The following is a 57671-nucleotide window of genomic DNA, read 5'->3' as shown; positions in this document are numbered from 1 at the left end:
GCTCGGGCTGAACGGGCGGCCGTCGTACCGCAGCCGGGCGCGCTCGGTGGTGACGAGGACGCCGCCGTCGGCCGTGCGGTCGACCGTGAACGACGGCACGGTCAGGCGGCGGCGCATCGCGAAGGTCGAGGCGCGGTCCTCGAACCCGCCGTCCTCGCTCCACTCGACCCGGAACGCCCCGGCGTCGAGGACGGTGACGCGCCAGTGCTCCCCCGTGACGACGGCGGCGGGGTCGGCGACCGGGTCGGACCCGGGGAACGGCCGGACGGTGCTCGTGGTGGTGGTCGGTGTCGTGGTGCTCACTCGCTGTCCCTCAGCTCTTGACCGCGCCCTGCGTCACGCCGCTGATGACCCAGCGCTGCGCGAACAGGTAGACGATGATCGTCGGGGCCATCGCCATCAGGTACGAGGCGAAGGCGACGTTGTAGTTCGTGCCGAACTTGCTCTGGAAGATGTTCTGCACCACGGGGAGCGTCTGCAGCGCCGGGTCCGCCGTGATGAGCGACGGCATCATGAAGTCGTTCCAGGACGCCAGGAAGGCGAAGATGCCGACGGTCGCGTTCATCGGGCCGAGGAGCGGCAGGATGATGCGCCAGAAGATCTGCCACGTGGACGCGCCGTCGATGCGGGCGCTCTCCTCGAGCTCGACGGGGATCGACCGCAGGTACGCCGAGTAGAGCAGCACGCTGAACGACAGTTGGAACATGGCGTGCAGGATCCCGACGCCGACCGGGTTGTCGAGCCCCATCTCGGCGGTGAGCTTGATCTGCGGCAGTGCGACGACGGGGAACGGCAGGAACATCGCCGCGAGCAGGTACACGAACGACCAGCGGAAGAACCGGCGGTGCCAGTTCCGGACGATCGCGTACGAGGCGAACGAGCTGAGCAGCAGTGTCGCGACGACGGTGAGCGCGGCGACGCCGAGCGACACGGTGAAGGACACCGGGAAGCGGGTGAGCTGCCACGCCTCGGCGAAGGAGCCCGGGTTGAACGGGAACGGCAGCGAGAGCGCGTTGCCGTCGACGGATTGTGCGCTCGTCTTGAACGCCATCGCGACCGTGACGTAGAGCGGGATGAGGACGGTCAGCGACGCGAGGCCGAGGACGACCGTGAGCGTCCAGTTCGTGCCGCCGAGGCGGTGCCGGCGCGGGCGGCCCGGACGGCCGGTGTCGGCGGTGGTGAGGGTGCGGGTGTCGGTGCGGGTGTCGGTGGCGGTCATGCGAGACGCAGGTTCCTTCCGCGGGTCGCCGCGAGCTGCAGCACGGAGATGAGGACGGTGATGACGAAGAACACGGTCGCGTTCGCCATCTGGTAGGCGTAGTCGCCCCCGGTGAAGCCGCCGAAGATGGTCATCGCGACGCTGCTCGTCGCGCTGCCGGGTCCGCCGTTGGTGAGGCCGACGATGACGTCGTACGCGCCGAGGTAGCCCTTCACGCCGAGCACCGTGTTGATGACGATGAAGCCGCCGAGCAGCGGCAGGGTGATCGCGCGGAGCTGCTTCCAGCCGGTGGCGCCGTCGAGTGCGCTGGCCTCGTACAGGTCCTCGGGGATCGAGGTGAGCCCCGCCGTGTAGATGAGCAGCGCGCCGGGGACGGTCTGCCAGGCGGACACGATGACGATCGCGAGCCAGGCGAGGTTCGGGTCGCCGAGGATGCTCTGCTCGAGCGGCCCGAAGCCGACGCCCGTGGCGAGGGCCGGCACCGTGTTCGAGAACAGGTAGTTGAAGACGTAGGCGACGACGATGCCGGAGATCACCATCGGGATGACGAAGACGGAGCGCAGCCCGGCGGCGAACCGCACGCGCTTCGCCAGGGCGATCGCCAACGAGAGGGCGATGACCTGGGTGACGATGACGGTCACCACGGCGAAGCCGAGCGTGAACCCGTAGGACCCGATGATCGCGGGGTCCGAGACGAGCGCCCGGTAGTTCTCGATGCCGAGGAACTGCCACTGCCCGAAGCCGAGGTAGTCGGTGAAGCTGTAGAAGATGCCGACGCACGCGGGTGCGACGACGAACGCCGTGAACAGCACGAGGGCCGGCACGAGGAACAGGTAGTACATGCCCTCGGTGCGCTTGAGGGAGCCGACACGGCGGTGCGTGCGGGCGGCCGCGGTCGCCGGTCCGGACGTGGCCGGGTCGGTGTCGCGGGAGAGCGGTGTCTGCATGGTCATGGTGGCTCCTGTCCGGGTCAGACCGTCGCCGACCGGCCGGCGAGACGCCGCCAGTCCGCGTCGAGCCGGCGCAGCATCGAGGTGAAGTCGCCGCTGCGGATCGCGGACTGCAGGTAGTTGCCGAGCGGGATCGAGGCGGGGATGAACGTGCCGGCCCCCTGGTAGAAGGCGGCGTCGTCGACGTACTGCTGCAGGCCGGCGAGCCGCTCGTCCTGCTGCGGCGGGGCGTCCTTCGTCGGCGAGTACGCCAGGTTGTCGTCGTTGTAGGCGTCGATGACCTCGGGCTGCATGAGGAACTCGACGAGTTCGCGGGCCTCGTCCTGGTGCTGCGAGGCCGTCGGGATCCAGAGCCCGAGGTCGATGTTGACGCGGGCCTTCCGGTCCCCCGGGTCGTTCGACACCGGCAGGGCGAACGTGCCGACCTCGAGGTCCTCGTCGATGAGCGCGATCTGGCCGAGCGCCCACGGGCCCTGCAGGTACATCGCGGCCCTGCCCTGTCCGAAGGCGAGGTTGCCGTCGGCGTAGGCGCGGGTGGCGTGGTCCGGGTTGAAGAACGACGAGATCGTCTTCGCGCGCTCCATCGGGACCGCGAAGTCCTGCTCGAACGAGACCTCGGAGTCCGGTCCGATGTCGGTGCCCTGCGCCTTCATCTTCCGGAAGAACGTGCCGGTGTCGACGAGACTGCCGACGGAGTAGTCGAACAGGCCCTGCCACAGGGTCCAGGTGTCGCGGTCGGTGGCGTAGATCGGGGTGACGCCGGCCTTCTGCAGCGTCCGGCACACCTCGACGAAGTCGTCCCAGGTGGTCGGGACGGGCAGGTCGTGGTCGGCGAAGATCCGCTTGTTGTAGATGACCCCGGCGGCCGCCAGCGAGTACGGCAGCACGCTCGTGCGGTCCTCGAACCGGGCGTACTGGTTCGTCAGGGTGTCGACGTCGGGTCGCACCCGAGCCGCCGACGGCAGGTCGGAGAGGTCGCTGAGCACCCCGCGCTCGATGTACCGCGCGAGCTCCAGGTTGTCGTTGAAGCAACCGACGTCGGCGGGCTCGCCGCGCACGAACTGCGGGGCGATCGCGGTGGTCGTGTCGTGCACGACGGACAGCCGCGGGTGGGCGCCCTCGAACCGGCGCAGCAGGTCGTCGAAGTAGGCGATCACCTCCTGCTTCTGCTCGTAGAAGCGCAGCGTCGTCGCGCCGCCCGCCGCTGCGCGCGGGGTCGCGCAGCCCGCGAGCGCCATCGTGCCGAGTGCGATCCCGCCGGCTGCGCCGGCGAGGAACCCCCGTCGACTCACGGCCGCTCGCGTTCCGGTCCTGCTTCCCACCATCGGGTCACTCCCTCTGTGCGCGTCGTCGCGCACCCCTTTTTTACAGCGCTGTAAAGATGATGTCAACGTTGTAATCACCCCGTGCGCTCGAGACCGGGCCGTGGGACGGACGGGAGGCGCGGGGCGGCGCCGCACCGCGCCTCCCGTCCGTCACCGACCGCGTCCACGACGCGACACGCCTGAGTGGGCGTACAGACACGCGGCCGGGCACGATGGAGGGCATGTCGCGCACCACCCCTCCAGCACCCGAGTCCACGACGTCGAGTCACCAGGTCAGGCGGTGGGTGTTCTGGCCCGCGGCCGTCCTCGTGCTCGGCTTCGTCGCGTTCACCCTCGTCTCGCCCTCGAGCGCCGAGGCCATGTTCGTCGGCCTGCAGGACGGCATCGTCCGCAACTTCAGCTGGTACTACGTGCTCATCGCCGCGTTCTTCGTCGGGTTCTCGCTCTTCGTCGGCTTCAGCAGGTTCGGCGACGTCAAGCTCGGCAAGGACGCCGACGAGCCGGAGTTCTCCACGGCATCGTGGTTCTCGTTGCTCTTCGCGGCGGGCATGGGCATCGGCCTGGTGTTCTACGGCGTCTCCGAGCCGCTCAGCCACTTCGCCTCGCCGCGCCCCGGCGTCACGGGCGACGAGAACGAACTCGCCCAGCAGGCGCTCGTGCAGACGTTCCTGCACTGGGGCCTGCACGCCTGGGCGATCTACGTCGTGCTCGGCCTGGCCCTCGCGTACGCGATCCACCGCCGCGGCCGCCCCGTCTCGATCCGCTGGGCGCTCGAGCCGCTGCTCGGCCAGCGGGTCCGCGGCGGGTGGGGCAACCTCATCGACGTCCTCGCCCTGGTCGGCACGCTGTTCGGCGTCGCGACCTCGCTCGGGCTCGGCGTGATCCAGATCGGTGCCGGGCTCGAGGCCGCCGGCATCGCCGAGAGCAGCATCGTCAGCCAGATCGCCATCATCGCGGTGATCACCGCCGTCACCATCGTCTCGCTCGTCACCGGGGTGTCGAAGGGCATGAAGGTCCTGTCGAACTTCAACCTGCTGCTGGCGGCGGCGCTCCTGCTCTTCGTGCTCATCGTCGGGCCGACGCAGTTCCTGCTCCGCGACTTCGTGCAGTCCATCGGCGCCTACCTGCAGAACGTCGTCGGCTTGTCCTTCAACGTCACCGCGCAGCAGGGTGCGGCCGGCGAGGAGTGGCAGGGCGCCTGGACCACGTTCTACTGGGGCTGGTGGATGTCGTGGGCGCCCTTCGTCGGCGTCTTCATCGCCCGCATCTCGAAGGGCCGCACCGTCCGGCAGTTCGTGTTCGGCGTCCTGCTCGTCCCGACCGCCCTCACCTTCCTGTGGTTCGCCGTGCTCGGCGGGTCGGCGATCCACCGCCAGACCGACGGTGCGGGCGGCCTCGTCGGCGCGGACGGCACGGTGGACGTCGAGGGGTCCCTCTTCGCACTCCTCGGCGACCTGCCCGCCGGTGCCGTGCTGACGGTCGGTGCGATCCTGCTGATCGGGGTCTTCTTCGTGACGTCGTCGGACTCCGGCGCGCTCGTCATGGCGATGATCTCCTCCGGCGGGGACATCGAACCGCGGAACTGGCTCCGCGTCTTCTTCGCGTTCGTGTCCGCCCTGCTCGCCGTGGCGCTGCTGCTGAGCGGCGGGCTCGACGCCCTGAAGACGGCGGCGATCACCACCGCCCTGCCGTTCAGCGTCGTGCTGCTGCTGACGTGCTGGTCGACGATCATCGCGTTCACCCGGGAGCGCCGTGCCTACGACAAGGCCGAGCGCGAGGTGCTGCTCGAGCACGTCGGGGCGTACTACGGCCTCGAGGTCGAGGAGCCCACCGAGCGCGGCGGGCGCGGCGGCCCCGGCGCGGGCGGCCTGGGCGGGCTGACCCGACCGTGGGCGGCGGTGAAGCGGCGCGTCCGGGGCGCACGACCCGGCGCTCCGGAGGCTCCCGTCGCCGCGGACGCGGTCGAGGACTTCCCGGTCCGGACCGAGCACGTGTCGGAGGACCCGGCGCTCGACGCCGCCCTGGACCGCACCGGGGACGACGACCGCTGAACCGCGCGGGCGGCTGCCCGGGGCGTCAGGTCAGGCTGCGCTCGGCCTTCTGCACGGCGGCGTCGACGATCGTGCGGAGCTCGGTGTCCTCCGGCACGCCGAACGAGTACGGTGACCCGACGGTCACCAGGACGAGGTGCCCGTCGCCGGCGACCATGCAGGTCTCGCCGGTGACGGAGCTCAATTCGTAGCGGATGCAGGTCGACGCCGCACCCCACTCGCCGAGGTCGAGCGGCACCGTCGTGATGCGCTGCTGCTGGCCGTCGATCGTGTAGGTCGCGCCGTCCGTCGGACAGTCGGCGACGGCGTCGGCGACGGTCCGGACGTGCCCGGCGGCGTCCGGGTCGGCGGCGACGGCGACGGAGAGGTACGACGACGTCGACTCGCGAGTCCAGTCGGCACCGCTCTCGGGGACGTCGTCGAACTCGTCGGGGAACGCCTCGGAGAAGTCCGCCGCGCAGGCGCCGGGGCTCTCGGCATCGCGCGAGGTGGTACCGCCACTGCCGTCACCGTCGCCGTCGCTCGTGCCGGGCTTCTCGGTCCACCCGCCCACGGGGAGCTCGCTCGTAGTGAGGACCGCCGAGCGCAGGGCGTCCTCGGTGAGCGCGGCGGTCGGGGTCGGCGTCGAGGTCGGTGCGGCCGGCCGTGCCGATCCGTCGCCGCTGCCCTGCGGTTCGCCGCCGCCGGAGCTGCAGCCCACCAGGATCGCCGTGCAGGTGATGGCCGTGGTCGTCGCGAGCACGCGCGCTCGTCGTGATGGTCCCCCCATGCGGCCAGTCTGGCACCTCCGGTGGGCTCGCGCACGGCACGTCGCGGGCACCCGTCGTCCGTGCCGCCCGTGGCGCTGCCCGCGGGTGGACCCTCGCCGCCGGACGGGATCCGACCGCAGGAACATGAGACCTGCTAACGTACCTCCGACCCCCGATCGGGGGTCACCAGGACGGAACTGCCCGAGTTCACCCGACGTCCGCACCCACCGCAGAACGGCACCGCCCCCGGCGAGGCCGTGCTGCGGCGACGCCTGTCGGTCACTCGGCAGGCCCTCCGTGAAGGACCCGAACCCAACGGAGAACACCATGCAACGCACCACCACGCGCATCCTCAGCGGTGCCGCCGTCTCGATCGTCGCCGGCGGGATCGCGGCCGTCGCGGTCGCCGGCATCGCCTCGGCGCACACCCCGGTCGTCTCGGCCACCTGCACCGACCTGCACGTGAGCCTGACGAGCTACCCGTCGGGCTCGACCGCCGATGTCGTGCTGGACGGCGCCGACCAGGGCACGACCACGTTCGGCCGCGAGGGCTACGACCACCACTACGCGCTCGACGTCACGGCGACCCACACGTGGTCCGTCGCGGTCACGTCGGGCGACGGCGACCGGCGCTTCGACCGGACGTACTCCGGAGCCTCGGACGCCGCCTGCGTCCCGACCGCGACCGCCACCCCGACGCCGAGCGCCCCGGCGACGCCGGAGCCGACCGGCACCCCGACCCCGAGCACGACGCCCACGCCGAGCGCCCCGGCGACGCCCACGGCCAGCACCCCGCCGACCGCGCCGGCGACACCCACGGCGACCACGCCGCCGACCCCGTCCGCGACACCCGTCGTCGCCCCGCCCACCCCGCTCCCCGCCACGGGGAGCACGCCGACGGCCACGGCCACGGCCACGGCCACGGCGACGCCGGCCGTCGTCGGCGGGACGGACGGCGGCACCGGGCCCTCCGCCACGGGCGAGCTCGCGTACACCGGCTCGCCCGTCGGCCTGGGCGTCGGAGCGGGCGCCGCGGTGGCCGTCGCGCTCGGCGGCGGTCTGCTCGGCTGGACCGCCGTGCGCCGTCGCCGCTCCGCCTGACCCGTGCACGCTGACCGGGAGGGCGACGGGCTGCCCGTCGCCCTCCCGGTCCGCACGCTGCGGGTCGATCAGGCCCGGAGCGGTCAGGCCCGGAGCGATCAGGCCCGGGGCGCGACCGGCTCCGGCTCGCCGAGCAGCCGCCGTGTCCAGTCCGCCAGGGCCGCCGTCGCCCGCTTCGACACGGTCGCCTCCGGCACCATGCTCGTGAAGCCGTGGAAGGCGCCCGGCCAGACGTGCAGCTCGGCGTCGACACCGGCCGCCCAGAGCGCGCCGGCGTAGGCGACGGTCTCGTCGCGGAAGACCTCGGCGCTGCCGCAGTCCAGGTAGGTCGCGGGCAACCCGGACAGGTCGGTCGCCCGGGCCGGCGCGGCGTACACCGAGACGTCGTCGGTGCCGCGACGCGGTCCGAGGTACGCCTGCCACCCGAAGCGGGTCATCTGCCGGTCGGCGATCCCGACGCCGTCGATCTGCGCCGCCGAGACGGTGGCGTCCCGGTCGTCGAGCATCGGCGAGACCAGGACCTGTGCCGCGAGTGACGGCCCCCGGCGGTCACGTGCCAGCAGGGCCGTCCCCGCGGCGAGGCCGGCGCCGGCGCTCTGGCCGGTGATGACGATGCGTGCCGGGTCCACCCCTAGCTCGTCGGCATGCTCGGCGACCCAGACGAGGCCGGCGTAGCAGTCCTCGACGGGGTACGGGTCGGGGTGCTCGGGTGCGAGCCGGTAGTCGACGCTGACCAGGACGACGTCGTGGTCGAGGAGCCACCCGTCGTACGAGTCGAGGTTGCCGAGGTGGTGCCCGAAGGCCATGCCCCCGCCGTGGATCGTGTAGACGGCCGTCGTCGGCCCGGTCCTGCCGGTGCGCCGGATGACCGCGAGGGTGATCGGGTCGCCGCGGTGCCCGGGCACGGTGACGCTGGACCGCTCGAGTCCCCGTTCCCGCAGTCGGGCGTCGAGGACGTCCTCGGTGACGTCGAGCTGCCGCATCCCGGGCAGCATGTCCTCGGTCAGCGTGAACGGGCCGCGGGACGCGACGGCGTCGAGGAACCCGGCGAGCTCGGGGTCGAACGGCGGGCGGACGGTGGGCTCAGACATCGGAGGGCTCCTGCATCGTGGTCGTGGTGGTCTTGGTGGTGGTGGCGGCGACGGGCTGGTCGGTGCTGGGTGTCCCTGGCACGGGCACGGCGGTCCCGGCACGCGCGCGTGCCAGTCCGACGCCGACCAGCACCGCGGCGAGGACCGTGACCGCGCCGGCGGCGACGGCGAGCGCCGTGCCGATGGACGCGCTCCGGTCGGGCGAGGTGACGGTCGCGGTGATGCTGCCGCTGACGAGCGCCGCCAGGACCGCGCCGGTCACGGTCACGCCGACGGCCGTCGCGAGCTCACCGGCGGTGTCGACGAGTGCCGCTCCGACGGAGGTCCGGTCGGCGGGCAGGCCGGCGAGGACGTTGTTGCCGGCGACCGCACCGACCACCCGCATCCCCGCGGCGACGAGGACGAGCGCGACCAGGACGGACGGGTAGCCGAAGCGGCCGGCCGCGGCGAACACGGCGAGGCCGAGGACGACCGCGGCGGCGCTCGTCCACGCCGCTCGCCCGAGGCCGGCCCGGCGGACGAACGGGCCGACGAAGCGCCCGCTGAGCAGGAGCACGAGCACCTGCGGCAGCGTCCCGACGGCGGCGAGCACGGGTGACCAGCCCCAGACGAGCTGGAGCTGCAGCGTCACCATCGTCGACAGGCCGGCCATCGCGAGGCCGGCGGCGGCCTTGTACGCCAGACCGCTCGCGACCAGGGGGCGTGCGACGAGGTGGAGGTCGAGCAGGGGGTGGCGCGCGGAACGCTCGCGCAGCACGAACGCGACCCCGGCGCCCACGGTCACGGCGAGTGCTTCCCACGCGGCCGCTCCCCCGCTGCCCGCGACCAGGACGGTCGGCGTGACGAGCACCCCGACGACCGCGACGGCGCCGAGCAGTGCCCCGGCCAGGTCGACCGGGTCGCGCCGCAGGTCCTCCGGCCGGTCGGCTGCGACCCCGGCACGGATGCCGAGGAACGCGACGGCGGCGATCGGCGCGTTGGCGACGACGAGCACCTGCCACGGGGCGACCGCGAGGACGAACCCGCCGACCGTCGGCCCGACCGCCAGGCCCACGAGCCCGGCGGTGGATATGACGGTGAGCGCCCGGACGCGCAGGCCGTCGGTGTCGAAGAGCCGGAAGGCGAGCGCCATCGACCCGGGCGTGGTCATGGCCGCCGCGACGCCCATCAGAGCCCGGACGGCGACGAGCCCGCCGACCGAGTCCACGACGAGCGTCAGCGCGCTGGCGACCGCGAGCAGCACGAGCCCGACGAGCATGACCCGGCGGCGACCGAACCGGTCGGCCACGGCGCCGAAGAGGAGCATGAGGCCGCCGAAGGCGACCGAGTAGGCGCCGGTCACCCACTGCAGCGCGGAGGTCGACGCTGCGAGGTCACGGCCGATGGTGGGCAGCGCGACGTTCAGCACCGAGTTGTCGAGCATCTCGAACAGGAACACCGCGGACAGGCCGGTCAACGCGACCCATGCGTCGCGGAGGCGGTCCGGTGGCTTCGAGGTGCCGGTCGGCAGCGGGGATCGGACGGTCACGGGCGCACTCCTTCGATGAAGAAGTGGCGGCTCCCGTGAGACGCGTGCGCGCTTCCGCACTGCCTGAGCAGTGCGGGATTTTTCCCTCTGCTGCACACCGTAGCGCACTCGGCGAGGTGCCGCAGCGGGTGTGGCCGGTCAGCGCCTCGTCGGCGCCGACCGCGGCGGGGTCAGTCCGTCGACGGCGGGTCGGTGCGCAGCTTCCGTGCGGCTGGGTCGTCCGAGTGCGACGACGCCGCGTCGACGAAGCGGCTCCCGCCGACCTCCGCCGTGCGCCGTGTCAGCTCGTTGACGAGGTCCTGGTCCTCGGGTTCGAGCTCGTCCTCGGGGGCGACCTCGATCATCACCTGGGACGCCGGACCGAGGAGCACCTGCGCGGTCGCCGCGAGGCCGTCCTGGTCCGAGGTCGGGATCTCGACGATGTCCGTCGTCCCGTTCTCGCCGAGCGCCGCCGCGTACGCGAGCACCGCCTCCGCGATCGCGTCGCCGGTCATCACCTTGTTCTCGCCGTAGACCACGTACTTCATGCGTCCATGGAACGCCGCCGTGGCCGAGAACGCGCTGAGGCGCTGTCCCCCGCCCGCCACGGCGCCGGGACCGGCCACGATGCGGACGGGAGGCGCGGTGCCGGACCGGCACGTGCCTCCCGTCCGCCCGTGGTCGCGCCTACCGCCCCGCCGGCCGGCGGGCGCGGGTCACCAGGACCGCCGCCGCACCGGTGGCCGTCCCGACCACGAGGACGACCGCGGCACCGATCGTCGCGGCGTCCGGTTCGAGGAGGGCCTGTCCGCGCTCCGCCTGCCACCACAGGAGCGCGACGAGGGCGATCGCACCGACACCCGCGACCCGGAGCAGGTCGCGTCGGACCCGCTCGTCGAGCCGGGTCCGACGGAGCAGGAACCACGCGAGCACCGGCAGCACCTGGAGCATGTGCAGCCCGACGAAGTGCGCCACCCGCAGGTCGCCGTGGTGCAGCGACCACCCGGTGAGCGGCAGGCCGGGGCCGCCGTCGAGCGCGCCGACGGTGTGTCCGCCGTTCGTGGTCGACGTCGTGCCGTTCACGATCATCGACACCGCTTCGAGCATGCCGACCACGCACAGCAGCAGTCCCCAGCGGATCCCCGCGGCGACGCCGGCGTCGAGGCCGGTGGTGCGGAGTGCGAGGACGGCCACGACGACGGTCGCGAGGAAGACGGCGACCACGCTGAAACCGCCCGTGGCGTAGGCGGCGGCGTCGAACGGGGCACCGGTGTTGAAGTGGCTCGTCGTGCCGCGCACGACCTGCACGTCGATCCAGAGCACCTCGACCGCCAGCGCGACGACGAGGACGGTCGCGAGCACGGTGAGGGTCCTGCGGTGCGCGTGGACCGCACCGAGCACCCACCGGATGGTCAGCAGTGCGAGCGCGATCGACACCGCGAACTTCGACGGCTTGACCCATGCCGGCTCACCGCCGATGTGCTGACCGTCCAGGGCGATCGCGGCGGCGCTCACGACGAGCAGCGCCAGGCTGACCACCGTCGCGATCCCGAGCAGACGCCGGGCGGGGGCCGACGCCGACGGGTCCGGCGCACGGTGCGGCCGGGCGTCGATGCGGTCCTGGAGCCGGGTGGTGAGCGAGGTCATGCACCCATCGTCGAGCGGCCGGCAGCGCGACGCATCGTCCCTGCGGACGCCTCGACCTCGTCCTGCGGGCCGTGTCCGACCGGTCGGTCGACGGTGGGCCGGGTGGAGGGTGCTTGCTAGCGTGCACCGAGGAGAGGACGACGATGCAGGGAACGGAACCGGGTGGACCCCGGCGCCTCGAGCGGCTGTGGGCCGTCCCCGTGGTCCTCGGCGCCCTCGCCGGCGCCGTCGCGTCGTGGCACTCGCCGCCGGCGCTCGTCCTGATCGCGGTCGCCCTGGTGCCGTGGGCGGTCGCGGGCACCCGGCGGACGCTGCCGGAGTGGCTGGCCGCCGTCCTCGCCGTCGGGCCGCCCGTCGTCGTCACGGTGCTCGTCGACCTGAACGCCGTGGAGTTCCTCGTGACGTCGGCGCTCTCGCAGTTCGTCGGACGCCGGGCGGGCCGCGGCCGGGTCGCCCTGGCCGCGGTCGTCGGGGCCGCCGCACCCTTCGTTCCGGCCGCCGTCGGCTGGCCGTTCAACGAGGGCGCCGTCTACTTCGCGATCGGCAACCTGCTGGCGATCGTCGTCGGGCTCCTGCTCGCGCACACCCGCACGCTCGCCGCCGAGCTGCGCGAGGTCGACGCACGACTCACCGCCGCCCGTGCGCAGGAGGACCGCACGCGCCTCGCCCGGGACGTCCACGACCTCGTGGCGCACTCGCTGACCGTCGTCGTGCTGCAGATCGGCGGTGCCCGTCGCATCCTCCGCACCGACGTGGACGCCGCCGAGACGGCCCTGTCGCAGGCGGAGCTCGTGTGCCGCGAGAGCCTCGACGGCGTCCGGGACGTCGTCGGCCTGCTCCGGACCGACGGCGACGAGCCGACCCGGTCGTGGAGCCTCGACCACCTCGTGGCGACGTACCGGGACGCCGGGGTCGAGGTGTCGCTGGTCGTCGACACCGACGTCGAGGCGCTGCCCGTCCTGGCCCGGGGCACGCTGTTCCGGGTGGTGCAGGAGGCCCTCGCCAACGCCGCACGCTACCGACTGCCCGGCACCCCGGTGCGGGTGCGGATCGCCGACGACGACGGCGTCCTCGTCGGGACGGTCGAGAACGAGCGGCCGCTCGACGGACCCGTCCCCTCGACCGGCGGCTACGGCCTGCCGGGCCTGCGGGAGCAGGTCGAGCGCGCAGGCGGCACGGTCGTCAGCGGTCCCGACGGCGACCGCTGGCTCGTCGCGTGTCGCCTGCCGGTCGTGGCCGACCACAGCGGGGCGGCGATCCGGTGACGGTCCGGATCGTCCTCGCCGACGACCAGGCGATGATCCGGTCCGGCCTGGCACTCGTGCTCCGCGCCGAGACCGACCTGGAGATCGTGGAGGAGTGCGCCGACGGGCACGCGCTGCTGCGCGCCGTCGCACGGACCGCACCCGACCTCGTCCTCACCGACGTCCGCATGCCGGGCACCGACGGCATCGAGGCGACCAGGCGGCTCCGAGCGCTGCCGGACGCCCCACCCGTCCTGGCCCTGACCACCTTCGACGACGACGACGTGCTGTGGCCGGCGCTCGACGCGGGTGCCGCGGGCTTCGTCCTCAAGGACAGTCCCGCCGAGGCCCTGGTCGAAGCGGTCCGGGTGGTCGCCGGTGGGGGCACCTGGATCGACCCGCGGGTGCTGCCCCGGGTGGTCGCGCGCGCCGTCGCGCAGCCGCAGCCCGACGCCGACCGTGCACGGGCACTGTCGTCGCTCACCCCGCGGGAGCGCGCCGTGCTCGACCTGGTCTGCGACGGGGCCAGCAACGCCGAGATCGCCGTGGCGCTCCGCACCGCCGAACGCACCGTGAAGTCGCACGTGTCGGCGGTCCTCGCCAAGCTCGGCGCGCGGGACCGGGCCGGAGCGATCGTCGCCGCCCACCGCGCCGGCTGGCGATCGCGCTGACGGCACCGACACACCGCCGACGCCCGGCGCAGACCGGTCGCCGGTGTCGGGCGGCGGCTCGGAGTCCGCAGAACGAGACGCCCCTCGTGCCCCTTCCTCGGGGGCCACCCGAGCCGTATGGTTTACAGCGTTGTAAACGGGTCGCCGTGGTGGCGGCCCGAGATCCCGGCCGTCGCACGGCCCGATGGACGACGTCGTCCACGAGGAGCACCCACTTGCGCCCCATCTCCTTCCGCTCCCGAGGGCCGCGCCGTGCGCTGTCCTCGGCGATCATCGCGGCGACCGCGCTCGGCCTGGTCGGCATCGCCGCGATCCCGGCCGCCGCGGACCCGGCAGCCGACCGCACCGTCGTCTCCGGGCAGGCCCGGTTCGAGGTGCTCTCCCCCACGCTCATCCGCACCGAGTACGCCGGCGACTCGACGTTCACCGACGGCAGCACCTTCAACGTCATCGGCCGCGACGACTTCGCGCCGACGCCGTTCACGAAGACCGAACGCGACGGCTGGCTGACGCTCGACACCGGCGCGATGACGGTCCGGTACAAGGAGGGCTCCGGCGCGTTCACGCAGGACACGCTGCAGACGACACTGACCCTGCCGTCCGGGCAGCGGGTCACCGGCACGCCGTGGGTGTCGACGCCGACCCCGTCGTGCGCGATCGGCACGCTGTGCGAGGCCGAGACGCTCGGCCTCACCGGCCTGTCCCTCGCCACCGACCACACCGGCTTCACCGGGGCCGGCTTCGCCGCGGGCTTCGAGTCGGTCGGCAACGCCATGACCTTCACGACGACGGCCCCGCGCGCCGGTTCGTACGATCTCGCCCTGCGGTACGCGAACTCGCAGGGCGGTGACGGTCAGGTCGCCACCCGCACCCTGAGCGTGACCGTCGACGGCGGCGACCCGAAGACCATCAGCCTGGCACCGGGGCAGAACTGGGACGACTGGAAGACCACCGCCGCCACGACGCTCGACCTGCCCGCGGGCGAGCACCGCGTCCGCATCGAACGAACCGCGAGCGACTCCGGCCGCGTGAACGTCGACAGCCTGGCCCTCGTGCCGGCCGGCGACGCCTACCCGGCACCGTCGACCACGGTCAGCGGCGAGGACTGCGCCTTCGGCACGGTCTGCCAGGCCGAGGACTCGGCACGCACCGCCCCGGCGACCACGGCGACGAACCACAACGGCGCCGCCGGGTCCGGCTTCGTCGCCGGGTTCGAACGCGCCGGCGCACAGCTGACGACGCACGTCACCGACGTGCCCGCCGCCGGCGACTACGCGCTGCAGGTCCGCTACGCGAACGGCTCCGCCGGCACCCCCACGCTCACCGCGGCACCGGCCGGCCAGCAGGCCACCACCGCCGAGCTCCCCCGCACCAGCGGCTGGGACTACTGGAACACCGTCACCGTGCCGGTGCACCTGGCCGCCGGGGCGAACGACGTCGTGATCGGCTGCCCGACCGTGGCGAAGAACTGCAACGTCAACTTCGACACGGTCGCCGTGGTCGACACCGGGTCGCCCGTGCTCGCCGCGCACGCCCCGCTCGGCGGCTACCGCCGCGACCTCGACACCGCGAACGGTGCAGTGAAGACGAACCCCGGCCTGCTCTACCAGGACGGCTGGTCGCTCCTCGACGACAGCGCCTCGGCCCTGTACGACCAGCGCACCGACACCGTCACGCCCGCCGGCGACCACGGCGGCGAGCCCTACCAGGACGGCTACGTGTTCGGGTACGGCACCGACCACCGCCACGCGCTGCGGGAGCTCGCCGTCCTGACCGGCCCGACCAAGCTGCTGCCCCGCTGGGCGTACGGCGTCTGGTACTCCGAGTACTACGACCGCTCGCAGGCCGACTACCTCGCGATCGCGAAGCGGTTCGCCGACGAGGACGTGCCCGTCGACGTCATGGCCATCGACACCGACTACAAGATCGGCAGCCCCACCAACGAGGGCGACAGCAAGTGGGACGGCTGGTCGGTCGACCCGGCCCGCATCCCGGACATGACGGGCCTGCTCGCCGACTGGCACGCCGAGGGCATCCACAACACCCTCAACATCCACCCGTCGATCTCGAGCAAGGACCCGAAGTTCGCCGAGGCGCAGGCCACCGCGAAGGGCAAGCTGACGAAGGGCGACGGCGACCGGTACCTGTTCGACTGGTCCGACCCCGACCAGCTCGAAGCGTACTTCGACCTGCACGGCTCGATGCAGCCGGAAGGCGTCGACATGTGGTGGCTCGACTGGTGCTGCAGCGAGAACTCGAAGTACTCGGCGAACGGCGTCACCCCCGACGCGTTCATCAACCAGCAGTACGCCAAGTACACCGACGAGCAACTCGGCGGCCGTGGTCTGGCGTTCTCGCGGGCGTACGGCTCGCTGACCGCGGGCGGCTACGGCAACCCGCAGGCGGTGCCGACCGGACCGTGGGCGGACAAGCGCACGACCGTGCACTTCACCGGCGACACCACGTCGTCGTGGGACATGCTGCTCGCCGAGGTCGGCTACACCCCCGGTGAGTCCGCGGCGACCGGTCTGGCATCGGTGAGCCACGACATCGGCGGCCACAACGGTGCGCAGTACGGCATCGAGGGCGCCGAGGAGGGCACAACCCAGCTGCCCGAGGACCTCTACGCCCGTTGGGTGCAGCTCGGTGCCTTCCAGCCGATCGACCGCCTGCACAGCAACCACAGCGACCGGCTGCCCTGGCAGTACCCGGCCGCGGCGGAGGCCTCGGCGAAGCAGTTCCTGAACCTGCGCGAGGCCCTGGTCCCGCTGACCTACACCCTCGCCGCCCAGGCGACCGAGACCGGCACCCCGATCCTGCAGCCGCTCTACCTGCAGTACCCGGACGCGCAGGAGTCCTACGCGCAGGCCGGCTCCGAGTACCTGTACGGCCCGGACGTGCTCGTCGCCCCGGTCACCACCCCGAACGACGACTCCGGCACGGCCACCCGCTCCGTGTGGTTCCCGGCCGGCAGCTCGTGGACCGACTGGTTCACCGGCACGACCTACGCAGGCGGCACCACCGCCGACGTGACGACCGGCCTCGACGCCATGCCCGTGTTCGTGAAGAGCGGCGGGATCGTCCCCACCCGCTCGGAGCAGGTGCGGAACGACGCCGCACCGCTCGACGCCGTCACGCTGACGGTGGCGACCGGCGCGGACGGCACCTTCGACCTGCACGAGGACGCGGGCGAGGACACGGCGGCTTCCGTCTCCACGAAGGCGGCCGCCACCGGCAGCGCCTCCACCGCCGTCCGCTACACGCAGCAGGCGACCGGCGGCGAGCTCGACATCGCGCCCGCCGACGGGACCTTCGCCGGCCAGGTGCAGGACCGCTCGTGGACGGCGACGTTCACGAACGCCGACCGACCCCGCACCGTCACCATCGACGGCCGCGTGGTCGCGGAGGATGCCTGGAGCTACGACGCCGACACGCGCACCATCAGCGTGCCGGTCGACGAGCGGTCCGTGACCGAGCGCACGGTCGTGCGCTTCAGCAGCGAGGCGGCGGCGACCCCGGTGCTCCGCGTCGAGTCCCCGTCGGTCCGCGCCGGGGCCACGCAGACCGTCACCGGCAGCGGCTTCCCGGCCGACGCCGACGTGGCCCTGGCCACCGCCCCGCGGATCGGGACGGCCACCGCCCACACCGACGCGGCCGGTGCGTTCTCGGCCGACCTGCGGGTCCCGACGACGGCCTCCGGTCGCGTCACCGTGACCGCCTCGGTCGGCGGGGACGCCCTCGCCAGGACGGCCTTCACCGTCACGGCCGCCACTGCCGCGCCTGCACCGACCGCGTCGCCGACGCCCGGCACACCGCCGGGCGGCACGCCGACCGATGGCACCGGCGCTGCGGCGCCGGGCACCGGCGGCACCGCGGCCGGCAGTGACCCGGGCGGCGCGCTCGCCTGGACGGGAGCGGACCTGCTCCCGATCGGGCTGCTCGCAGCCGCGCTGCTCGCCGCCGGCGGGGTGGTCCTGACGCTGCGGAACCGGCGACGCCGAGCGCGTGGCTGAGTCCGCCTGATCCCGCGCCCTGGCGCGACCGATGACGGACGGGAGGCCCGGCGCCAGCTGGCACCGGGCCTCCCGTCCGTCGGTCACGTGCGTCGGACGCACGCGCTGGGGTACTCCCAGGTCAGTACCGGTCTGGGGTTCCCATCGTGTGAGATCGATCTCACCGACGGTGCGAGTTCGAAGCGCTTTGTTGATGTCCCGGACGAACTACCGCTCATCGGCCGGCGGCGAAGTGCTCCTGGACGGCGGTCGCGGTCAAGGCGTCGTCGTAGACGGCCACGTTGTCGAGGTTGCCCCGGAAGTGGAACGTCGTGTGGTTGCCCGGCCACCCGTTGAGGTTGTCGAAGCCGATCCGCCACCACCCGGTGCTGACCTCGGCCCGGGCGTTGGTGTTCGTCGCGACCTGCCTGCCGTCGACGTAGAGCCGCATGCCCGAGGCGTCCATGGTCGCGGTGGCGAGGTGCCACGCGCCGTCGTTCAGGCCCGCTGCGGAGCTGATCGCGATGTTGGTACCGTTGTAGGCGCCGAAGTACACCGCGCCCTCGTCGGAGAGGTAGAGCTGGCGGTCGTACCTGGTGGACTGGTCCGTCTGCACGTTGCCGAAGCCGAGGAGCATCCCGCCCGTCGTGGTGGTGGTCCGGAACCACGTCTCGATTGCGAACACCTGCGGCGCATCGACCGCCACGTCCGTGACGACCTGCCCCCGGACACCGCCGGTCAGCAGGGACGGGCTGTCACCTGGTCGGCACGAGCCCGGGGCGAGCGAGACACCCGGGGTGAGGGTGCTGTGGTGTCCGTTCCCGGACCCGTCCGCCGCGATCGTCCCGGGTGCGTCATTGAACCGGTAGGTCAGGTACGTGTGTGCGAACGGGGCACGCTGGAGGCACGCGAAGGTGGCGGTGGCGAACCGGTCCCCCGTGTTCGCAGCGGTCGCCGAGAAGGCGGCATGTGCGGCACCGTTCGCGACGACGACGCCGGCGACGACCGCCAGCACGCCGATCAGGACCACGCTCCGGATCCGCTCCGCACGTGCGGACCGTCGCCGTCGCCGTCCGTGCCGGACCGCACGGATCACATCGGGGCCGGTGGGGCCGCTCAGCCGGGACGACAGCACGAGCGCGCCCACGAGTCCGAGCGCTGTCACGGCGAGCCTGCCGACGTCGTGCTCACGGACCCACAGTGCGGGGAGACCGACCAGCGGGACCCGGAGCACGCCGATACCGCGAACGGCCTCCGATTTGACCGTCCGGACGTCGGGCGTGGGGTTGGCGTCACCGCGGAGCTGCAGGGCACCCGACGGCGTCCGCGCGACGAGTCGGTGCAGCAGCAGCGTTCCCCGACGGTTGGGATCCTCGACCAGGAGCACCTGCCCGACCGCGAGGTCCCGATCGTGGACCGGCATCGCCATCACGACGTCACCGGGGCGGATCTGCGGCGCCATCGAACCGGAGACCACCGTCGTGGGGATCCACGCCCACGCCGCGGGCAACGCTGCCCACAGCAGGAGGCTCGCCGTGACCAGGAGGATCGTGCGGCTGAGCAGCGCCGCGACGAACACCGCCCAGGTTGCGGCAGAGGCGTCCTCGGGCGGCGACGCCACCGCAACCGGGCGCCGTTCGCGTCGTCCGTCCGGACGCAGGGCGACGTCGACCACGACCGGACTCAGGAACTCTGTGCTTCCCAGGTGAAACCGATGCGCGCGGTCCCGTTCTGGGCGGAGTTCGGGGTCGCCGCGTCGAGCGCGACCGTCACCTGGTAGGTGCGCGACTCGGAGGAGGCGCCGGTGGTGCGCCACGTGCCGACGCCGTTCGAGAACTTCGTGGCGGTCGTGCCGAAGTCGGCGAGGGTGCCGGACCAGACTGAGGCCCCGGACGACAGCGGGGTGAAGCCGCTGCAGTTGCCGAAGGTCCCGCCGGTGCCCTGCGTGACGGAGACGTTCAGTGAACTCGACAGCGCGTTGGTGGTCATGGGGCCCGTGCCGTACAGCCGAACCGTCGAGGGGAGGGACCCGGTCGACGTGACGACGATGCACGAGGTCTGGGTGTCGCCGGGCTTCAGCCCGGTGGCCGCGAAGAGCGCGGTGTCCGAGTCATCGTCGCTCAGTGCGACGGACCCGGCGGACCAGCTGTCCGGACCGTTGCTCGTGGTGGCGGAGAAGGCGGCGTAGGACGCCTGGGCGATGATGAGGCCGGACGCGAGGACCGCCGTTGGGACGACGGCGAGGGCGACGGCGCGGCGTGCTCGCTGGGTGAGCTGCATGGTCTTCCTTTGAGAGTGTCGACACACGGAGATCGCGGAAGCGATAATGTGTCATGTTTTGAGGAACAGTACCTGCGAGTGATCGCAGGCGAAGCCCCCAGTGCGGGGCGCACGTTGACGGCACGCAGCAGCAACGACGCACGGTGTGCGGTGGGGCCGGTGCTGCCGGCCCCACCGCACGCGCGCACTCAGACGCGGCCGAGCAGCGCCTCGTTGAGGACGGTGCCGCCGAGCATCCAGCCGCCGTCGGCGACCTCGTCGAGGATGACGAGCGTCGTCGGGCGGGCTCGCTCGCCGTAGACGTCGACGATGGCGTCGGTGACGGCGTCCTGCAGCTTCTTCTTCGACTCGGCGGTCAGGGTGTCAGCGGGGACCTTGATGTTGGCGAAGGGCATGGTGTTCCTCTCGGTGGGGTGTCCCGGACGTTCCGGGGGGGTCAGAGTGCGGCGTTCGAGGACAGAAGGTCCTCGATGCCGACGCGGTGGTAGAACTCGGTCCGGATGCGGTCCGCGACCGCCGAGACGACCTCGCTGCCGTCGCGCGAGGGGTCGACGTGGGTGCGGTACGGGCGGCCGCCGTCCGGCAGGCCGACCACGCGCACGATCTCGTCGGCGACGTCCTGCACGTCGGCATCGGCAGGCACGATCGCGGCGAGGCGGTCGGTCAGCTCGCGCCGGAGCGCCCCGTACTCCGTGTCGTGTTCGTCGATGCGGGCGGTGTCCGTCGGGACGGCGGCGTTCGTGAAGTGGTTCGTGCCCGAGGTGAAGGCGCCGGGGACCACGATCGTGGTGTCGATGCCGAAGCGGATCAGTTCCGCCGCGTAGCTCTCGGCCAGGGCGTCCATGCCGGCCTTCGCCGCGAAGTACGGGGCGAGGAACGGCGGGTGGCCGCCGCGGGTGGACGAACTGCCGACCCAGACGACGAGGCCGGACCGGCGCGCACGCAGGTGTGGCAGGACGGCACGTGCGACGCGCTGGGCGCCGACGACGTTGACGTCGTACAGGGCGGCGAACTGTTCCGGCGTGAACGCCTCGGCCGGGCCGTAGGCCATGTGGCCGGCGTTCTGCACCAGCACGTCGATGCGCCCGTGCGCGCGGATCACGGCGCTGACCGCTTCGTCGACGGACTGCTCCGACTGCACGTCGAGCTCGACCGCGCCGAGCTGCAGGCCCTCGCGCACGGCGAGGTCGTCGAGCGCGGCGCGGGCGGGCGCGTTCCGGCCGTCGACCGCTCGCATCCCGGCGACGACTATGTGCCCCGCCCGCGCGAGCGACTCCGCCGTCAGCCGGCCGAAGCCGCTCGACGCGCCCGTGACGAGGACGACCCGCGGCGTCGGCATCAGACCATCCCGCCGTTGGCGCGGATGGTCTGGCCGTTGACCCAGTGCCCGTCGGGCCCGGCGAGGAACGCGACGACACCGGCGATGTCCTCCGGCGTGCCGAGCCGTTCGAGGGGCGGGACCTTCGCCAGGGTGTCGATCTGCTCCTGCGTCTTGCCGTCCAGGAACAGCTCGGTCGCCGTCGGCCCCGGGGCCACCACGTTCGCGGTGACGTCCCGGCCGCGGAGTTCCTTCGCGAGGATCAGCGTCATGCCCTCGACCGCGCTCTTGCTCGCGACGTAGGCACCGTAGGTCGGGAACTGCGTCCCGACGACCGACGTCGACATGCCGACGAACGCCCCGCCGGCCCGGAGACGACGGGCCGCCTGCTGCGCGACGACGAAGGTGCCGCGGATGTTCGTCCGGTGCAGTGCGTCGAGGACCTCGAGGTCCTGGTCGGCGATCGTCGACAGCGCCAGGCGGCCGGCGGAGTGCACGACGACGTCGACGCCGCCGTGTTCGGCCTCGACCCGGTCGAACATCGCGGCGACAGCGTGCTCGTCGGCGACGTCGGCCTGCACTGCGACGGCACGGCCGCCCGTCCGCTCGATCTCCGCGACGGTGTCGTCGGCGGCGGCCGTCCCGCTGGCGTGGTTGACGACGACCGTGAAGCCGTCCGCGGCGAGCCGGGTCGAGACGGCGCGGCCGATGCCGCGAGAGCCGCCGGTGACCAGGGCGACGCGGCGAGGAGTGGTGCTCATCGGGTTTCCTTTCAGTGATACGCGTCGACCATTTCGGCGCTACGGCAGAACGTAGCACAGTTACGAGCAGCGGTACGAACTGCGCTACGATCGGTGCATGGCCCGATCTGACGAAGCGCTCCGCAGCGCCCTGCTCCGCGCAGCGGAGGACCAGCTGGTCACGGCCCCCGACGGGGACGTCGCCACCCGAGCGGTCTGCGAAGCGGCCGGCGTGACCCAACCCGTGCTCTACCGGATCTTCGGCGACAAGCGCGGGCTCCTCGACGCCCTCGCCGAGACGGGCCTGCAGCGGTACACCGCTCGGAAGGCCGAGCTCGAGGTGTCCGAGGACCCGGCGGCGGACCTGCGCCGTGGGTGGGACGACCACCTCGCGTTCGCTCGGGAGCACGCCGCCCTCTACCGGCTGATGTTCGCTCCGCGGCCGTGGGCGAGCAGTTCCGCGCGGGACGGCCTGACCGCTCTGCTCGAACGGACGCTGACCCGGTGCGCGGCCGCGGGCCTGCTCCGCGTCGACGTCCCCGTCGCAGCGACCATGCTGCTCGCCGCCAACGTCGGACTCGCGCTCCACCAGATGACCACGACGGGTCCGGACGGTGCCGACGACGACGCGCTCCGGGACGCGGTCCTCGACGCCGTCCTCGTCGAGGCGTCCGCCGTCGACCAGGACGACGTCGACGCGGCTGCTCGTCGCCAGCTCCGCGCCCGGCTCGACGACGACGGATCAAGCGCATTGCTCCCCGAGGAGACCGCACTCATGCGGATCTGGCTCGACCGACTCGACCACGAAGGCACCCTGTGATCTCCACGTTCCTCGTCGAACACGCACCCCTGGTCCGTCCTGCCTTCTGGGTGGCGGTCGTCATCGCGGCCGTGCTGGCCTGGGCACTCCACCGGCTGCGGCTCCGCGGCGTGCTGCTGGGCCTGTCGGGGCTGTCGCTCGTCGCGGTGCTCGCACTCACCCTGCTGCCCGACGGGGTCCGGACGGGTGGCGTCACGTGCACCGTGCAGTTCTCCGTGCCGTTCCAGGGCCTCGACACCCTCGCGAACGTCGCGCTGCTGCTGCCGCTCGCGCTCTTCCTCGGGGCGGCGACGGACCGACCGCTCACCGTCCTCGCCGGCACGGTCGCGCTCTCCGCCGTCATCGAGGTCGTGCAGGCCCTCGCGCCAGCACTCGGTCGACGCTGCGACACGAACGACTGGTTCATGAACACGATCGGCGCGCTCCTGGGTGCCGTCGTCGCCCTCGTCGTCTGCCGGATCGACCGACGCCGGAGGGCCGCCGCCGTCTCCGGATGAGCGACGGGCGCGGCGCTCGACACGTCGCTGCCACCACGCAACGCAGAAGCCCACCGAGGTCGGTGGGCTTCTGCGTTGCGACCGGTGTCGGACGATGTCCGAGCCAGCGTCCCGGTGGGCTGTCTTAAGAACGCATCGGTGCCGAGATGAGCGCGGTCTCGACGTGCCCAGTGCTGGCTTGACGCCGGCTCGAGCGCTTCGCTGCGGCCTGGACGTAGACCCGGCCGGGCTAGGCCGGGCGGCTATCCTCTCCCGATTCGCTAGTATCCTTTGGACCGCGTCGACCTCAGCACTAAACCGGGAAACGACTACGCTCTTGGCCCCGTTCAGCTTCATCGGTTTGCGAACGGTCTCCGCCCCGCCTCTGCGGCCAACACGAAGTTAGCGATGAGAGCGCGCTCCTCGGCAACGACGGTTCACTGCCAGAGTCTCGTCGCTCATTCCTGGCCTACCGCCACAACGCTGACGTCCACTTTGAGGGCGCGGAGCGCGTCGTACTGCTTCACGAGGTTTACCTTGAAGAGGCTGTCGACGGTCACCCGCTTTGAAGCGCCGATCTCGAAGACAGCCTCTGTCACCGACGCGTCGGTGATAGCTCCTGCGGATTCTTCGACGATGCGCTCCGCCCATGCCAGGCGGGCTGACGCGTCGCCGGCGAGCGCATCGGTCGAGACGAGGCCTTGCGCGAGCAAGTGGCTGAGGCCGGCGGAACTCCTTCGCCGCTTCACATGGATGAGTGTGCCCGTTCGGACGATAATGTCGAAGGGCGCAATCCCACCTCGGTGCAGCGGTGTCGTGATGAGCCTGCGGTCGAGACTGACGCCACCGATCACTGCTGCCGCACGGACGTTGTAGTCGCGCTCGTCTTCGCTCGCGGGCCACGCCGGGAGGCTGACTGGCGCTTTGCGGGTAAGAATCTCCTCGAACGGTCGTCGATCCAATCGAGGTAACGGTTGTCCATCCGGTACCACTTGCCGTCATGGAGGCAGTATCGCTGTTCAGCTTTGTGGATCTCGAACGCGGGCCACTAGAGCTCGATATCTGCCACGCTGAATGAACATTCCATCCTCAATTCGAGGGACTCCTCAATCCGTATACAGCATCATAGGCCTTGAAGGAAGACCCAAATGACACTACTGTGGTTTCCAGTTGAGACCTAGCGCCACGCGCTGGAATTGACGCCGACTCAACCAGCGAGCCCAAAAAGGATCCCGACACGACGTGTCTTTCGCGACCTACCGTGCCGCTGTGTCTCCTTTCCACGCGACCACGACCACATCGCGACGGACTCCTTCGGGGTAAGCCTTCACAATGGCGCAGATCCTTCCGAGAGGTGCCGGAGCCCCTACACCTTCAGGACGTCAGCGAATTTGCAGCAGCCCCAGCGGAGACATCGACGCCGTCATGAGGGTTTGACGGCCAACTCGAACAACCGGCGATCGCTGCCACCCGATCAGGACGCATCGGAGACGGCAGCCAGACCAGGAGTCAGTGCCAACTCGACGCACTTCTCTTGTGCACGAGTAACGGCCACATAAAGGATGCAGTGCGCGTCGACTAGAGGCCGGAGACCCTCAGCCAGCATGGCACGCTCGCTGGCGGACAGTCCCACACCCACCCGACGCCACTGCCGGCCTTTCGCTTGATGCACTGTAAGTCCTTGGATCAATGTGTCCGTTTGCTGCAGGCGCCGTCGAAGCGCCTCGAGGGCCGCCATTCGAATCCCGTCGCTTTTCCCGCGACGGATTTGGACCGTTGACCCGAGTTCGATCATGGCGTCTTTGAGCCCTTGCACAATCTCTTGCACGCTTCCACCGTTCCCAAGCGCGTCAGCTATCGGCGTAAGTGCAGCGAGTCGGTCGGCATCCGAGCTGTCCGTGAGTCGAAGCCGACTGATAGCTTGCTCGTAACCGAAGGCGTGAATTGTGAATGTTTGGCGCGCAATGACGTCAAGCAGTAGCAACATGGCTGCGTCAAGATTGCTGCCAATCGTCCGGAAAGCAATCGGGAGCACGTTATCTCCACAGTTCCAGAGCTGTGCCCAAGTATGCGCCAGCGCTACGTCGACTTCAGTACTGGTGCCAACTGGAAGTTCAACGCCGCGACCGAGGCGTAGACGCGCGGCCAATGCTGGCATTTGTCCACCGCTGAAGCGGAAGGAAGCGCTGAGTGGGTAGGTGCCGAATGATCGATGCCCTTCGACCAGACCCGGGACCATGTCGGGAGTAGCCCCACGCCAGCCGTAGAGCGCCTGCCAAGGGTCGCCAATGACTGTTATTCGAAGGTCACGGTCTCGAGCGACCTCGATGAAGGCAATGTCGAGCGCGGCGGCGTCGTATATTTCGTCGACGATGACGCTATAGAAGTTGTCAGCAATGAACTCTCCGATCATGTCACGAAGGTCCGACTGTGTGTAGGCGAAAGTCAAGACGCGTCGCACGTCCTCGTGACTGATTACCCCTCGGTCGAGTATTGATTGATGATCAATGACTTTACCGAGGCATTGCGTCGGCGTGCCGACAACTTTCCATATGGACGAGATCTTTCGTTTCTTTGTAACATAGGCGATCGGCGCGTATCCCCCAGGGTTTACGAATCGAAGCGCCGCCTCGCCCGCGTAATTGTCAACCACGTCGAACCTGTCGTGGCTTCGGTCCCACGTAATTGCCCCCTTGTCGATGAGCATGTGAAGCGTGCGAACATGCATCTCGTCGAGAGTGGAGATGTGGTGCGGGAAATCGACTGCGGCTCCACCCCAGCGGGCCATGACTCGGGCGCTGAGCTCGGCCGCGGCGGAGCGAGTAAAGCTCAGTCCGAGGACGCCTCGCAAGGGAACTGCTGAGGCGAAGCGTTCTACGCCGAAGCGCTCCGCAGCGACGGTCGTTTTCCCACTGCCAGGGGCAGACTCGATGTAGACAAATTGCGCCGGAGTTCCCGCGGCGAGGCGCTGCTCAGCCGTAAGTTTTGGATGAGGCATCAGAGGACTGGAGCAGTTGTGGTCGCGCCAGGGGTTGCTGGGTCCGGACCGATCGGATCCGCGTGCAACCAATCGAATAGCTCAGCCATGTGAGTTGGAACCGTGAACGCCGTGCTTTCGTCCGCGATCAACTCCGCAAGACCCCAGGCAAACTCGCCCTTTTTCGATTTGGCAGTCGTAAGAAAAATAGCGTCGACGTCTTGCCAGGTGATGGTTGGCGCATGTGCCACACCGATGGAATCCAACACAGTAATGATCGTCTGCTCATTCCCGTCAACGAGCGATGGTTCGAGTGTCGGCGCGGACCAGAAGAACTTCGCGGTGTCCGGGTCGAGGTTGGCATGCCAGCTTGGTACCGCAGGAGAGGCGGGCGTTGCCGACCCGGACGTTGTCCGTACGTCTGTGTCGGTGAGTGCGGCGACGCGATTCGTGACCTCGAACCCCGGCGTACCGAGCATGCGTATTGGCCACTCGCCGATCTTCCGGCCGATCGCAGTGATCGAAAGTGCGTTGATGAAGGCAGTTTTCGTTCGATCGCCGCCCGCCCACCGGCGTCCGATTGCACGGAGCAAGACGACTTCGCTTACACCTTCGACGATGAGGAGCTTATTCGCGAACAACGCTCCCGAACGATCCGCGTCCAAGTGAAGCCGAGTCTGCTGGAAGAGGCGCTCGCGCTTCGACTCGGGAAGCGGCAGCATCGCGAGAGTGCGCGGCGCTGCCGCACCGCGCGCATCTCGACTCATGACGACAATTTCGGTTGGGTCAGCAGCAGCGGCGAGATCGGCCGAGTGCGTCGTGACAATTACTTGCAGTTCCGGGCGTCGGCGAACTTCCTCGCGTAGATACCGAATGAGTCCGTACTGAAGTTGAGGATGCAAATGCGCTTCTGGCTCCTCGATCAACACGGTCGCGTGGAACGAATCCGGATAGAAGGAGTCTTCTTCGTCTTCTGAGGCGGTGGATGCGCTTTCCAGCCTATCGTCAGCGATCGCTCGCTCGGCATAGTCCCGCTCACCCAGTGACGAGGAAGTGGGCGGCCAGGGAGGTAGATCAGCTCTCATGAGCCCCGCTCTCGTCTCGTCAGGACTTGTCGGCGTCGTCGTCCATGTGGGCGGCGGGGTAGGCAAGGAGGACGAGGTAGCAAGAGAGGAAGGACGGCCGTCGGGAATGCCCGCGAGCGTAACTGCAATGTGGAGAAGGTTGACGTACCCGAGACTTGCCACTTCCAACCGGGTGGCATCGAGCCTGTCAGGAGTTATCGCGAGGAGGAGTTCAAGAACGCGCGCAAGGTAGCTGTTATCGACCCGGAGAGTGCCGACGAACGCATGATGTTCGCGGACCCCGAGCGACAGCGTCGTGATGAGATCTTCTACTCGCTGCTCGACTTTCGAGACGAGCGGGTCATTAACCAACGTCTTGAGTACGTTCTCGGCCTTCACGCGGAGTTCCGCGAGGCTTGCTTCGCTTGTCGAGCGGCGTTCAGCAGCGCGCAGAAGCTCAACGAGTATCCGAGCGTCTTTGCGGGACAACTCGTCCACGGGATTCCGCAGAGCGGGGAGATGAATGAGCCGCAGGCCGTCGTGCCCTTCACCGAAGACATTAGTGTGGCGGCCGGGTCGCACCTTTCCAAGAGAACGTTCCAGCGGGACGGTCCACTGTGGCGCACTGGCGTGGCGCAGTTGGATACTTCGGCCGAGTCCGCCTTCGTCAGGACCGTCCGGGAGAGCGTACTCAATCTTGACCATGCGGGGGCTACCTGCGAGCGCTGCCGCGTCGATCGGAGCGAGCCGTGGAAACCGTTCGCGGTGGGCCAGAGCGATCGCTTCATTCACGGTGGTCTTGCCGACTCCGTTGGCGCCGAGCAACACAGTGAATCGGCCTGGAAACTCAACTTCGAGAGACTCAGAGGCGGTGGATCGGAATCCTTCGACGCGAAGTCGATGCAGGAACATTGGCAGGCGGTCGCTTTCGGGATGCGCTGGGGTGCGGCCTCCCCGGTGGTTGCCCGTCGATCCAGCGCTTCATCCTACGAATAAGAGCGCTCATCAACTCCATGACCTGCCGATGTCGGTGACAGCGTGTCTCAACTGTGAAGAACGACGACCAGGTCAAGGCAGCCCGGCCTGCCCTTGTGAGTGCCTGCGGTGCAGACACCTCAAGTGGTAGTGAGCGGCGAGGCGCATCTCCGGATCATCTGACCGGCGTCGTCCGTATCAGCGAAGCAAGGCAGGCCTGCCCCAGCTATCTTTTGGAGGATGACGGCGCAGGTTTTGGGAAAACTCGGCAGCCGGCCACATGGAGTCGTAGTCAGGTCCGGGCATCGGAGCTGGTTTAGCCATAGTTCCAGCACCCGCGAGCACACGTTCGCGACGACATCTGGTGCTACGGGAGCCTTGAAAGCGGTGTTGGAGGTGCTTCACAACTCACAGAAGGCCACGACACCCTCGCGCAGATCCGCATCCGACAGCAGTCCCATGGTCATGCGTGTCGCCGCCAAGTCGCGGCAATCTGCAGGAGAGCACTCATCCCTCAATCGCTCAGCCGTCATGCTCGGTCTGCGCTCTCGATCGCGCGGTCGACTCCGTACCCTCCGAGCTCCACGAGCCTGTCCAGGATGTCGAGCAAGCTCGATACGCGCTTCGCGTCGCTAGCCTGCGCCAACCCCCGTACGACGAGGTCCGCGATGTAGTGCGCATCGGCAGCCGCTCCAGTACGGATGTCCGAGACTTCCTCCCGATGCACGTCGAGGAAGGCGTGCGCGGCTTTGTCGACCAAGTCATCCACCTTGTCCTTCGCGTTCTGCAGAACGATCAGCAACTGAGGTGTGGCGTGGGTATAGCTCGGCGAATCGATGAGCGCCCCGAGCAGTTGGCGCAGCGGTTGCAGGGGTTGGTCGCGAAGCTCGCGGGCGACCTCGCTGACGGCCTTCCTGACCTGCTCATCCGGGTCGTGACTGAGTCTTGTCAACGTGGAAGTCAAACGCCCTGAGTCGGCGGAGCGGGATACGCGGGCTGCGCACAGCGATGCGGCTCCAGCGCGGACTTCTGGTTCGGAGTCGAAGATGCGCTCCATCAGTTCAGGACGTTGCCACTCTGTTGCCGCGAACGCTCCGAGCTCGCCTCCCGACCGCCGAGCGTCAGGATCCGTCGAGCTGATCATTCGATCAATGACCGGGTCGATGAGTTCAGGGTCAACGTTGCCGATGTAGTTCATGAGTCGTTGAACGGGGGCCGTCGCCAGAAGGAGGTCGTCCGTCTCGATGAGAGCGTCGAACGCTGCGTACGCGGCGGGGCGGTTGTGGCGCAGACACGCCGCGATGGTGTGGGCGACGCAGGTACGAACTCCGAGATCAGGGTCGTGGGCGAGCGTCTTCAGATGCGGAGTGACGACTGCGGTGCGGGAACCGTCGCGATCGTGAACGAGGAGGTCGCCGAGGGTCTCTGCAAGGCTTCCCCGTGCGGTGTTGATGCCGTGATGTTGGAGCCCGCGGAGCGACCGTTCGTCACTGGACACCTGGCTAGGCTGCTCTGTTTCGACCGCGCGCCGACAGAGGATCTCGACGATGTCCGGCGGGGTGCTGTCGAGCAGGTTTCGGACTGACCATCCGAGCCAACGATCGGTGTCGGGAAAGTGCAGTTGCGCGATGTGCCGGATGGTCTCGAATACAGCACTGTGGGTGTTGGACGCGACGGCGGCATCCCCCAGCCCGAGCAGGACCGCGCTCGGGTACGCGGCGTTCGTCGTCGGCCCAAAGGAGATCGCGAGGTGGCAGAAGCGGGTGGGGTCCGCTGCGGTTCGCCGTCTGAGCACCTGGGCAAGTTCTGACGCGCCTCCAACGGATGGTTCGGGCCCGTCTCGTTCATCGTTGTCGTACTTCGCGATGGCTCGGAGCCACTGCTGATCGGACATGTGCTCGGCCGCGGCGTCGTCGATAGGTGACCCGACCGAGTAGCTGGTGATCCCAGTCGCCGGCTCGGGCTCGATTCTCTCGAACTTGCGCTGGTACTCGGCGAGTCTGCGTTTCCCGGTCGACGAGAGCCGCTCGGTATCGAGTGCCGTCAGGAATTTGAAGGCCGTGTAGCCGAAGGATCGGCGCTGTTCGTGTGGGTTTCGGAGATCCCGGAGTAGGCCTTCGAGCGCCGTGTGTGTGCTGTCTGGTACGAGTGGCGCGATCGCGCGGACGAGTTCTCGCGAGAGCCAGTGGCTGTCCGAGGCGTAGCCAACATTCAGTCGGTTTCCCCCTTCGAGGATCAGCTGAGCCGCCCAGTCCACGAACGGATCGGGCGCTGACGTGATCGTCCGGAAGAGCAGCGCCTGTGCCGCGTGGTGGTCGTCGTCCGCAAGCGCTTGCAAGACAGGCTGCAGCATGCCTGACTGGCTCCGAGCCAGGGTCGCGAGCGCCCTAGCGGCGGACTCGTAGAGCACGTCGTCGACATCATCTTCGTGCGTTCCCGGCCAGCGGAGTCCGTAGTGGCGATCATATCGAAGGTGATCTGGCGGGCCGTCCATCTCGGTTGTGCGCATGACGAGCAGGAGGATCGGAACAATCGCGACGACGAACGCGTCCGGTTTGGCTTCGCTCGATGTTTTGATGAGCTGCGTGAGGCTGTAGTCGTGAGTTTTGAGGAAACGGATATGGCCGTCCTTGCTGAGGTCCAGTGCCCGGGGATGTTCTTCGAGAACGGTGCGCACGATTTCAATGGCCCAAAGCGGCTCGTGGGATGCGAGGTCGTGCATTGACAGCCAGAGGTCGGCGGAGTCCGGGCGCATTGTCCCGCTTCGGACAGCGTCGAGGATGAGTTCGAAGATGGGCCTGTTCCGGTGGAGTTCAGTGCGCCGCGCGACCCCGGACAGCCACAGAGCGAACTCGGCATGCCAGCGACGGTCCGCGAGTGTCTTCGCCACCACTGCGTAGTGTTCGGGCCCAGCGGCGGCGAGCCAACTTGCACCTCGATCCCGATCCGCTCGGACGTCGCTGTCGATCCACTCATTGATGAGACCACGCTCGAGGAACACGCCGAACCAACGGGACCGAGTGGTTTGCCGCCAGAGGTGTGCAGCGAGGTGAGGCTGGTCGGCGACCAACTCCAGGAAGAGGTCGAGGTCTGATGAGGTCGGCGTTTGGACGTTCGCGAACACCGACACGACGGCTTCCTTGATGTGGAACCGAACATCCGGCGAAGTCGCAGCACCTCGGATCTCCGTACGGAACCGTTCAGCGTCGAAGTCGCGCAGGAGCTCGAGAATCTGGCGGACCTGCGCCCGTCGAAAGAGTTCTTGTTCCTGCTCAGTCAAGAAGTCGACGAGCTTCTGCCCGCGGTCGAGCCATTGCCTCGCGAAGGTGTAGTCGAAGAATGCCTCATGGAAGAACGAAACATGGCCGTCGTCGATGGTAATTAGCTGCTCGGACGCGAGCACTTCCGCATCGTGTCGGTAGCCCCGATACTCAACTGTTGCAATCGGGATTGACAGCGTTTGTCGGTTGCTAGCCGTTGTCGCGATGACGCTGAGCGTCTCCTCGAATCGAACTTCCGGATGGTGTCTGCGGAGGGCGCCCTGCTTTCGGTTCCAGAACGCGTCAAATAGCGAGCGTCGGGACGTAAATTCAACAGCCGAGGACTGCGCCGCCACGGCTTGAAACAGGACGAGATTCAGGGGTGACCTCAGAAGGGCAATTTGGGTGGGCGACAGGGAAGCGCTGTCGAGCCCCAGCGCGTCGACGGCTTGGAGTACGACTTCGTCGGTCAGGGAGCCGATCGCGATCCGGTGAGCATCGTTGTCCGCTACGAGCTGGCGTATGCGGTGGTCGTTTTCCACATCGAAGAGGCGGCAGACGAGGACTACGCGCATACTCGAAGACGACGTGGCTTCCTCGACCAATTCGGCGACTACGTCGAAACTGTCCGAGAGTCGGCCTGATGCGAGTGACACGGCATCGACCTGGTCGATGATCAATACTGACGGCCGGTCGTTTGCAGCCATCCGGAGGGCTACTACGGGTGAAGTCGATAAGCCCAAGTCTCGGCCGAGGCCAACGGTCGATGTGAGCTTGTCGATTCGATCGAGTCGAAAGGCGAGGACCTCGGATCCCTCGGCGTCGCATTGTCGCGCAACGGCTTCTACGGCGGCTGACTTGCCGCTACCCGCACTCCCCACGACGAGCGTCAACGGGGACGATTTGAGCGAATCGCGGAGCTGCGTCTCCTCCTCGCGTATGATCCGCGGCGTCAGCAGTTCGCGCTCGACACCCTTCTGCCAACGCGACGTTGCAGATTTGATTCCGTCGCGAGCGGTGCGCGACGCGACAGCGTTCAGTGGCTCGATGCCATGCCGGGCAAGGGCAACGAGGAGTTCGTGCCGCCCAAGTCGCACGTGAAGATTGTCGAGCAGCACCGATCCGATGACAATTGGAATGACCGACTGCTCCGCACCTTCGAGCATCGTGGCCGCGATGACTGCGTTCGTTGCCGATAGGCGGTCCTCATCCTGAACTTCGAAACGCATGCCGCGGAGCATCTGCCATGCGCGAACCGCCGTCCCAAAGACCTTCGGTGCAGCGAGCTGATCGAACGTCGGAGTAAGGCCCTTCGTGAGCTGCCGCGTGAGGAAATCGCCGGCGCTCGCAGACTGCCGGGCCCATTCACCAAGCACACGGAGCTGACTGGTCGGCGTCATCGAACTGAACAGGTATCGACGGCCCGCTTCGATATGCCGGCTAGCTGAGTCGAAGATGCCCAGGCGTTGCAGCGAAGAGACCGTCCACTTGTCACTAGCGCTCTTCTGCCGCTTCACCTGCGTAACGGTTGTGACCCCATGCTCATCCTCAAGCGTGAACTCGGAGCCATCGGCAAGGTCAGGATCAAGGTCCTCGAGGGTGATGTGTCGGCGTTCGTCCTGAAGGCACCACAGCGCCTCGTGGACCGCGAGAGCAAGTTCGTACCGGTTTCCTAACTTGTCCGCTGTTCCACCACTAGCACCGACCTTGCGGCTGGCCGATGCCCCATCCACCCTGTGCGTCACAGCGTCCATTCTCTCCTCCTCCGGGCCGCGCGGAGCTCTCACCTCCCGTCGTAGCTGAGCGCGACCGGGGTTATCCCGCGCGCCCCTTGTGCAGAGCACTGCTGGGCAGGAGTCAGCACATCGGGTGCCGCTCGGTGATTCGTAGCCAGTCGTCGAATTCCGGGATCGCAATCCGTTGTGCGGAGCGTGCCCTCCACTCGTGCTCCCACTCGCGGATCCGCGAGAGGCACAGCGCGAGGTAGTCGGCGGCGTAGCTGGACCATCGGGCGCTGTAGTCGATGGAATCGCTGAGGACGTCGTCTCCTGTGTCGAGGAAGACGAGGCCGTTGCCGAGCGCTTCACCAAGGCAAGCGCGTGTGGAACGCTTGAGGTGCCTCCATTGACGTGGGAGCCGGATCTTCATCGCGTCCAGGCTGCGGTAAGCGATCGGGATGTGCTCAACCCAGAATGCGGTGTCGCGGCGGTCGCGCAGGTGATGCAGCTGCTCGACCATCGGTACCATCCACGCGAAAAGTTCAGCTGCGGCCGCTCGTCGGCGTTGTCGTTCGTCGTCTTGTCGCCGCTGGGTGCTTCCGATAGCGCCGTCGATGAGGGGGCCGATGGTTCCGCCGATGATGTCGGTCATGAAAGCAATCTCAAGGACACATCCGACATTCAGCTCGAACCGTTCGCAGGACCCCGTTGCTGCTGCCAGCCGGAGGCAGCGAGCCGTGGATCGATGGGAACACGACGAAGCCCTCCCGGTCCGAGAGGGCTTCGTCGTGTTCGGTCTGGGTCGACTACAAGGCGCTGGTTCGGAGCGGGCACCGAGTGACCCGCCGGTTCGCGCCGGGGCTCAGGGGGTTCCCGTTGCGGTCCTGCTTGACCCGGTACCGGCGGAGCTCGACCTGGTCGGCCGACATGACGTGGGTGGCGTCGAAGGCAGCAGCCGCCTGGCTGGGCATTGCGGGAGCGTAGAAGCGGCCCTCTCGCTGGAGTGCGGGCGACCGTGTTGCGGCGGCGGCGACCTCCGAGTGTCGCGCGGTGTGGTCGGCTCGGTGCCACTCGGCAAGAGTGGTCAGGATTGCCTGGCTGATGCTCCGCGAGCAGGTCGTTCTACCTCCAGCCTCGCGCCATTCGCAACGCGCCCGAGCGCAAGGAGGTTGACGTCAGCTTCGACGGCACCCACATGACTTCCCCTCTGACGACGGGCATGTCGCACAACAAGGACAAGATCGCCAAGCGTGTTGAGAAGGACCGTGTACTGGCAGCGGCCGGTAAGCCCCGCTCGGGCTCGGTGTCGCCGTTCGCAGCGTGGAAGGTCACCGAGACCTCGAAGCGCATCGACGCTCCCCCAGGTCAGATGGCGCAGTACGAGACTGAGGAGGACTACCTCTGGGGGTGGAACGCCACGCTCGCGCGCCGCGTGTTCCTCAAGCCGGACGACCGGTGCAAGGCTCCACAACTCATCCTCGGCGCTACCTTGAGCATCCCGGGCAGTGGCAACGTCGAAGCCGCTGCTTTCGTCCTCGAGCAGGTCGTTCGCGCGGGCCACCTGCCTGGCATCGCGGATGCCGACATGGAGTACTTCGCCAACGCCACGCCGGATCGGCTCTACGACCCAATTCGAGCACTCGGCTGGGAAGCGAGCACTGAGTGGCGCGACGACCGTCTCGGGCCTCGAGGCGGGTACGCCGGCGCGATCTTCATCGAAAGCGGTGCCTACTGCCCCGCAATGCTCATGTCGCTCCAGATGGCCAGTAGGCACGTCAAGGACGGTGAGATCGATGAGATCACGTACCGTGCTCGCATCGATGAGCGCGAGAAGTGGGAGGTCCGACCGAAGGCACGCCGGAACCCGGACGGCAGCGTCACGATGATGTGTCCCGCATCCGGTGACAGCCCCCGCATCAAGTGCCCGCTCAAGAGGACCCGAGCGCGCGTGTCGGAAGCAAAGCTGCTGACGATGGACGAGGTGGACCCGAGCGAACCCGGTTACCCCGTCGGCGAAAACCTTCCCCTCATCTGCTGCCAGGACTCCGTCAAGTTCCCGAAGGAGAACCTCCCGCCGCTCACCCAAGCCCTGCGATACAAGTCCCGCGAGTGGAGCGACTTCCACGGCTACGCGCGCAACCTCATCGAGAACGGAAACTCGATGCTCAAGGCTCCGAAGTACGGGTCCCTGCACGACCACCTCAACAGGCAGTCTCGCGGCTTCGCATCGGGCTACGTGTTCCTGACGTTCCTGCTCGTCGCGCTCAACATCAAGCAAGTCTGCGATTTTTTGAAGGCGAAGGAGATTGAAGACCGCCGAGCAGCCGAGAACCGTCCCCCTCGCGAACCGCCGATCATGCGTCGCAGAGACCGCGAGTTCTTCAACGAGTACACCGGCACCCTCCCGGGTGGAGCGCCGGACATCGAGGTCCGCCAGACGCGAGCCAAAGCACGACGGGACAAGGCGGCGACGGTAGCTGCCGCGAGAGCGGCCGCCACGAAGACCAATCGATCTGAGCAAGCGAAGGCGGGAGCCGAGATCGCCTCAACCCGGAAGCCCAGGAGAACGAGGAGAGGCCCGCAGCCACAAAGCTGCGGGCCTCTCCTCGTTGTTGAGTTCTTAAGACGCCCCCCCGGTCGGGCTGACAGGATTTGAACCTGCGACCCCTTGACCCCCAGTCAAGTGCGCTACCAAGCTGCGCCACAGCCCGTGAGCCCCGAGGGGCTCAGGATCCCGGAGGATCCTCGCCCGCGTCCGACCGGAGCGTGAGCGACCGGTCCAGCATAGCGGACGTCAGGCCGCCTCCGTGCCACGGCGGGTCGGCTGCACCACCTCGCGCCGGGCCGCGAGCCACGGCAGCCCGAGCCCGAGGAGCAGCCCGCCGGCGCCGTCCGCCGCCAGGTCGCCGATCGTGTCGTCGTAGCCGACGAAGATCGCCGAGTCGACGAAGTTGTGGCCGAGCCACTCCCCCATCTCCCACGCCGCGCCGATGGCCAGGCCCGCGGCGAGCGCGAGGACCGCGACGACGACCCGGCGCTCGGCGTGCGGCGCCGGGACCGCCCGCAGGTCCGAGCCGATGACGTACAGCACCGCCGCGAGCAGCCCGGTCAGGACGACGTGCATGAACTTGTCCCACAGGAAGACGGTCGTGTACCACTCGAGCACGCTCGACCACCCGGCGAGGAGCACGAGCGCGCAGACGGCGATGTCGAACGCCGGCCGCAGTCCGAGCATCCGCGGCACGACGACCCCGAGCAGCGACAGGGCCATCACCGGCAGCGCGGTCCCGCCCCACCCGATGCTCGCCACGACGAGGCTGACGAGCGTCAGGGCACGCACCACGTCGGCCGCCAGGAACCGCGGCCGCAGGAACGTCGGCCCGAGCGAGCGGATCACGACGCCCACCGCACGACCGCGTGCACGGCCGCGTGGTCAGAGGGCCAGACGTCGCCCGGCCGCCGGTCGGAGACGGCGACCCGCTCCACCTCCGCCTCGTCGGTCACGAGCACGCCGTCGATGCGCCGGTCGCCGACACGGGGGCTCCGGTAGTGCGGGTACGTCCCGTACGCCTCGCCGACCTGACGGGAGGCCCGGTTCCAGCTGTCGACGACACCGGCGTCCGCCAGTGCTCGCCACGGTGCGGACCCCGCTGGGCTGTTCCAGTCGGCCATGACGACCGCGGGCAGGCCGCGCTGCCGGACGATGCGGCCGAGCAGTCCGGCGGACCGGAGCCGGGCCCACGGCGAGGCGACGTCGAGGTGCGTCGCGATCGCCAGGAACCGCACGCCGGTCGCCCGGTCGTCGACGACGGCGCCGACGGCGTGCCGCGGGAACGACGTGGCCCACGAGCGGGACCCGGGTCTCGCGGGGGTGCGGGAGAGCGCCCACGTGCGCTGTTCGACGACGTCGAGGCGGGCGCGGTCGAGGAACAGCCCGACCTGCTCGCCCCCGCCGCTGCGTCCGCGGCCGACCAGCACGGTTTCCCAACCGAACCCCAGGGCGGCGGTGAGGTCGGCGGCCTGGGTGGGCAGGGCCTCCTGGACGGCGAGGACAGTGGGCGCTTCGGAGGCGACGAGCGCGATCAGGGCGTCGCGGCGTCGCTCCCAGGCGTCCGGGTGGGACGGCGGCCGCGGCACGCGGCGACGCACGTTGAGCGTCATGCAGTGCACCTCGGGCGACCGGACCGGTCCGATGAGCGGGCGGTCGTCGGGGTGGTGGGGCATGCCTCCCTTCTACGAGACGACACCCGTCGGATTCCCAGGGACCTCTCCGCCTGCCTCGTAGGGTGGCCCGATGCGTTCCCGACCTGCTGCCCGAGTCCTCGTCGCGACCGTTGCCTGCGGGCTGCTGATCGGCGCCGCCGGGTGCACGTCGAGCGAGCCGGAGCCGACCCGCGCGACCCTGTCGAGCGCGTCCGCGGACACCGTCACCGTGGCGGCCGGGTCCGATGCGGCCGAGCGGTCGCTCCGGGCGAGTCGCGCCCTGTTCCGGAGCGCGCCGGGGGCCGTCGTCGCACCGGCCGGCGACGCCGACGCGGTGGCGGCAGCGAGCGGGGTGGCCGAGCGCTCCCACGTGCCGGTGCTCCTCGCGGGCGAGGGCGGCGGGAAGGCCGTCGCCCGGGAACTCGACCGGCTCGGCGCCGGGTGGTACCAGGCCGAGGGCGACGTGTCGGTCGACACCGACGCGACGGAGCAGGACGCGCCAAACGGGGGCGACGCACCGGAGGCGGGGCGTGCCTCCCGGCCGACCACGGTCGTGGTGGCGGACGCGAGCGCTGACGCCGCGGTCGTGGCGACCGCGAAGGCCGCCGGTGCACACGTCGTGCGCATGCCCGACGGGGTGACCGATCCCGCGGCGGCGCCCGACGTCGTGACGGCCCTGCACGACGGCGCGGGCGGGCCGACGCTGCTCGTCGGGTCGGCGTTCGCCGCGCTGCCCGACCCCGAGTGGACCGTCCGGGCGGCCGAGAGCGGGTTCCAGCTGCGGAACGGCGGCCAGCGACCGTTCGACGGGCACCGCTACGTCGCGCTCTACGGGGCGCCGGGTGCGCCGGCGCTCGGTGTGCTCGGCGAGCAGGGGCCCGAGGCGACCGTCCGGCGTGCCGAGGCCGTCGCGAAGCCGTACCGGGCGGAGTCCGACGAACTCGTGACGCCGGCGATGGAGGTCATCGCGACCGTCGCCGCGGGCGACGCCGGGGCCGACGGCGACTACTCGACGGAGCTGCCGGTGTCGACGCTCGAGCCGTACGTCGACGCGGCGCACGACGCGGACATGCCGGTGATCATCGACCTGCAGCCCGGGCGCTCGGACTTCCTGTCGCAGGCGAAGAAGTACGAGTCGCTGCTGAAGAAGCCCGGCGTCTGGCTGGCGCTCGACCCGGAGTGGCGGCTGACGAAGGACCAGGTGCCCCTGAAGCAGATCGGCAGCGTGTCGGCGTCCGAGGTGAACGAGGTGTCATCGTGGCTCGCCGACCTCGTGCGCAAGGAAGGGCTGCCGCCGAAGGCCCTGGTGCTGCACCAGTTCCGGCTGTCGATGATCCAGGACCGTTCCGCGCTGAAGACCCACCCGGAGCTCGACATGCTCGTGCACGTCGACGGGCAGGGCTCGCAGCCGGACAAGCAGGCGACGTGGAAGGCGCTGCACCAGGGCGCGCCGAAGGGCTTGCACTGGGGCTGGAAGAACTTCTACGACGAGGACACGCCCATGCTGACCCCGTCGCAGACCATGTCCGAGGTGACCCCGACACCGTCGCTGATCACCTACCAGTGAGGCGCCCCGGCGGGGTTTCGTCGGTCGCTGCTGACAGCATGGGGGCATGTCTGGTCTCGGTTCCCCCGCTCCGTCCGCCGTCGCACCGTCCGCGGACATCGCCGCCGAGGCACAGCAGGCCCTCGCTGCCCTGACCGGCCGGCCCGACGCCGTGTTCCACCCCGGCCAGCTCGAGGCGATCTCCGCCCTGGTCGAGCACCGGCAGCGCGCCCTCGTCGTGCAGCGCACCGGGTGGGGCAAGTCCGCCGTGTACTTCCTCGCGACCCTGCTGCTCCGTCGCCGTGGTGGCGGCCCGACGGTCCTGGTGTCGCCGCTGCTCGCCCTGATGCGCGACCAGGTGGCGGCAGCGGCCCGGGCCGGCGTCCGGGCGGTGTCGATCAACTCGGCGAACGCGCACGAGTGGGGCGAGACCCAGGCGGCACTCGCCCGTGACGAGGTCGACGTGCTCCTCGTCTCCCCCGAACGCCTCAACAACCCGAAGTTCCGCGACGAGCAGATGCCGACCCTCATCGCCCGGATGGGCATGCTCGTGGTCGACGAAGCGCACTGCATCTCGGACTGGGGCCACGACTTCCGACCGGACTACCGGCGGCTGGCCGAGCTCATCCGCTCGCTCCCCCCCGGCGTCCCCGTGCTGGCCACCACGGCGACCGCGAACGAGCGCGTGGTCGAGGACGTCGCCGAGCAGCTCACCGCCGGTCCCGCCGACCCGGTCTTCACGATCCGCGGGTCGCTCGCGCGAGCGTCCCTGCGCCTCGGCGTGCTGACGCTGCCCGACGCCCGGCAGCGACTCGGGTGGCTCCTCGCCCACCTCGGCGACCTGCCCGGCAGCGGCATCATCTACACGCTCACCGTCTCGGCGGCCGAGGACATCGCCCGATTGCTGCGCGACAACGGCTACGCGGTGCGCGCCTACACGGGCCGGACGGACACCGAGGAACGCGAACAGCTCGAGCAGCAGCTCAAGGGCAACGAACTGAAGGCCCTCGTCGCCACCAGTGCGCTCGGCATGGGCTTCGACAAGCCCGACCTCGGCTTCGTCGTGCACGTCGGCGCACCGTCGTCGCCCGTCGCCTACTACCAGCAGATCGGTCGTGCCGGCCGTGCCACCGACAACGCCGACGTCCTGCTGCTGCCCGGCCGCGAGGACCGCGAGATCTGGCAGTACTTCGCCAGCGCCTCGATGCCGACCGAAGCCCGCGCTGCCGCCGTCCTCGACGCCCTGTCGACCGACACCGCCATGTCGACCGTCGCCCTCGAAGGCCTGGTCGACATCAAGCGCTCCACCCTCGAACTCCTGCTCAAGGTGCTCGACGTCGACGGTGCCGTCCGACGGGTCACCGGCGGCTGGGTCGCGACCGGGCAGCCCTGGCAGTACGACGCGCCCCGGTACGAACGCGTCGCCGCGGCCCGTGCCGCCGAGGCCGCGTCGATGCTCGACTACGAGGCCACCTCGGCCTGCCGCATGCAGCTGCTGCAGCAGGACCTCGACGATCCCTCCGCAGAGCCCTGCGGCCGGTGCGACAACTGCGCGGGCGCCTGGTTCCCGACCGACGTCTCCGACTCCGACTCGACCGGTGCCGCCGCCGCCCTCGACAAGGTCGGCGTCGAGGTCGCCCCGCGTGCGCAGTGGCCCTCCGGTATGGCCTCGCTCGGCGTCGCGGTCCGCGGCAAGATCGGCCCCGACGAACTCGTGCAGCCCGGCCGAGCTGTGGCGCGTCTGACCGACCTCGGCTGGGGTGGGCCACTGCGGGCACTGTTCGGGTCGGGTGTGCCGGATGCGCCCGTGTCGCGGGAACTCGTCGAGGGCTGCGTCCGTGCGCTCAAGGACTGGCCGTGGGAGACTCGGCCGACCGGCGTCGTGGCGATGTCCTCGCGGTCACGGCCCGAACTCGTCGGGTCGCTCGCGCAGGCCCTGTCGTCGATCGGCCGGCTGCAGTTCCTCGGCACGCTCGGCCGGAACGGCGGGACACCCCGCGGGGACGGCGCGACGAACAGCGCGTACCGACTCTCCGGCGTGTGGGACACCTTCACGGTGGACCCGTCACTCGCCGCCGCTCTGCAGGCCCACGAGGGACCGGTGCTGCTCGTGGACGACCTGGTCGACAGCCGGTGGACGATGACCGTGGCGGGCCGGGAGCTCCGTCGCGCGGGTGCGTCGGCCGTGCTGCCGTTCGCGTTGGCGACGGTGGCCTGAGCCGGGTCGGCGCGCGGCGCTGGGGATCCGCCAGCGTCAGTACTCGTACGGCAGGTCGAAGTCCTGCGGCAACCCGAAGCAGGCGGAGCCGGAGATGACGTCGATCACCGTGCCGTCGTCCCAGATGGTCACCAGGAGCTGCACCCCGTCCGGGTCGATGATCTGGACCCGAACGTCGCCGCGCCGCAACGGGTCTTCGCTGACGTCGTAGCCGTCCCTCGTGGCGAACGTCTCGGCGATGCGCTGCTGCGCAGCCGTCGCGTCGACCCCCTCGCTCAGGGTCGCTCGGATGTGGCCGCTCCACCGCACGCCGGCGGAGCAGTCGAGGAACGATCCGCTCGACAGCTATCGCACCGACTCGACCTGCGAAGACGGCAGCGCCTTGATCGTCCGTAGCTCAGCTCGCTGCACGGTCGCCTTCACGACGGCGAGGCGCTCATCCGGGTCAGCGGGCAGTGGGTCGGCGTGCGCACAACCGGCCAGCAGCAGCCCGACCGCGGCGGCTGTGGCGACCGCGATCGTTGGAGCGCGCATCATGCACCACCGGAGTTCGCGACGGTCACCATCACGACGACGACCAGCAGGAGGACCTCGAAAGCGAGCAGGACGCCAGCGAACAGGACGGCGACGATGCCGAGCACACGAACGAGACGGCTCGCATCCGTCACGTCAGCGATCCCCATCAGCGTCCCGAGCGCTGAGAACACCATCACGAGCGACCAGAAGATCGCCCACCCCGGTCTCCCGTGGGACACGCCTTCCAGGGACAGGTAGGCCGTCAGAGCGCTGACGACCGTGATCGCACCGGGGACGAGGATCCTCCAATGCGGAACACGCCGCTGCGCAGTGGTCGACTCTTCACCGGTCACCATCAGTTCCCCCTCTGTACCCATACTTCCTCGTCGACATCAGTAGCTCGACGGTGGCACCCAGTCGTCCGGCACCCTGAAGCACGCCGAGAACGAGTCGACGTCGATCTTCCGCCCGTCGTCCCAGACCGTGGCCAACAGTCGCACACCCTGCCGATTGACGAAGGCGTACCGCAGCGACCCGACGGACGTCCGATCATCGCTGACGTCCAACTGCTCGCGTCGCGCCGCCGCACCCATACTGCGCAGGACCTCCTCGGCGTCGGTGCCCCCCGCGAGCGTCGCCTGGATGTTCCCGGACCACAGGAAGCCCGTCGAGCAGCTCAGGAAGGAAGCGGTCTCGATCTGGTGCGTCTCCACCACATCGGACCGCGGGATCAGATCGATGATCGACTTCTCGGCGTCCTGCGCGGACTTCTTGGCCTGGGCCGTGCTGACCTCCGGGTCCTCCACCGGCCCACGCACCAGGGCACAACCGCTCAGCAGGACTGCCATCGCGCTGGCCACCCCGGCGACGCCGAGCAGTACCCGCGGACGCGCGGTCACCACGAGCCGCCCCCGAAGAACACCTCAGGCACCGCGAAGCACGGCGACGAGGACAAGATGTGCACGGTGTTTGGTTCGGTCCCGAGTGAGACCAGGTACCCCTCCCCGTCATCAGCCGAGAGGTCGATCGTCGCGAGTCCATCGGAATCCCGACGCTTCTCGAGATCCCACCCCGACTTGCCGCGCCACGCATCCTCGACCGCCGCGACGACAGCATCCATGTCGGGCTCCCCGCTCGTGACGACGTTCGTGACACCGACCCACTGCCGCTGGTGTTCGCCGCAGGGGAAGAGCGTGCCCTTCTCCTGCTGCCGGGCACGTGATCGGTCTGGGACGGCCTCCGCGATCTCCCGTTCCGTGCGCTGCGTGCCCGCTTTCGCCTTGCCGATGACGGCTTCGGGCGACGCGGTGGGTGCTGCGGGCTCGCCGGCTGCGGGTCGATCGTTGCCCGGTGCCGAGCAGCCCGTCAGCAAGGCAACGAGGACGATCGGCGCGATGATTCTGGGTTGCATGTCCTGTCCGAAGTTGGTCGTCGTCGGTAGCGGTCGATGGATGCTCGACGTCATCGAGCCGACTCGAATGGCGTCACAGGTCTTCCGACGAACCAAGGGCAGTTCGCCCGTGTAGACCGGACCGCTGCTCACCGTTCTGCGGACCTGCGCGGACTTCTCGAGGGGCTTCGCATCGTGAGCCAGCGGGACGTCCATGAGGCCGCCGCTGGCCACTGACCGAACTGCCTCCCCATCTCGGCGGCACCAACGAAGACCGTTCCGGTGACCGATTGGTCCCATCCCACGAGCTCCCACCCAGCACGATCGAGGGATCGCCCGAGCGGTGGACCGTCGTAGTCCTCGACTACGACTCGGACCCCTGCGGTGGGCTTCCATTCGTTCACCGAGTAAGCCGACTTGAGGAGATCACTGCTGGAAGCGGCGACGTCGTCTTCACGCTGGTCAGCATCAGTGGCGGTCACTATGACGATTGTGGTCCCAGAGCCATCGTCGAGGCGGCCAGCGCGATCGTCGTCCCTCGCCTCATGTCGACCCGCTCGACACGTCGCTCCTCCATGGCCATCACGCCCTGTCGGGCTGCCCGGAGTCGACTCGCGATCACCAAGTGCCACCGCCCGAAAAGATCTCCGGCACGGCGAAACACGACGACGACGACCGGATGTGCACAGTCTTCGCTTCGGTCCCTCGTGAGATCAGGTACCCCTCCCCGTCACTGGTCGAGATGTCGATCGTCGCGAGTCCCACCGTGTCTTCACGCTTGTCGATCGTCCAGCCAGACCGGTCGCCCCACGCCTTCTCGACAGCCGCCACGACCGCGTCCATGTCGGGCTCGTCGGTCGTCACGACGTTCGTGCCTCCCGACCACTGACGCTGGCGCTCACCACACGGGAAGAGCGCCCCCTTCTCCTGCTGACGAACACTCGATCGGTCGGGTACGACCTCGGCGATCTCGAGCTCGACGCGTTGCGTCCGCGCCTTCGCCGCACGGATCTCGACCTCGGGCGAGGCGCTCGGGGTCGCCGGTTCGGAAGGAGCTTCGGGTCGGTTGTTGTCCATGGTCGAACATCCCGTCAGGAGAGTCAGGAACACGATCGGTGCGATGAGCTTGCGTGAGCGGTTCATCGCACCCCGTAGATGACTTTGTCGATGTGGTCCAGCACGGCTCGATTCTCTCGCGCGTTGGACGCGATCAGGTTGTGGTTGTCCAACAGCACACCCTGATCGGGGTAGGCGTAGTCCACTCCCATCACCGAACCCGTCTTGATGAAGGACTCGGGTCCGGCGTAGAAGTGCTGTTCGAAGGCGTCCGAGGTGCCGGGGTTCCGGCCGTCCCACACCTTCCCCGTCAACTGGGCTTCCCACAGCAGGTCGGGGTAGCTCTCGTGGACGTAGTTCGTCGACGGGTCCGGGGACCACTGCTCGGGCATGCCGGCACCCGCGAGCGACACGACGTTGTCCCAGTGCGCACCGGCGACCTCGGCGGACGTGACGTTCGCCAGCCCCCAACTGTGTGCGATCGCAGTCGACTCTGCCGCGCGGACGATCGGGCTGCTCGCGTTCAACCCCTGTTCGAACGACGCGAGCTGCTTCCCGGACTGCAGGGCGAACTCTTCGTCGTTGGCCTCGAAGATCTTGGTGAGGTCCATGTCGCTCTTCTGTCCGTACTCCCCCGGGTACCGACCGTCCTTGTACACGAACACGACGGTGTCGGGGTGGCCCGCGACGATGGAGGATGCGATCGCCTGCGTCGAGCCGTCGTAGAACTTGGCCAGGTCGGCGAACGTACCCGGCGTGTACGTGACGACGTGCTTCGTTTGGTCGGTGATCGTCCCCTCCATCTCGATGATGCGGGACCGATCGGGGTCGTACAGGTACAGCTGCCTCGTCGGGCTGTCCCCGACGGCATCCTTCAGGTAAGCGATCTCGGCTTCGAGTTCGGCTCGACGCTTCTCGAGGGCACGGGTGCTGACGTGGCCCTCGAGCGCAGCGATGGTCACCATCACCGAGTAGAGCTCGGTCTGGTCGGCATCGAGCCGGTCCTGCGCGTTCGTCTTGTTCGCCGCCACACGTGCCTGCGGTGCCAGTCCGTCGAGCGCTCCCATCGTCACCGGCATGGTGGCGAGGAACCACTGCTGCTGTTCGCTGAACCCAGTCGGGTCGGCCGGGTCACCGATCGCGGTCCACCACGCGGCCACGGCCTCGGGCGACGCAGCCGCGATCTTCTTCGCCAGGTCGGGGTTGTCGGCGAGGAGCATCTCGCGGTCGGTCGCGGACAGCCCGACCAGCAGCGCCAACAGGTCGTCGGGCGACTTGCTGGCGACGTCGACTCCCGAGAAGTTGCTCAGTCCGCCGAGGACGTCCTGGTTCTGCAGCGCGGCCGCGCAGGTCGCATCGATACGGCGGCGATCTGAAACGAGGGTGTCCCACTCGGCGTCGATCGCACGGATGTCGCTCTGCGCGTCGTCGATCAGCCCCTGCGCCTTGGCCTTCTGCCTGGCGAGGTCAGCCTTCGCGGCTTCGTCGTCCGGAGCGGGCTTGCCGGTCAGCAGCGGCGAGGTCGTCTGGGGGAACAACTCAGGGAACGGCATCTTCGCGCGCGCCGACGACAAGTCCTGCTCCGCCGTCGCGCGACGCGTCTCGAGCACGACCTGCCGGTCCTTGATCTGCGTCAGCGCACCGGCGTACGTCGTGAGCGCCGTCGCCTGCTTCTCGAGGCCGGTCGCCACGAGCTCGATGTCGGCCGCCTTCTTCGACAGCTCCGCCGCGAAGGACCGCTGGCTCGCAGCTTCCCAGTCGACGCCGGACTGCGACGCCACGGACTGGATGGTGCGCTGGGCATCACGGACCTTGGCGGCACGCGCGGTGCGCAGCGCTGCGACGCCCTGGATGCCGGCCGGACTGCCCTGACCGGGGTCCGCCTCCGACCAGCTCACTTGCCGGCCGCCTGTGCTTGGGCGGCATCGGCGTCCGCGTACGACCGCTTCACCGACGTCGGGAACTTGCCGGCGTCACGGATGCTGTCGGCCGCGATCTTCGACCGCTGGACCTGCTGCGCCGTGGCGTCGCGCAGGGCACCCGACACGACGTCGGATCCCAGCTCGGCGTTCCCCTGACCGCCCTCGATCTTCGATCCGATCTCGATGTCGTCCCCCGCTGCCGTCACCTTCGTCGACAGCGCGTCCAGCGCGTCGTACGAGATCTTGAGCTTGCCGCTCACACGTCACCCCCATGACAGGGAGGGCCGACACCGCACTGCTGCGGCATCGGCCTCCCGATGTCAGATCTCTCCGCTCAGCGACCGAGCTTCGACGCGAGCTGCTGGTCGACGTCGCCCAGCGTGTGGGCGGTGGTGCGCAGGAACTGCGCCAGGTCGTTCAGCCCGCCGATGGTGTTCTGCGCGCCGGTGGTGAAGCGCTGGTAGGCCTCGTTGTACGCACCCGAGGAGCGGTCCGTCTGGAACCCCGCCTGGGTCAGCGAGGCGATCTGCGCCTGCAGCTTGGACAGGGTCGCGTTGATCTCGTCACGGCCGGCGACGAGCCGGTCGGCGTTGCTGTTGAGCTCCTGGTACGAGACGTTGATGTTCGCCACGGTTGCACCCCTTCACGGTGGTCGGTGTCGCCAGCCCCTCCGGCGACTACGCCCACCGTACCACCACGTGATAAAACCTCGCGCGTGAGATGTCTACCCCCTGTTAGCGGGTCACCTTCGCTTCGACGGTGTGCGCGACTTGTACCCGGGTGATGCGCCCCGAGTCGACCATGATGCCTCGGCCGACCGGGAAGTCCGAGCGGGTCACCCGCGGGAACGCGGTGCGGAACAGCGTCAGCCCGTCCGTCTCCTCGGGTTGCAGGGCGATGCCGGCGCGCGCGGTCTTCAGCTCGCCGAAGAGCTGCCATGCGCTCGGTGCCGTCACGGTGTCCGCCTCGGCGAGCACGAAGACGCCGGCGCGACGCGCGGCCTTGATGAGCCGCGCCACCTGGCCTTCGGCGGGCAGCCCCTCGAAGTCGCCGACGTTCTCGATGACGATGATCGGTTCGGCGTCGTCGAAGGGCGTGGCGCTCTCGAGCCGCGTCGCGAGCTCCGACGCCAGTGTCTCGGCCGAGGACCCGTCGGTGGATGCCGACGCCCATGCCGTGGCGTCCCGCAGGACCGACCGGCGTCCGACGATGAGGTGCGCGGGTCGCTCGGGCCAGGTCTGGCGGACCGACCGGATGAGGGTCTGCATGGTCGTCGAGCGTCCGGACCCGAAGGGGCCGGTCACGACGAACAGGCCGTCGCCCGGGATCCCGATGGGCGCGAGGGTGTCGTCTGCCAGGCCGATGGTCGGGCGACCGCCGACCGACGCCGGTAGCGACGCCTGGTCCACGACGGCGGGCAGGCGACGGATCGGCGGCGCGACGGCGACGCCGCGGGCGACGAGTGCGGTGGCGAGCGACGACACGGCGGCGTCCTGCACGACCAGGTCCGCGCTGCCGGCGGGCACGGCGAGCTGGACCTCGTGGTCGTCGACGAGCCCCCGGCCGGCGACGGCGTCCTCGAGCACGTCGGCGGGGACGTCCGCCGCGATGTACTCGAGTTCGCTCGCCAGGCGGAGGACGATCCGCTCGCCGATCGCGGCCTGCAGGTTCGACGGGAACGCCCCCATCCGGTCGGCGGACATCACCAGGTGCACGCCGAGTGCACGCCCGGTGGCGGCGACGGCGACGACCTGGTCGAAGACCTGCTGCGATCCGGGGCGGAACTCGTACTCGTTGCGGAACGCGCCCATGCCGTCGACGAGCACCAGGATGCGCGGCTCCGCGACGCCGGTGACCGCCCGGTACTCGCTGATGTTCGCGGCGCGCGCGGCCGCGAAGCGCGCGGAACGGTCCGAGACGGTCGCCTCGAGGTCGGCCAGGAGGCGCGTGATGCGTTCGTCGTCCGGCCCGCTGATGACGGTCCCCACCGTGGGCAGCGCCTCGAGCATGCTGAGGCCGCCGCCGCCGAAGTCGAGCCCGGTGATCTGCACGGGGAAGCGGTCGGCCACGGCCGAGGCCGCCACGGCGACCGCCCGGAGCGCAGCCGACTTGCCCGCGCCACCGGCCCCCAGGACCGCCAGGTTGCCGATGAGGTCGAGGTCGAGGCCGAAGGGCGTCTGCTGCTGCGACTCCGGGACGTCGACGGTGCCGACGACGAGCGTCGAACCGGTCGACGCGGGCAGCGCCCCGAGGTCGATCGTGTCCGGCAGCTGGTCGAGCCACGGCTTGCGGGGCACGGCGAGCGCCCGGTCGTCGGCAGCCCGGGTGATCGTGGCGGCGAGCCGTTCGATGTCCTTCGCGCGCTTCGAGTCGCGCGGGGCGCGCGGCGCGCTCGGCCACACCGTGCCGGGGCCGAACGGGAACTCCTGCACCTCGACGTCGGGTTCGTGCACGACGTCGTCGGACCTGCCGCCCAGGTAGGCGGTCTGGAAGTCGAGCACCCGCCCGGGGCCGATCTTCGCCGCGGCGCGGCCCGGGGTGCCCGGGTCGAAGAAGGCGGCGTCGGACACCCCGAGGACGTCCTCGCTGTCGACGGGGTCGGCCACGCGGAGCGCGATGCGCAGGTTGGTGTTCGCCCGCAGGGAGTCCTTGATGACGCCGCTCGGCCGCTGCGTCGCCATGACCAGGTGCAGCCCGAGGGAGCGTCCGCGCTGGGCGACGTCGATGACCCCGTCGATGAACTCCGGGATCTCGGACGCGAGCGCCGCGAACTCGTCGATGACGATGACGAGCGCGGGCGGAGCCGCCTGGTCGCCGCGCTGCTCGAGCGTCACGAGGTCCTTTGCACCGCGCTCGTTGAGCAGGTGCTCGCGGTACCGGAGCTCGGCGCGGAGCGAGGTCAGCGCCCGGCGGACCAGGTGCTGGTTGAGGTCGGTGACGAGCCCGACGGTGTGCGGCAGGCCGACGCACTCCGCGAAGGCGGCGCCGCCCTTGTAGTCGACGAGCAGGAACGTGACGCGGTCCGGCGAGTACTCCGCCGCCATGCCCATGATCCAGGTCTGCAGGAACTCGCTCTTGCCCGAACCGGTGGTACCGCCGACGAGCGCGTGCGGGCCGTGGGCGCGCAGGTCGAGGGCGAGCGGTTCGCTCGGTCCCTGCCCGACGACGGCGCGGATGCCGCCCGACTCGCGACCGGCGCCGGGCACCCAGTCCGCCGTCAGGCTGTCGTTCTTCGCCCACCGGCTGACGACGGCCCCGGCGTCGCCGGCGACGTCGCCCTCGTACAGGTCGACGAAGGCGACGCTGTGCGGCAGGTCGGTCTCGTCGAGCACCCGGGCACCCGAGTCCTGCACCGGCGCGATCGACCGTGCGACGGTGGCGGCCTCGATGCTGTCGACCCGGTCGAGCTCGTCGAGCACGACGGACTGCCCGGAGCGGACGAAGCCGACGGTCGCCGTGCCCGAGGCGCGGTCGAGGGAGACGTACGTGCGGCAGACCACGGGCAGCGCGCTGAGGGTCGAGGCCAACCACAGCAGGTGGACGCCGTAGTCGGGGCCCTCCTCCGCCAGGGCGACGAGGCGCGCGCGGTCCGCCGGGGCCTCGGCCGTGACGAGGACGACGACGGCCGGGGTGGCCGGCAGGCGGTCGACGGACTCGCCGTGCTCCTCGTCGAGCGCGCGGCTCTCGTCGATGCGCGACCGGACGTGCTCGCCACGGCCGACCCCGGCGGCGCGGCGGGTGGCGACGAGGCCCTCGAGTTCGGCGAGCAGGGTCGACGCGCCCGCGAAGTCGCGGACCAGCCCGGCGGAGCGCAGCGGGCTGTAGGGCGAGTCCACGTGGGGTAGCCACTTCAGCCACGCCCACTGGTCGGTCGTCGTGCCGCCGGCGAAGGCGGTGACGACGAGGTCGGCCGGGCTGTGCAGGCCGACGAGCTGGACCACGAGCGACCGGGCGACGTCGTCGGCGACCAGACCGGTGCCGGCGACGCCGATGGCCCCGGCACGCTCGAAGGTCTCGACGACGGGGACGGGTCCGACGGTCGCGTACTCGTCGGCGAGCGCCTCGGCCCGGTTCCAGTCGTCGACGCTGCCGGAGTTCTTCGACGGCATCACCACGGTGGAGCGGGACGGCTGCTCCCCCGCGCCGAAGCGCACCTCGAGGAAGGTCGTGTGCTCGGGCTTGCGGGTCCAGAGCAGCTCGGAGCGGTCGCGCATGGCGGCGGTGACGACCGAGGGTGCCGGTGACTCGGCAACGCGCGCCTCGACCTCCTGCGCGCGGGCGGCGGCGAGTCGGGCACCGGTGTCCTCGAGGGACTCCTCGAACCGCTGCCGTTCGTCGCGCTTGCGCCGTCGGTTCTGCACGCGCTGGTCGATCCAGGTGCCGATCATGATGATCGGGGACAGCGCGATGAAGATGAGCGTGTACGGCTGCTTCGTGACGAGGAAGAGCACGCCGCCGAGGATGATCGGCGCGAGGATCGCGATGACGGGCAGCCGCGGCTTCTCGCCGGGCACCGGGATCTCCGGCAGGGTGAAGTCCTTGCCGCGGTGCGCCGGGTCGACGCGCGGCGAACGGGAGAACTCGGTGTGGTCCGCCCCGGCCGTACCCGGCGCGACCGGCAGGGGCGACGTGGACAGCGGGAGGATCCGCAGGGTGGAGCCGCCGACCTGGACGACGGCGTCCGGCCCGACGAAGGACCGCGCGATCAGCCGGCCGTCGACGGCGACGCCGTTCGCGGAGTTCAGGTCGACGACCTCGATCGTCTCGCCCACCGTCACCGAGGCGTGCCGGCGCGACACCTGGTCGTCGTCGGCCAGGTAGACCTGGGCCATCGCGTCACGACCGATCAGGTTGACGCCCTGGGACAGCGTGTACTCGTTGCCCGCCTCGGGCCCGGAGAGCACCTGCACGACGGCGGCGGGGGCGTCCTCGACGTCGTCGCCGCGGCGGCGGTCGGTGGCGGGGACGACCTGCACCCGGCACCCGGACCGGAGCGAGGACTCGTGCACGCTCGCCGACGGGTTGAGCAGTCGTGCCTGCGGGCGGTCGGGCAGCCAGACCCGCAGGGTCAGCGGCACGCCCGTCTGCACGCCCTGGCCACCGACCAGCCGTTCCGCCACGCTGCCGATCGTCGCCGTGACGTCCGCGGTGACGACGACGTCCCGCTCGGTCCCCGCGTCCGCGATGGTCACCTTGAGTTTCACAGTCCACCCCCGTGGCCTCGATCGTAGCGCTGCCCGACGACGCGGGTGCCCGCGGTGCGGCGCCTGGGGACGAGCGCGCTACTGCCGCGCGGGCTTGGGGAACGCGGTGCGCATGTGGTCCGACGTGAGCACGTCGCCGATGCCGACCATGAGCAGGGAGAACACGATCTGCTCGATGACCATCCAGAACGGGTACAGCCCGGGGATCGCGGCGACGACGAGCGTCACGATCGGGAAGATCCGACTGAACAACCGCATGCGCTGGTACGCCCAGTAGTAGCCGAGCTGGGCGCGCCAGGCGAAGACGTAGAGCGTCAGGGTGATGAGCAGGACGACGGTGGCGCGGAACCAGACCGCCCACGGCACCGACTGCCCGGCGTGCGTGAGCAGCACGGCGATCACCACGGCGGCGACCCCGACGATGGTCTCGGCGACGAGCAGCCACCGGATCCACCGGAAGGACCGCACGGTGTCCGGGTGGTCGAGCATGTCCTCGCGGACGACGTAGCCGCCCTGTCGACCACCGGCCAGGCGGTCGAGCCGCAGACGGCACCAGAGACGGTCGGCGCGGGCACCGAGGCCGTCGTTCTGCTGGGTCACGAGTCCATGGTGCCGTACCCGGCGGTGTCCCCGGTGCGCTCAGCCGACCGGCACGAGGGTCGCGCTGCCGACGACCTCGCCGGTGGCGGTGTCGGTGAGGACGAGCGAGCGGACCTCCTCGGGCAGGCTCCACGGGTCGCCCACCGTGATCGACAGTTCACGCTCCGAGGCCGGGAACTGCGCCAGTTCGACGGACGTGCCCGGGATCTCCGTCCGGGGGTCGCCGTCGGCGGGCACCGTCCCCGCTGCCAGGACGACCGAGACGCCGCTCCGGGCCCGGGTGCGCAGGCCGTCGACGTGGACCTCGATCGCGTCCTCGCCGCCGAGCCGGGCGATGCGGACGTGTCCGCTGGCCGCTCCGCCCACGCCGACGACCTCGCCGGCGACCGGGGGCACCCGGAGCCACCACGGCTCGACCGGCGACGTGTCGACCGGACGCGCCTGTTCCCCGGAGTCCGGCACGGTGTCCCCCAGGCCGTTCGACGGCACGAGGCCCTCGGCCGGGACCCGTGCCGTCCCGTGGTCGACCGTGTCGACGCGGGCGACGGGTTCCTGGTCGTCGGACCGAGCGCCCGACCAGAGCGTCACCGCGCCGACGACCGCGACCGCGACCGCTGCCACGACGCCACCCGTCGCGAACCGACGTCGCCCTGTCCCCCACCGCTCGATGCGCACGTTCCCATGGTGCCGCACCGACGGGGCGGAGCCGCACCGGGCCTCCCGGTCGACTCCGACGGACGGGAGCACGACGGACGGCAGCACCGACGGACCGGAGCACCGCGACGCAGAACGCGCCCCGGGGATCCGGGGCGCGTTCTGGGCGGACTGTGCGGGTCAGCGCTTCCGGCGCTCGCGCACTCGCATGTTGACGTTGATCGGCGTGCCGGAGAAGCCCCAGACCTCGCGGAGCCGGCGGGTGATGAACCGGCGGTACTGCGGGTCGAGGAAGGCCGACGTGAACAGCACGAACGTCGGCGGCTGGCTCGACGCCTGCGTCCCGAACAGGATGCGCGGCTGCTTGCCACCGCGGACGGGGTGCGGGTGCTCCTGCACGAGCTCGGCGATGAAGGCGTTGACCTTGCCGGTCGGGATGCGGGTGTCCCACGAGTCCAGGGCGGTCTCGAGCGCGGGCACGAGCTTCTCGAGGTGGCGGCCGGTACGGGCCGAGATGTTCACCCGCGGCGCCCAGGCGACGTGCGCCAGGTCCTGCTCGATCTCGCGCTCCAGGTAGCGGCGGCGCTCGTCGTCGAGCAGGTCCCACTTGTTGTAGGCCAGGACGAGCGCGCGGCCCGACTCGAGGACGAGGTCGATGATCCGCAGGTCCTGCACGGAGACGGGCTCGGTGACGTCGAGGACGACGACGGCGACCTCGGCCTTCTCGAGTGCGGCCGTGGTGCGGAGCGACGCGTAGAAGTCGGCGCCCTGCTGCAGGTGCACGCGCTTGCGGATACCGGCGGTGTCGACGAAGCGCCAGACCTTGCCGCCGAGCTCGATCTGCTCGTCGACCGGGTCGCGGGTGGTGCCCGCGAGGTCGTTCACGACGACGCGCTCCTCGCCGGCGGCCTTGTTGAGCAGCGAGCTCTTGCCGACGTTCGGACGGCCGAGGATGGCCACGCGACGGGGGCCGCCGACCTCCTGCTTCGCGACGGCCGAGGTGTCCGGCAGCGTTTTGATGATGAGGTCGAGCAGGTCCGCGACGCCGCGGCCGTGCAGTGCCGACACCGGGTGCGGCTCGCCGAGACCGAGGTTCCACAGCTCGTAGGCGTCGAGGTCGCGGCGGTCGTCGTCGGACTTGTTCGCGACGACGATGACCGGACGGTCGGTGCCGCGGAGCATCTTCACGACGTGCTCGTCGGTGGCGGTGATGCCGACCGTGACGTCGACGACGAAGAGCACGGCGTCGGCGAGGTCGATGGCGACCTCGGCCTGCGCGGCGACCGAGGCGTTGATGCCCTGGGCGTCGGGCTCCCAGCCGCCCGTGTCGACGAGCGTGAAGCGCTTGTCGTTCCACTCGGCCTTGTAGCTGACCCGGTCGCGCGTGACGCCGGGGACGTCCTGCACGACGGCCTCGCGGCGGCCGAGGATACGGTTCACGAGCGCGGACTTGCCGACGTTCGGGCGGCCGACGATGGCGAGCACCGGGTAGGCCGGCAGGTAGTGGACGCCGTCCTCGCCGATCTGACCGGCTTCGAGCAGGGCGAGGTCCTCGTCCTCGAGGTCGTACTCCTCGAGTCCGGCGCGGAGTGCCGTGGCGCGCTGCTCGGCCTCTGCCTCGTCGAGTCCGGCGAGGCGCGCGCCGAGGGCGTCGTCGTACTCGGGGAAGTCGTCGTTGTCCGGGTTGTCCAGCTGGGCCATGGTGGTTTTCCTCGCGAGCGGCCGGGGCCGCGGTGTCGGTGGCCGTTGCCGGCCGGGGCCGGGGGTCCGGCCGTGGGTGACCGGCTGGCCGAGGCCGTCCGGTCGTGCGTCAGTGCGGTGCGGTGACCGGCTGGCCGAGGCCGTCCGGTCCTGCGTCGGTGCGTGACCGGCCGGCCGAGGCCGTCCGGTCCGCGTCAGTGCGTGGCCGCGCGGGCCAGGTCGACGACCGCCTGCACGGTCTGGTCGAAGTCGAGGTCGGTGGAGTCGAGCGTCGTGACGCCGTCCGCGGCGTTCATGAAGTCGACGACCTTCGCGTCCGCCGCGTCACGACGAGCGAGCGCTGCGGAGGTCTCGGCGGCCGACTGGGTCGTGACCTCTGCCGATCGTCGGGCCATCCTAACGGACTCGTCTGCGGTCAGCAGGATCCGGACCTCGGCGTCGGGGGCGACGACCGTGGTGATGTCCCGGCCCTCGGTGATGATCCCCGGGGCGTCGGTCTTCCGCATCACGGTGCGGAACAGCTGCACCAGGCGGTGCCGGACGTCGGGCAGCTTCGCGATGTGGGCGACCGCGCCGGTGACGTCGGGGGTGCGGATGGCCTCGGTGACGTCGGTCTCCCCCACCTTCACGAAGTAGTCGTCGGGGTCGGTGCCGATCGCGTAGTCGAAGGTGTCCCAGCTCGCCAGGACCGCCGCCGGGTCGTCGAGGTCGACCCGCTGCTGCAGGGCGTGCCACGCGAGCGCCCGGTACGCGGCTCCGGTGTCCTGGTAGCCGAAGCCCAGCACGCGCGCCGCCGCACGGGACACACTCGACTTGCCGCTGCCGGCCGGACCGTCGACCGCGATGACGGTCTTCGCCACGTAGGCCCCGTCGGCGAGGCCGGACGGCACCGGAGCACTCGTCGAACCGGGCTCGCCGCCGGGCTCGCCCAGGCCGGCCGGGCCGCCGAGCGGACCGCCCTCGGCGCCGCCGCGCGCACCGTCGCCGGGCGTCGGGGTGGGCAGGCCGGTGTCGGGCCCGTCGGGTCCGCCGGTCGCGCCGGGTTCGTTCGTCGCTGCGTCCACGTCGTCGATCATGCCCATGCTGCTGCGATCCTCCATCCGCGACCCTCGAGCTGCTCGACGAGTCGTTGTTCCTGCTCGGGGACGACCGACACCTCGACGATGCCGATCGGTGCGCCCGGTGAGTGCTCGAGGCGCATGTCCTCGAGGTTGATGCCGATCTCCCCGATGAACGTCAGGAGCGCGGCGATCTGCCCCGGGGTGTCGTCCACCAGGACGACGACCTGGGCGAAGCGCTTGGTGGTGCCGTGCTTGCCCGGCAGCCGTTCGACACCGCGGTTGCCCGCGGCGATCGCCTCGGCGAGGGTGCGCGGAGCACCGGCCGCAGCGGGGTCGTCGAGTGCGCCGAGCAGCCCGGTCAGTTCGTCGCGCAGGTCCGCCAGCACGTGCCGGACGTTCGCCGCGTTGGCACCGATGATCTGCACCCACAGCCCGGGGTCGCTCGCGGCCACGCGGGTCACGTCGCGCACGCCGCCGCCGGCCAGGCCGAGGGCGCCGTCCGGGGCGTCGCGCAGCCGCGAGGCCATCAGCGTCGACACGAGCTGCGGCACGTGCGAGACGTAGGCGACGGCGAGGTCGTGCGCCGCCGGCTCCATCGGCACGACGGTCGCGCCGACGTCGAGCGCCAGGTCCTCGACCACCGCGGCGCGCTGGTAGGTGATGCCGTCGTGCCCCGCGATCACCCACGGGCGACCGACGAACAGGTCGGCTCGCGCCGCCGTCGGGCCGCTGCGCTCACGCCCCGCCATCGGGTGGGACCCGATGTAGCGGCTGACGTCGGCACCTGCGGCGACGAGCTCCGCCAGCGGACCGGCCTTCACGCTCGCGACGTCCGTCACGATCGCGTCCGGGTGGTCCGCGATTTCGCGGGCGACGACCGTCGCCACGACGTCCGGCGGCACGGCCACGACGACGAGCTCCGGGGCGTCCCCGACCGCCGGCCGACGACCGGCTCCGTAGTCCACGGCGAGCGCCAGCGCGGCGGGCGACACGTCGTCCAGGACGACGTCCACCCCCTTCTCGCGCAGCGCGAGGCCGATCGAGGCGCCGAGCAGCCCGGCGCCGACGACGCGCACCGGACCCCGCAGGCGGCGGTCCGTGTCGTGCGGCGTCAGGTCGGTCACCGGGCAAGCCTACCGATCGCGGTGTCCGTCCCCGTCAGTCCGCCGACTCGTCGTCGTCCTCGTCGTCGTCCAGCGCGACGTCGCGGTCGTCCCGGCCCGTCGGCTTCGCGTCGCGGACCGTGGCGAGCAGCTTGCCCACCTCGACCGTGCCGAGCTCGCGCATCTTGCCCGGCGGCAGGCTGCCGAGGTGCAGCGGCCCGAACGACCGCCGGACGAGTTCGAGCACCGGGTGGTCGACGGCCTCGAGCATGCGGCGGACGATCCGGTTGCGGCCCGAGTGCAGGGTGATCTCGACGAGCGACTCTCCCCGCGAGGACTCGAGCAACTTCACCCGGTCGGCCTTGATCGGGCCGTCCTCGAGTTCCACGCCCTCGAGCAGTCGCTGCACGACGGCCGGGTTCACGTTGCCGTGCACCTTCGCGATGTAGGTCTTCTGCACCCCGAAGGACGGGTGCGCGAGCACGTGGGCCAGGTCGCCGTCGTTCGTCAGGACGAGCAGCCCCGAGGTCTCGGCGTCGAGGCGACCGACGTTGAACAGCCGTTCCTCGTAGCGGTCGACGAACTCGGTCAGGTCGCGGCGGCCGCGCTCGTCCTGCAAGCTCGAGACGACGCCGGTCGGCTTGTTGAGCACGATGTACCGCCGCGAGGAGTCGATCTGCACCGGCACGCCGTCGACGGCGATCGCGTCGGTCGCGGGGTCGACGCGACGCCCGAGGGCGTCCACCACCTGCCCGTTGACCGTCACGCGGCCCTCGACGATCAGGTTCTCCGCGACGCGTCGGGATGCCACGCCCGCAGCGGCGATCACCTTCTGCAGGCGCTCCCCTTCGGCCTGGAGGCCCGGCTCGGCCCCGCCGGACGCCGTCCCGTCCGCCGCGTCCCAGTCCGGGATGATCGGCCGCTCGGGTGTGCCCTCGAGCGGTGCGCCGTGGCCGTCGCGCTCCCCGCTCGGCTTCGGCGTGGTGCGGGCGGCGCCGGGGCGGTCGCTGTTGCGCACGCTCGTGGTGCCGCCGACGTAGCGACGGCCGTTGTGCCAGACGCGGCTCTGCTGCCCGTCGGGCCCGCGGCGGTCGTCACGGCCGCGGTCGTCACGGCGGTCGTCACGGCCGCGGTCGTCGCGGCGACGGTCGTCACGGCGGTCGTCGTCGCGGCGGACGTACCCGCCGCGGTCGTCACGGCGCCGGTCGTCGTCGCGCCCGACGAAGCGGCCGGAGTTGCCGCCGCGGTCGTCACGCGGCGCCGAGCTGCGGTCGTCACGACCCCGGTAGCCGCCACGGTCCTCGCGCGGAGCGCCGCCCCGG

At 70.1% G+C, this 57671-nt stretch carries 47 protein-coding genes, 1 tRNA gene and 1 pseudogene (1 of these 49 running past the window's edge); 10 read left to right on the top strand and 39 right to left on the bottom strand.

Annotated features, from left to right (window positions below; translation table 11 throughout):
* The 4 genes in view from BIU94_RS01625 to BIU94_RS01610 are tightly spaced (at most 17 nt apart) and all read right to left on the bottom strand, a layout consistent with a single transcriptional unit that may run on beyond the window.
* A protein-coding gene (locus tag BIU94_RS01625) for a TIM-barrel domain-containing protein (RefSeq protein WP_071253557.1) crosses the window boundary here: on the bottom strand, nucleotides 1–303 show its beginning. 2070 nt of this gene lie to the left of the window's left edge; only the first 303 of its 2373 coding nucleotides appear in the window; its start codon is at nucleotides 301–303; its stop codon lies off the left edge, out of view.
* A 10-nt stretch (nucleotides 304–313) separates the two neighbouring features.
* Nucleotides 314–1219 carry a carbohydrate ABC transporter permease gene (locus BIU94_RS01620; RefSeq protein WP_071253555.1) on the bottom strand — a complete coding sequence of 302 codons (906 nt, stop codon included), beginning with the start codon at nucleotides 1217–1219 and terminating at the stop codon, nucleotides 314–316.
* On the bottom strand, nucleotides 1216–2172 hold the full coding sequence (locus BIU94_RS01615; protein WP_071253553.1) for a carbohydrate ABC transporter permease: 957 nt from the start codon (nucleotides 2170–2172) through the stop codon (nucleotides 1216–1218). Before BIU94_RS01615 ends, BIU94_RS01620 begins: the two co-directional genes overlap by 4 nt.
* 17 nt (nucleotides 2173–2189) lie before the next feature.
* The gene (locus BIU94_RS01610) at nucleotides 2190–3461 is read right to left on the bottom strand and encodes an ABC transporter substrate-binding protein (protein WP_083404520.1); all 1272 of its coding nucleotides are present in this window, start codon (nucleotides 3459–3461) and stop codon (nucleotides 2190–2192) included.
* Between the two features lie 254 nt (nucleotides 3462–3715).
* On the opposite strand from BIU94_RS01610, the gene BIU94_RS01605 reads away from it, so the two are divergent.
* The gene (locus BIU94_RS01605) at nucleotides 3716–5545 is read left to right on the top strand and encodes a BCCT family transporter (protein WP_254784699.1); all 1830 of its coding nucleotides are present in this window, start codon (nucleotides 3716–3718) and stop codon (nucleotides 5543–5545) included.
* A gap of 25 nt (nucleotides 5546–5570) precedes the next feature.
* On the opposite strand, the gene BIU94_RS01600 is transcribed toward BIU94_RS01605, so the two are convergent.
* Complete coding sequence (locus BIU94_RS01600; RefSeq protein ID WP_139196235.1) at nucleotides 5571–6314, bottom strand: hypothetical protein; 744 nt, start codon at nucleotides 6312–6314, stop codon at nucleotides 5571–5573.
* A gap of 307 nt (nucleotides 6315–6621) precedes the next feature.
* Here BIU94_RS01600 and BIU94_RS01595 point away from each other — a divergent pair, with 307 nt between their 5' ends.
* Nucleotides 6622–7395 carry a hypothetical protein gene (locus tag BIU94_RS01595; RefSeq protein WP_071253544.1) on the top strand — a complete coding sequence of 258 codons (774 nt, stop codon included), beginning with the start codon at nucleotides 6622–6624 and terminating at the stop codon, nucleotides 7393–7395.
* A 98-nt stretch (nucleotides 7396–7493) separates the two neighbouring features.
* On the opposite strand, the gene BIU94_RS01590 is transcribed toward BIU94_RS01595, so the two are convergent.
* The 4 genes from BIU94_RS01590 to BIU94_RS01575 form a co-directional block, all read right to left on the bottom strand.
* Nucleotides 7494–8486, bottom strand: coding sequence for an alpha/beta hydrolase (locus BIU94_RS01590; RefSeq protein WP_071253542.1), 993 nt, complete (start codon nucleotides 8484–8486; stop codon nucleotides 7494–7496).
* Nucleotides 8479–10014, bottom strand: coding sequence for an MFS transporter (locus tag BIU94_RS01585; protein ID WP_302846891.1), 1536 nt, complete (start codon nucleotides 10012–10014; stop codon nucleotides 8479–8481). Before BIU94_RS01585 ends, BIU94_RS01590 begins: the two co-directional genes overlap by 8 nt.
* A 170-nt stretch (nucleotides 10015–10184) precedes the next feature.
* Complete coding sequence (locus tag BIU94_RS01580) at nucleotides 10185–10541, bottom strand: hypothetical protein (RefSeq protein WP_071253540.1); 357 nt, start codon at nucleotides 10539–10541, stop codon at nucleotides 10185–10187.
* 139 nt (nucleotides 10542–10680) lie between these two features.
* Nucleotides 10681–11640 carry a hypothetical protein gene (locus BIU94_RS01575; protein ID WP_083404519.1) on the bottom strand — a complete coding sequence of 320 codons (960 nt, stop codon included), beginning with the start codon at nucleotides 11638–11640 and terminating at the stop codon, nucleotides 10681–10683.
* Between the two features lie 143 nt (nucleotides 11641–11783).
* Here BIU94_RS01575 and BIU94_RS01570 point away from each other — a divergent pair, with 143 nt between their 5' ends.
* The 3 genes from BIU94_RS01570 to BIU94_RS01560 all read left to right on the top strand — a co-directional run bounded on the left by BIU94_RS01570 (nucleotide 11784) and on the right by BIU94_RS01560 (nucleotide 17568).
* Nucleotides 11784–12905 carry a sensor histidine kinase gene (locus BIU94_RS01570; protein ID WP_071290573.1) on the top strand — a complete coding sequence of 374 codons (1122 nt, stop codon included), beginning with the start codon at nucleotides 11784–11786 and terminating at the stop codon, nucleotides 12903–12905.
* Nucleotides 12902–13555: a response regulator transcription factor gene (locus tag BIU94_RS01565; protein ID WP_071253536.1), complete on the top strand. Its 654-nt coding sequence runs from the start codon at nucleotides 12902–12904 to the stop codon at nucleotides 13553–13555. The genes BIU94_RS01570 and BIU94_RS01565 overlap by 4 nt, the downstream gene beginning before the upstream one ends.
* Nucleotides 13556–13770: 215 nt before the next feature.
* Nucleotides 13771–17568 (top strand): TIM-barrel domain-containing protein, encoded by a 3798-nt coding sequence (locus BIU94_RS01560; protein ID WP_071253533.1) that lies wholly within the window; start codon nucleotides 13771–13773, stop codon nucleotides 17566–17568.
* 214 nt (nucleotides 17569–17782) lie between these two features.
* Here the strand turns inward: BIU94_RS01560 and BIU94_RS01555 are convergent, their stop codons facing one another.
* From BIU94_RS01555 to BIU94_RS01535, 5 genes are all read right to left on the bottom strand, one after another.
* Nucleotides 17783–19222: a LamG-like jellyroll fold domain-containing protein gene (locus tag BIU94_RS01555; protein ID WP_139196233.1), complete on the bottom strand. Its 1440-nt coding sequence runs from the start codon at nucleotides 19220–19222 to the stop codon at nucleotides 17783–17785.
* 8 nt (nucleotides 19223–19230) lie between these two features.
* Nucleotides 19231–19827: a hypothetical protein gene (locus BIU94_RS01550; RefSeq protein ID WP_071253528.1), complete on the bottom strand. Its 597-nt coding sequence runs from the start codon at nucleotides 19825–19827 to the stop codon at nucleotides 19231–19233.
* A gap of 188 nt (nucleotides 19828–20015) precedes the next feature.
* Nucleotides 20016–20222 carry a tautomerase family protein gene (locus tag BIU94_RS01545; RefSeq protein WP_071253526.1) on the bottom strand — a complete coding sequence of 69 codons (207 nt, stop codon included), beginning with the start codon at nucleotides 20220–20222 and terminating at the stop codon, nucleotides 20016–20018.
* A 41-nt stretch (nucleotides 20223–20263) separates the two neighbouring features.
* Nucleotides 20264–21166 (bottom strand): SDR family oxidoreductase, encoded by a 903-nt coding sequence (locus BIU94_RS01540; RefSeq protein ID WP_071253522.1) that lies wholly within the window; start codon nucleotides 21164–21166, stop codon nucleotides 20264–20266.
* Complete coding sequence (locus BIU94_RS01535; protein WP_071253520.1) at nucleotides 21166–21906, bottom strand: SDR family oxidoreductase; 741 nt, start codon at nucleotides 21904–21906, stop codon at nucleotides 21166–21168. Before BIU94_RS01535 ends, BIU94_RS01540 begins: the two co-directional genes overlap by 1 nt.
* Before the next feature lie 97 nt (nucleotides 21907–22003).
* On the opposite strand from BIU94_RS01535, the gene BIU94_RS01530 reads away from it, so the two are divergent.
* Entirely contained in the window at nucleotides 22004–22705 is a 702-nt protein-coding gene (locus BIU94_RS01530) for a TetR/AcrR family transcriptional regulator (protein WP_071253518.1), read from the top strand.
* On the top strand, nucleotides 22702–23202 hold the full coding sequence (locus tag BIU94_RS01525) for a VanZ family protein (RefSeq protein WP_071253516.1): 501 nt from the start codon (nucleotides 22702–22704) through the stop codon (nucleotides 23200–23202). The genes BIU94_RS01530 and BIU94_RS01525 overlap by 4 nt, the downstream gene beginning before the upstream one ends.
* Before the next feature lie 437 nt (nucleotides 23203–23639).
* Here BIU94_RS01525 and BIU94_RS01520 read toward each other — a convergent pair whose 3' ends face one another.
* The 7 genes and pseudogenes from BIU94_RS01520 to BIU94_RS17600 all read right to left on the bottom strand — a co-directional run bounded on the left by BIU94_RS01520 (nucleotide 23640) and on the right by BIU94_RS17600 (nucleotide 34146).
* Nucleotides 23640–24143 carry a TIGR04141 family sporadically distributed protein gene (locus BIU94_RS01520; protein WP_175472237.1) on the bottom strand — a complete coding sequence of 168 codons (504 nt, stop codon included), beginning with the start codon at nucleotides 24141–24143 and terminating at the stop codon, nucleotides 23640–23642.
* Nucleotides 24144–24655: 512 nt separating this feature from the next.
* Complete coding sequence (locus BIU94_RS16920) at nucleotides 24656–26179, bottom strand: UvrD-helicase domain-containing protein (RefSeq protein ID WP_083404517.1); 1524 nt, start codon at nucleotides 26177–26179, stop codon at nucleotides 24656–24658.
* Complete coding sequence (locus BIU94_RS18035; protein ID WP_254784697.1) at nucleotides 26179–27243, bottom strand: ATP-dependent endonuclease; 1065 nt, start codon at nucleotides 27241–27243, stop codon at nucleotides 26179–26181. Before BIU94_RS18035 ends, BIU94_RS16920 begins: the two co-directional genes overlap by 1 nt.
* 777 nt (nucleotides 27244–28020) lie before the next feature.
* Nucleotides 28021–28134, bottom strand: a pseudogene (locus BIU94_RS18240) (hypothetical protein); the annotation flags it as partial.
* 592 nt (nucleotides 28135–28726) lie between these two features.
* Nucleotides 28727–33202, bottom strand: a complete 4476-nt coding sequence (locus tag BIU94_RS01510; RefSeq protein WP_175472236.1) for an ATP-binding protein — start codon at nucleotides 33200–33202, stop codon at nucleotides 28727–28729.
* A gap of 112 nt (nucleotides 33203–33314) precedes the next feature.
* Nucleotides 33315–33827: a hypothetical protein gene (locus BIU94_RS01505; protein WP_139196231.1), complete on the bottom strand. Its 513-nt coding sequence runs from the start codon at nucleotides 33825–33827 to the stop codon at nucleotides 33315–33317.
* Nucleotides 33828–33981: 154 nt separating this feature from the next.
* The gene (locus BIU94_RS17600; RefSeq protein ID WP_175472235.1) at nucleotides 33982–34146 is read right to left on the bottom strand and encodes a hypothetical protein; all 165 of its coding nucleotides are present in this window, start codon (nucleotides 34144–34146) and stop codon (nucleotides 33982–33984) included.
* A 248-nt stretch (nucleotides 34147–34394) separates the two neighbouring features.
* Between BIU94_RS17600 and BIU94_RS16910 the strand changes: the two genes are divergently transcribed.
* A complete protein-coding gene (locus BIU94_RS16910; RefSeq protein WP_083404514.1) occupies nucleotides 34395–35831 on the top strand; it encodes a hypothetical protein in 1437 nt (478 codons plus the stop codon).
* On the opposite strand, the gene BIU94_RS01495 is transcribed toward BIU94_RS16910, so the two are convergent.
* The 3 genes from BIU94_RS01495 to BIU94_RS01485 all read right to left on the bottom strand — a co-directional run bounded on the left by BIU94_RS01495 (nucleotide 35813) and on the right by BIU94_RS01485 (nucleotide 37399).
* Nucleotides 35813–35886 (bottom strand) — tRNA-Pro (locus tag BIU94_RS01495). The two genes, BIU94_RS16910 and BIU94_RS01495, sit on opposite strands and share 19 nt — an antisense overlap.
* A gap of 83 nt (nucleotides 35887–35969) precedes the next feature.
* The gene (locus BIU94_RS01490) at nucleotides 35970–36572 is read right to left on the bottom strand and encodes a hypothetical protein (protein WP_071253569.1); all 603 of its coding nucleotides are present in this window, start codon (nucleotides 36570–36572) and stop codon (nucleotides 35970–35972) included.
* A complete protein-coding gene (locus BIU94_RS01485) occupies nucleotides 36569–37399 on the bottom strand; it encodes an endonuclease/exonuclease/phosphatase family protein (RefSeq protein WP_071253506.1) in 831 nt (276 codons plus the stop codon). Before BIU94_RS01485 ends, BIU94_RS01490 begins: the two co-directional genes overlap by 4 nt.
* Nucleotides 37400–37469: 70 nt before the next feature.
* On the opposite strand from BIU94_RS01485, the gene BIU94_RS17595 reads away from it, so the two are divergent.
* Nucleotides 37470–38945 (top strand): hypothetical protein, encoded by a 1476-nt coding sequence (locus BIU94_RS17595; protein WP_071253504.1) that lies wholly within the window; start codon nucleotides 37470–37472, stop codon nucleotides 38943–38945.
* Nucleotides 38946–38991: 46 nt separating this feature from the next.
* Complete coding sequence (locus tag BIU94_RS01475; protein ID WP_071253502.1) at nucleotides 38992–41142, top strand: ATP-dependent DNA helicase RecQ; 2151 nt, start codon at nucleotides 38992–38994, stop codon at nucleotides 41140–41142.
* Between the two features lie 36 nt (nucleotides 41143–41178).
* Here BIU94_RS01475 and BIU94_RS01470 read toward each other — a convergent pair whose 3' ends face one another.
* From BIU94_RS01470 to BIU94_RS01395, 15 genes are all read right to left on the bottom strand, one after another.
* Nucleotides 41179–41451, bottom strand: a complete 273-nt coding sequence (locus BIU94_RS01470; protein ID WP_071253500.1) for a hypothetical protein — start codon at nucleotides 41449–41451, stop codon at nucleotides 41179–41181.
* A 224-nt stretch (nucleotides 41452–41675) separates the two neighbouring features.
* A complete protein-coding gene (locus tag BIU94_RS01460) occupies nucleotides 41676–42014 on the bottom strand; it encodes a hypothetical protein (protein WP_071290571.1) in 339 nt (112 codons plus the stop codon).
* A gap of 36 nt (nucleotides 42015–42050) precedes the next feature.
* Nucleotides 42051–42557, bottom strand: coding sequence for a hypothetical protein (locus BIU94_RS01455; protein ID WP_139196227.1), 507 nt, complete (start codon nucleotides 42555–42557; stop codon nucleotides 42051–42053).
* Nucleotides 42554–43264 carry a hypothetical protein gene (locus BIU94_RS01450; protein WP_139196225.1) on the bottom strand — a complete coding sequence of 237 codons (711 nt, stop codon included), beginning with the start codon at nucleotides 43262–43264 and terminating at the stop codon, nucleotides 42554–42556. The genes BIU94_RS01455 and BIU94_RS01450 overlap by 4 nt, the downstream gene beginning before the upstream one ends.
* Nucleotides 43265–43666: 402 nt before the next feature.
* Nucleotides 43667–43912 carry a hypothetical protein gene (locus tag BIU94_RS17200; RefSeq protein ID WP_139196223.1) on the bottom strand — a complete coding sequence of 82 codons (246 nt, stop codon included), beginning with the start codon at nucleotides 43910–43912 and terminating at the stop codon, nucleotides 43667–43669.
* Between the two features lie 275 nt (nucleotides 43913–44187).
* Nucleotides 44188–46002: a hypothetical protein gene (locus BIU94_RS01440; RefSeq protein ID WP_071253489.1), complete on the bottom strand. Its 1815-nt coding sequence runs from the start codon at nucleotides 46000–46002 to the stop codon at nucleotides 44188–44190.
* The gene (locus BIU94_RS01435) at nucleotides 45999–46286 is read right to left on the bottom strand and encodes a hypothetical protein (RefSeq protein ID WP_071253485.1); all 288 of its coding nucleotides are present in this window, start codon (nucleotides 46284–46286) and stop codon (nucleotides 45999–46001) included. The genes BIU94_RS01440 and BIU94_RS01435 overlap by 4 nt, the downstream gene beginning before the upstream one ends.
* A gap of 74 nt (nucleotides 46287–46360) precedes the next feature.
* Nucleotides 46361–46657, bottom strand: a complete 297-nt coding sequence (locus tag BIU94_RS01430) for a WXG100 family type VII secretion target (RefSeq protein ID WP_071253483.1) — start codon at nucleotides 46655–46657, stop codon at nucleotides 46361–46363.
* Between the two features lie 103 nt (nucleotides 46658–46760).
* Nucleotides 46761–51230, bottom strand: coding sequence for an FtsK/SpoIIIE domain-containing protein (locus BIU94_RS01425; protein ID WP_071253482.1), 4470 nt, complete (start codon nucleotides 51228–51230; stop codon nucleotides 46761–46763).
* Between the two features lie 78 nt (nucleotides 51231–51308).
* Nucleotides 51309–51830: a hypothetical protein gene (locus BIU94_RS01420; protein WP_071253480.1), complete on the bottom strand. Its 522-nt coding sequence runs from the start codon at nucleotides 51828–51830 to the stop codon at nucleotides 51309–51311.
* Nucleotides 51831–51869: 39 nt separating this feature from the next.
* Nucleotides 51870–52505 (bottom strand): hypothetical protein, encoded by a 636-nt coding sequence (locus tag BIU94_RS01415; protein WP_139196221.1) that lies wholly within the window; start codon nucleotides 52503–52505, stop codon nucleotides 51870–51872.
* A gap of 159 nt (nucleotides 52506–52664) precedes the next feature.
* Nucleotides 52665–54185 carry a ribosome biogenesis GTPase Der gene (gene der / locus BIU94_RS01410; protein ID WP_071253476.1) on the bottom strand — a complete coding sequence of 507 codons (1521 nt, stop codon included), beginning with the start codon at nucleotides 54183–54185 and terminating at the stop codon, nucleotides 52665–52667.
* Nucleotides 54186–54379: 194 nt separating this feature from the next.
* Nucleotides 54380–55045, bottom strand: a complete 666-nt coding sequence (gene cmk, locus BIU94_RS01405) for a (d)CMP kinase (protein ID WP_071253565.1) — start codon at nucleotides 55043–55045, stop codon at nucleotides 54380–54382.
* A 212-nt stretch (nucleotides 55046–55257) separates the two neighbouring features.
* Nucleotides 55258–56370, bottom strand: coding sequence for a prephenate dehydrogenase (locus tag BIU94_RS01400; RefSeq protein ID WP_071253474.1), 1113 nt, complete (start codon nucleotides 56368–56370; stop codon nucleotides 55258–55260).
* Nucleotides 56371–56404: 34 nt separating this feature from the next.
* Entirely contained in the window at nucleotides 56405–57187 is a 783-nt protein-coding gene (locus tag BIU94_RS01395; RefSeq protein WP_071253563.1) for a pseudouridine synthase, read from the bottom strand.
* Nucleotides 57188–57671 lie beyond the last annotated feature (484 nt).

Source organism: Curtobacterium sp. MMLR14_006, assembly GCF_001864985.1.
Classification (GTDB): Bacteria; Actinomycetota; Actinomycetes; order Actinomycetales; family Microbacteriaceae; genus Curtobacterium.
Note: the sequence above shows the minus strand (reverse complement) of the source record. Positions and strands in the feature narration are given on the sequence as shown.

What these genes read in the sequence shown, in the direction of transcription:
- BIU94_RS01620 (WP_071253555.1), bottom strand. Translation starts at nt 1,219, where the DNA reads ATGACCGCCACCGACACCCGCACCGACACCCGCACCCTCACCACCGCC.
- BIU94_RS01615 (WP_071253553.1), bottom strand. Translation starts at nt 2,172, where the DNA reads ATGACCATGCAGACACCGCTCTCCCGCGACACCGACCCGGCCACGTCC.
- BIU94_RS01605 (WP_254784699.1), top strand. Translation starts at nt 3,716, where the DNA reads ATGTCGCGCACCACCCCTCCAGCACCCGAGTCCACGACGTCGAGTCAC.
- BIU94_RS01600 (WP_139196235.1), bottom strand. Translation starts at nt 6,314, where the DNA reads ATGGGGGGACCATCACGACGAGCGCGCGTGCTCGCGACGACCACGGCC.
- BIU94_RS01595 (WP_071253544.1), top strand. Translation starts at nt 6,622, where the DNA reads ATGCAACGCACCACCACGCGCATCCTCAGCGGTGCCGCCGTCTCGATC.
- BIU94_RS01590 (WP_071253542.1), bottom strand. Translation starts at nt 8,486, where the DNA reads ATGTCTGAGCCCACCGTCCGCCCGCCGTTCGACCCCGAGCTCGCCGGG.
- BIU94_RS01580 (WP_071253540.1), bottom strand. Translation starts at nt 10,541, where the DNA reads ATGAAGTACGTGGTCTACGGCGAGAACAAGGTGATGACCGGCGACGCG.
- BIU94_RS01575 (WP_083404519.1), bottom strand. Translation starts at nt 11,640, where the DNA reads ATGACCTCGCTCACCACCCGGCTCCAGGACCGCATCGACGCCCGGCCG.
- BIU94_RS01570 (WP_071290573.1), top strand. Translation starts at nt 11,784, where the DNA reads ATGCAGGGAACGGAACCGGGTGGACCCCGGCGCCTCGAGCGGCTGTGG.
- BIU94_RS01550 (WP_071253528.1), bottom strand. Translation starts at nt 19,827, where the DNA reads ATGCAGCTCACCCAGCGAGCACGCCGCGCCGTCGCCCTCGCCGTCGTC.
- BIU94_RS01545 (WP_071253526.1), bottom strand. Translation starts at nt 20,222, where the DNA reads ATGCCCTTCGCCAACATCAAGGTCCCCGCTGACACCCTGACCGCCGAG.
- BIU94_RS01540 (WP_071253522.1), bottom strand. Translation starts at nt 21,166, where the DNA reads ATGCCGACGCCGCGGGTCGTCCTCGTCACGGGCGCGTCGAGCGGCTTC.
- BIU94_RS01535 (WP_071253520.1), bottom strand. Translation starts at nt 21,906, where the DNA reads ATGAGCACCACTCCTCGCCGCGTCGCCCTGGTCACCGGCGGCTCTCGC.
- BIU94_RS01530 (WP_071253518.1), top strand. Translation starts at nt 22,004, where the DNA reads ATGGCCCGATCTGACGAAGCGCTCCGCAGCGCCCTGCTCCGCGCAGCG.
- BIU94_RS16920 (WP_083404517.1), bottom strand. Translation starts at nt 26,179, where the DNA reads ATGCCTCATCCAAAACTTACGGCTGAGCAGCGCCTCGCCGCGGGAACT.
- BIU94_RS18035 (WP_254784697.1), bottom strand. Translation starts at nt 27,243, where the DNA reads ATGAGAGCTGATCTACCTCCCTGGCCGCCCACTTCCTCGTCACTGGGT.
- BIU94_RS01505 (WP_139196231.1), bottom strand. Translation starts at nt 33,827, where the DNA reads ATGACCGACATCATCGGCGGAACCATCGGCCCCCTCATCGACGGCGCT.
- BIU94_RS17600 (WP_175472235.1), bottom strand. Translation starts at nt 34,146, where the DNA reads ATGCCCAGCCAGGCGGCTGCTGCCTTCGACGCCACCCACGTCATGTCG.
- BIU94_RS16910 (WP_083404514.1), top strand. Translation starts at nt 34,395, where the DNA reads ATGTCGCACAACAAGGACAAGATCGCCAAGCGTGTTGAGAAGGACCGT.
- BIU94_RS01485 (WP_071253506.1), bottom strand. Translation starts at nt 37,399, where the DNA reads ATGCCCCACCACCCCGACGACCGCCCGCTCATCGGACCGGTCCGGTCG.
- BIU94_RS17595 (WP_071253504.1), top strand. Translation starts at nt 37,470, where the DNA reads ATGCGTTCCCGACCTGCTGCCCGAGTCCTCGTCGCGACCGTTGCCTGC.
- BIU94_RS01475 (WP_071253502.1), top strand. Translation starts at nt 38,992, where the DNA reads ATGTCTGGTCTCGGTTCCCCCGCTCCGTCCGCCGTCGCACCGTCCGCG.
- BIU94_RS01460 (WP_071290571.1), bottom strand. Translation starts at nt 42,014, where the DNA reads ATGGTGACCGGTGAAGAGTCGACCACTGCGCAGCGGCGTGTTCCGCAT.
- BIU94_RS01450 (WP_139196225.1), bottom strand. Translation starts at nt 43,264, where the DNA reads ATGGACGTCCCGCTGGCTCACGATGCGAAGCCCCTCGAGAAGTCCGCG.
- der (WP_071253476.1), bottom strand. Translation starts at nt 54,185, where the DNA reads ATGGCCCAGCTGGACAACCCGGACAACGACGACTTCCCCGAGTACGAC.